The organism is Deltaproteobacteria bacterium (assembly GCA_016210005.1).
Taxonomy (GTDB): domain Bacteria; phylum Desulfobacterota; class Binatia; order HRBIN30; family JACQVA1; genus JACQVA1.
Genome location: JACQVA010000249.1, coordinates 1 through 46,373, shown reverse-complemented (window position 1 = coordinate 46,373; position 46,373 = coordinate 1). Strand labels below are relative to the sequence as shown.

Here is a 46,373-nt window from a genome sequence, read left to right as displayed (position 1 = left end):
GTCGATTCCGGAACGTAACCGCGAACATTTTTCCACTACGTTCGACCCCGACACCGGCGAGCTGGTGGCCTTCAAGTTGGTTGGAACGGCCATCGGTGACGTGTGGGTGGTAGCCGACGACGACACCCTTGCCGACCATCCTGAGATTCTGCGGGCCGGGCTCCCGGTGATCTTCTTCGACGAAGTCGAGCGGCTCCGGGGCAAAACCGTGGCCGAGCTGCAAGCTATCGGGATGGTCAAGGCGACCTTCCCCACGTCTCGGGTGTTGCAATGACCGAGGCCTTCCCGACCTTCGCCGCGGCCGTCGCCAAGCGCCTCGAGGTGGGCGCCGTCACCTACGGCGACCGTAGCTTTCAGCAACCGCCCGGCGAGCTGACCGGCGAGATCGAGCAAGAGCTGCTCGTCGTGTGCGCCTGGGCGTTCATCCTCTGGTGCCGGGTGCGGGCGTTGCGGGCGCCATGAATAGGGCTACGTCTTCAGTACGTAATGCTGGTGCGGCGCCGGACCCACAGCACGCTCACGGTGCGGGTGTTCCAGGCGACGTCAAAGCGGATGCGATAGGCGCCGACTCGGCGGCGATACGTCCCGTCGCCCAAGTCCCGGATGTCCCCGCCGAAGGGCGCGCGCTTCATGGCATCGAGCGCGGCCCAGATTCGGTCAGCGTCCCTTGCCGGGAAGCGTCCGAGGCTTTTGAGTACGGGCTTTGGAACGTAGACGCGCCACATGCGCTTTCGCTTCTTCGAGAGTGTAATACTCGCCGCGAGCGAAGGCCGCGCGCGCTTCAGCGACGCCGCGAATCTCGGCCGCCGTTATCGGCTCATCGTCGAGCGGGATGCCCTGGCTGCGCGGCGAGGGTACCACTGGGCGCCGAACGGCAGATGTGCTGGCCATGTGCGCAGAATAGGAAACCCACGCCGAAGAGGCAAGCGTCATGAACGCCAAGCGCAAGGGCACCAGGAACGAGCATCGCAGCCGCCGGCTGCTCGAAACCGCCGGCTACTGCGTGACCCGTGCCGCTGGCAGTCTCGGCGCATGGGACTTGATCGGCGTGAGCGCCACCGACTTCGTGCTTGTGCAGTGCAAGAGCAACCGGGCGCCGTCACCGGCAGAGCGCGAGACCTTGGCCGGCTTCGCCTGCCCCTCGAACTGCAAGCGGCTGGTGCACGTCTGGCGTGATCGCCAGCGGTGGCCCGAGGTGCGGGAACTGTGAGCCTCACCGCCGTTCCAACCCTCGACGATTTAGCGGCGCATCCCGAGCGCGCGGCCGAGCTCCCCGTGGAGGTGCTGCAAGGGCTACTGTCCCGGTGTGTCAGTTTGCAGAGCGGACTGCTCGGAGCACTGATCACCGTATCGGCACGCAACGGACACCGGCCGGCGGAGCCGGACACGCTGCTTGACGTGACGGCCGCGGCGGCACGGCTCGGCGCATCGAAGGACTGGCTCTACCGTCACGCCAAGCAACTGCCCTTCCGCGTACCACAAGGTCGCCTGCTGCGCTTCAGCAGCCACGGCATCGCCCGATACATCCAAACCCGACAGGGCCGCCTATCCGTGTAGCCGTTCATATGTCTTGACAGCCGTCCGGGGCGAGCGTAGGATGTCCGCATGAAGACCAAGGAGCCTGCCGAAACGGTGAAATGCACGGTGAAGTTACCCGCCGACCTCTGGCGCGCGGCTCGCCACCGGGCACTCGACGAACGCCGCGACTTTCAAGACCTGGTTGCGGAAGCGCTCGAACTGTACTTGAAGCGTCCGCAGAAGGGAGGAACCAAACCATGAACGGCATGGGACGGATGTTTCAACGCGGCGCCGTGTGGTGGATAGCCTACTCGCACCGCGGCAAGGAATACCGGGAGAGCACGCACGCCACGGACAAGCAGGGCGAGAAACTCGCCAGCAAGCTGCTCAAGAAGCGGCTCGGCGAAATCGGCCGTGGCCGGCTGACCGGACCGCAAGAAGAGAAGGTCACGTTCGAGGAGTTGGCGGCGGACCTCGAGCGCGACTACGCCATCAACGGCAAGCGTTCAGCGCACACCCTGACCCAAAAGCTGAAGCATCTCCGAACCAGCTTCGCGTTGATGCGCGCGGTTGACCTGACCACGGACCGTATCCGGGCACACGTGACGGCACGCCAACAGGACGGCGCGGCAAATGCCACCATCAACCGAGAGCTGGCTGCATTGAAGCGGATGTTCTCGCTGGCCATCGAAGCCGGCCGCCTGTCGACCCGGCCGCATATCCCGATGCTGGAAGAGCACAATGCCCGACAAGGCTTCGTCGATCACGGCAGCTTCCTCGCCTTGCACGGCGCGCTGCCGGACCGACTCAAGGACCCGGTCGCGTTCCTGTACTTCTCCGGCTGGCGGATGAGCGAGATGCGGTCGCTCGAATGGCGCGACATCGACCTTACCGGCCGCGTGGTCCGCTTGCGACCGGAACGCTCGAAAAACAAGACGGGCCGGGTACTGCCGTTGAGCGGTGACCTGCTCGAAGTGATCGAGCGGGCCGCCACGGTTCGCCGGCTGGATTGCGTGCACGTCTTCCACGTCGACGGCAAGCCGATCGGCGCTTTCCGCAAGTCGTGGGCTCGTGCCTGCGTGGCCGCCGGGCTCGGCGCAATGGTGCCATCCGGCAAATTCACGCCGGCTGGCGAACCCGAGCTGATACACAAGGGACTCACGCCGCATGACCTGCGACGCTCTGCCGTCCGCAACATGGTGCGGGCCGGCATCCCGGAACGTGTCTGCATGGCGCTGTCCGGACACAAGACGCGCGCGATCTTCGACCGCTACAACATCGTGAGCGAAGCGGACCTCACGGCCGCCGCCGACAAGCTGCACACGCATCTCTCGCAGCAACCACCGGCGCGCGTGGTGCCTCTTGGGGCCGCGACACCGGCGCGCTGATGGCCTGTTCCCGAAATTTCTCGGACAAATCTCGGACAATTTCGACCTGGATGGCTATCCGTCTAGCCAAGTATGCGAAAAGAAGTGGGCAGGGAGTGAATCGAACACTCGACACAAGGATTTTCAGTCCTTTGCTCTACCGACTGAGCTACCTGCCCGCACCGGCTGGCGAGGGGGCATTCGTACCGAATGCACCCCAGCCGGTCAAGCGTGGCAGCAAGCGGTGGTGTTGACGGCCGCGGCGGACAGGAAGGACCTGGCCGCTGCGCCAGCCGTTTCCGAGCTTTCCTCCAGGCCCAGGCCGCGGCGCATTCTCCCTTCCCTTCATCGCGCCTTTTCGCTAAGCACGACCGGCCTTTAGAGCGCCCATGAAATGCCCGTTCTGCGCCGACCTGGAGAACCGGGTCATCGATTCGCGCCTGAGCAAGGACGGCGCGGTGATCCGCCGCCGCCGCGAGTGCGACAAGTGCCAGCGTCGCTTCACCACCTACGAGCGGGTGGAAGAAATGCTGCCGCTGGTGGTCAAACGCGACGGCAGCCGTGAGGAGTTCGATCGCAGCAAGATCGTCAACGGCCTCAAGCGCGCGTGCGAGAAGCGCCCGGTCGGCATCACGGTAATCGAGCAGATCGCCGATCGCATCGAGCGCAGTCTCTCGGAGCGCGGTGAGAAGGAAGTGCCGAGCACCGTCATCGGCGAGGCGGTGATGCGCGAGCTGCACAAACTCGATCAAGTGGCCTACGTGCGCTTTGCCTCGGTGTACCGCTCGTTCAAGGACGCCGGCGAGTTCATGCGCGAGCTACAAGATTTGATCAAGGAGCGCGCCGGCGGCCCGCCGCGCAAGCGCCGTTCGCGGGCAACGTAAGGCGAGCGACCGTGGCGCACGACGATGCCTATTTCATGCGCCAGGCACTGCGGCTGGCGCGCCGCGGGCTCGGGCGCACCAGTCCCAACCCTCCGGTGGGCGCGCTGGTGGTGCGCGGCGGCAGCGTCGTCGGCCGCGGCTTTCACGCGCGCGCGGGCCAAGCGCACGCGGAAGTGGTCGCGCTCCGGCAAGCGGCCGGGCGCGCACGCGGGGCCACACTGTACGTGACGCTGGAGCCCTGCGCCCACCTCGGCCGCACGCCGCCGTGCACCGAGGCGATCACGGCCGCGGGCATCGCGCGGGTCGTGTTTGGCGCGCGCGACCCCAACCCGCAAGTCGAGGGTGACGGCGCCGGTAGGCTGCGGCGCGCCGGCATCGCGGTGGTGGCCGGGGTGGCACAGGCGGACTGCGACGACTTGATCTCGGCCTTCCGTAAACACGTCACCACCGGTCTGCCCCTGGTGACGCTCAAACTCGCCGCCTCGCTCGATGGTCGGATCGCGACCTGCACGGGTGACTCGAAGTGGATCACCGGCGAGGCCGCCCGCGCCATCGCCCACCGCCTGCGCGATCAGCACGACGCCGTGCTGGTGGGAGTAGAGACGGTCATTCGCGATGATCCGGCGCTGACCTGCCGGTTGCCGGGCGGGCGCGATCCGCTGCGCGTCGTGCTCGACCGCCGGCTGCGGATTTCCGAAACCGCCCGGGTGCTGACAAACACAGGCCCAGCAGCTACTGTGGTGGCCACCGCGCTGGCCGGCGGGGCGAAATGGCGCCGGCTACAGGTGCGGGGGGTGCAACTGGTGCGAGTGCCGGCGGTGCGAGGTGGCGTCTCGCTCAGGCAGGTGTTGGCGTGGTTGGGGCGGGCCGGGGTGAGCGCGGTTCTAATCGAAGGAGGCGCGGCGGTGGCGGCCAGCGCGCTCAAGGCCAGATTGGTGGATCGTATGGTGTTGTTTTACGCTCCTAAGCTGATCGGCGGCGACGGCCGGCCGATGCTCGATGCGCTGGGCGTGCGTGCCATGCGCGAAGCGTGGGAGCTGGGGGCGGTGCGCGTGCGGCGGGTTGGCGCCGATTTCATGGTCACCGCCTGCCCACTGCCGCGGGATGGCAAGCGCCAGAGCAGAAGCTGGCGGTGACTGAGGTGTTTGGTGAACCTGAGACGAGAAGCGACAGCCAACGCCGGAGTGCTCATGGGCTGCGGCCCGCGCTTGTGCGGTGAGTTCTGTCGCTGAGGTGCAGCGAGCGATGACGTTCAGTTCCATTTCGGCGGCGCTGGAAGACGTCCGGCGCGGCCAGCCGGTGATCGTGGTCGCCGGCGAGGGCGACGAGGCTGACCTGTGCGTGGCGGCCGAGTTGATCACGCCCGAGAGCGTGAACTTCATGGCCACGCACGGGCGCGGCTTGGTGTGCGTTGGCCTGACCGCCGAGCGCATGCGCCAACTGGGCATCCCGCTGATGGTGCCGGATGCGCCGGCCGGCAAGGCGCGCCCGTTCGGTGTCTCGATCGAAGCGCGCCAAGGCGTCACCACCGGCATCTCCGCCAGTGATCGTGCAGCCACCATCAGGGTCACCGCGCGCGTGGATGCGGGGCCCGACGACCTCGTCATGCCCGGGCACATCTTCCCCATCCAGGTGCGCACCGGCGGGGTGCTGGTGCGGGCGGCGCTGCCGGAAGCAGCGGCGGACTTGGCGCGCCTGGCCGGTCTCCAGCCGGCGGCCGCGCTGTGCGCCGTCTTGTGCGACGACGGCACCTTGGCCCAGGCGGAAGACCTCGCCGCGCTGGCGCAGCTGTTCGAGCTCAAGATCGTTCACATCGTGGATCTGGTGGCCCACCGGCTGCGCACCGAATCGCTGGTGCATCGCGTCGCCGAGGCCCGCATCGAGGCCGCCGTCGGCGGGAGCTTTCGTGCCGTCGCCTATCGCAGCGACGTCGACCGCGACGAGCACATCGCGCTGGTGAAGGGAACGCTGCGCGCCACCGATCAAGTGTCGGTGCGGATTCACTCGCAGTGTCTGACGGGCGACGTCTTCGGCTCCGAGCGCTGCGACTGCGGCGATCAGCTCAAGAAGGCGATGGAAATGATCGCCGCGGCCGGCAAGGGCGTGCTGGTTTACATGGATCAGGAGGGCCGCGGCATCGGCCTGGCCAACAAGATCCGCGCCTATGCCCTGCAAGACCAGGGGCGCGACACGGTCGAGGCGAATCTGGAGTTGGGCTTCAAGGACGACAGCCGCGATTACGGCATCGCCGCACAAATCCTGCGTGACCTCGGCGTGCACCGCGTCGGCCTGATCACCAACAACCCCAAGAAGCTGCACGGCCTGCGCGCCTACGGCATCGATGTGGTGGAGCGGATGCCGATCGAGATCCCGCCGCATCCGGGCAACGTTCGCTACCTGCGCACCAAGCAGGAGAAGCTCGGCCACCTATTGAGCGATTTCCACGTGCTAACCTAGGTGAGTCATGCCACAGATCTTCGAAGGAAAACTCGCCGGGCGCGGCTTGCGCTTCGGCATCGCGGTGTCGCGGTTCAATCATGCGGTCACCGATCGCCTGCTCGAGGGTGCGGTCAAGACTCTGCTCGAACACGGTGCCGCCGACGACGACATCGAGGTCGTGCACGTGCCGGGAGCATTCGAGTTGCCGCTGGCAGCGCAGCTGCTGGCTGCCGGCGGGCGGGTCGACGGCATCATCTGCCTGGGCGCCATCATCAAGGGAGAAACCATGCACAACGAGGTGCTGGCCTACGCCGTCGGGACGACGCTGAGCGAGTTGGCGGTGCGCCACGAACTGCCGGTGGCCTTCGGGGTGCTGACCACCGACACGCTCGAGCAAGCGTTGGCCCGCGCCGGCGGCCGGGGCGCCAACAAAGGCGCCGAGGCGGCGTTGAGCGCGCTCGAACTGGCCAACCTCAAACGGGCACGCGTGTGAGCGGGCAGTCACGGTTGCGGCATGGGATTGCGGCGTAAGGGACGGGAGCTGGCGCTCCAGGCACTGTACCAGCTGGAAGTTACCGCCGAGCGCTCTGACGGCGCGCTGCAAACCTTCTGGGACAATTTCGAGGCCGGCGAAGGGGTCAAGGAATTCGCCCGCGCTTTGGTGGCTGGCGTCGCCGACCGCCGCGCCGACATCGACGCCTTGATCGCCAAGGCGTGCGAGAACTGGCGGATGGATCGGCTCTCGAAAGTGGACCTGAGCGCGCTGCGGCTCGCTACTTACGAACTGTTGGGCATGCCCGAGACGCCGGTCAACGTGGTCATCAACGAAGCGATCGAGATCGTGCGCCGATACGGCGCGGGCGAATCTACCGCCTTCGTCAACGGCGTCCTTGATCGGATTGCAGCGGAACTGGGAGTGAAGCCGGCGGCTAAGGACTGCGGGCCGGCGACCGATCAGTAAGTGGCGAGCGAGAGGGGCGATGGACGAGCGTTACGACCCGGGGCTGATCGAGGCCAAGTGGCAGCAGCGGTGGGAGAGTCGCGGTACTCACCGGGTCGATCTGTGCGCGGCCGCCCGGCCCTATTACACCTTGATGATGTTTCCCTACCCCTCGGCCGAGGGCCTGCACGTCGGCCATGCCTTCGCCTTTCCCGGTGTCGACATCTTCGGGCGCTTTCGCCGCTTGCAGGGCTACGACGTCTTCGAGCCCATGGGCTTCGACGCCTTCGGCATTCACTCGGAGAACTACGCGCTGAAAGTGGGCGCCAACCCGGCGCAGCTGATTCCACGCACCATCGGCAACTTCGGCCGCCAGCTGCGCCGCTTGGGCTTGATGCTCGACTGGGAGCACGCCGTCGATACCACTTCGCCACAATACTATCGCTGGACCCAGTGGATCTTCCTCCAGCTCTACAAGCACGGCTTGGCGGTGCGCAAGCAAGCGCCGGTGAACTGGTGCCCAGCGTGCCAGACCGTGCTCGCCAACGAGCAGGTCATCGACGGCAACTGCGAACGCCACGGCGATACCAAGGTCGAGCAGCGCTACCTGGAGCAGTGGTTCTTCACCATCACCAAGTTCGCGCAGCGGCTGCTCGACAACCTCGACCGGATCGACTGGTCGGAGACTACCAAGACCGCACAGCGCAACTGGATCGGCCGCTCCGACGGCGCCGAGATAGATTTCCCGCTGGCCGATGATCGCTCGCGGGCTCTGCGTGTATTCACTACCAGACCGGATACGGTGTTCGGCGCAACCTACATGGTGGTGGCGCCGGAGCATCCGTGGGTGAGCGAACTGACGGTAGCCGCGCGACGGGCCGCAGTCGAGGACTACTGCGAGCGGGTGGCCAAGATGGATGTAGTGTCGCGCCGCGCGGTGAAAGAGAAGACCGGTGTCGCCACCGGCGCCTACGCCATCAACCCCGCCACCGGTGCGCGCATCCCGATTTGGATCGCGGACTACGTCCTGGCCGAGTACGGCACCGGCGCGATCATGGCGGTGCCGGCGCACGACCAGCGCGACTTCGAGTTCGCGCAGGTGCTGGGCTTGCCGATCGTACGCGTGATCGCCGCGCCTGGTGAGGCTCCGGACACACCGCTGGCCCAGGCCTACACCGGCGAAGGCCAACTGGTAAACAGCGGCGAATTCAACGGCGTGTTTTCGCTGGCGGCGAAGTCGGCGATTACTCAATGGCTGGCCCAGCGCGGCCAAGGTGCGGCCCGCGTTGAGTATCGCCTGCACGACTGGTGCGTATCGCGCCAGCGCTACTGGGGGCCGCCGATCCCAATCATTTACTGCGATGCCTGCGGCATCGTGCCGGTGCCGGAGCAGGACTTGCCGGTGCGCTTGCCCGCGGTCGAGGATTTCCAGCCCGATGCTAGCGGGGTGGCGCCACTGGCGCGGGTGGAGTCGTTCTATCGCGTGCCCTGCCCGCAGTGCGGCCGGCCGGCGCGCCGAGAGACCGATGTCTCCGACACCTTCCTCGACTCGGCCTGGTACTTCCTGCGCTACCCGTCGGCGGACCGCGACGACGTCGCCTTCGATCCCGAGCTGACCAAGAAGTGGCTGCCGGTCGACATGTACATCGGCGGCAACGAGCACGCGGTGCTGCATCTGTTGTACGCGCGCTTTCTGACCATGGCGCTGCACTCGCTCGGACTGCTGCCGTTCGAGGAGCCGTTCAAGAAGTTTCGCGCCCATGGCCTGATCATCAAAGACGGCGCGAAGATGTCGAAGTCGCGCGGCAACGTGGTCAATCCTGATCTCTACCTCGAACAGCACGGCGCCGACGTGTTCCGGCTCTACATGATGTTCCTCGGGCCGTATCAGGAAGGCGGCGATTTTCGCGACGAAGGTATCGCGGGGGTGCGCCGCTTCCTCGAGGGCGTCTGGCGCATGGTGCGCGAGCACGAGCCCGAGCGGCAGATGCCGGAGGCCTTGCTGCGCGCCTGCCACAAGACCATCCGCAAGGTCAGTGAGGATATCGAGGCGCTGCGCTACAACACCGCGATCGCGGCCCTCATGAGCCTGCTCAACGAAGTCCGCCGCCACGGCCCGGCCGACGGTTTTGTCTGCGAGGCGATGGTGTTGATGGTCGCACCGTTCGCCCCGCACCTCGCCGAGGAGCTGTGGGAAGGCTTGGGCCACGCGGACAGCATCTTCAACTCCCGCTGGCCGCAGTGGGACGAGGCGCTCACGCGCGATGAATTGATCGAGCTGGCGGTGCAGGTGAACGGCAAAGTGCGCGGGCGCGTGACGGTGGCGGCCGATGCGGCCGACGATGACGTGCTGGCGGCCGCGCTGGCCGACGCCGGCGTACGGGCCGCCGTCGGCGAGAAGCCGATCAAACGCCGCGTGGTGGTGCCGGGACGCCTGGTGAGTGTGGTCGTGTAACGGTTGGCGCAAATGGCGGAGCAGGGGGCGGAAATGAGCGAGGGGAAATCGCCCGCGGCGCTGTCGGTGACTGGGCGTCGGCCGGGCGCCACCGCCGGACTTGCCGCCTGGCTGCTTCTCGTCCTGCTGCTTGCCGGCTGCGGTTATCACCTAGCCGGCACCAGCACCTCGCTGCCGGCCGACGTGCAAGCGGTCAGCGTCGGCAAGCTGGAGAATCGCTCGCGCGAGTTCGGCCTCGACCAGCGGCTGGCGTTCGCCTTCGAGCAGGAGTTCTTGCGCCGCGGACAGGTGCGTGTGGTCACTGATCCGGCTGGTGGTGATGCGATTCTGACGGGAACGATTCGGCATTTCGAGACCATGCCGATATCGTTCGATGCCAACGACGAGGCGTTGCAGTATCAAGCCACCTTGGTGCTCGATCTCAGTCTGCGCCGGCATCGCGATGGCCAGGTGCTCTGGGAAGTGCGCGGCTTGCGGGCGGTCGAAGAGTTCAGCGCTTCGGCCTTGGTGGTGATCACCAGCTCCAGCCAGTTTCAGCGCGGCCAGCTCGATGCCGCGAACCTCGACCAGCTCAGCAACATTCAGCTCGCCGAGACCGAGAAGCGCCTCGCCATCGAGCGCCTGCTCCAGGCCGCCGTGCGTGACGCTTACGATCAAATTGTCGAGGGTTTCTAGCGCGCGAGAGCGCGCCGCTCTGACGCTCGCGCGCGAGCGCGGCGAAAGGCGGACCTCGAAGGGCGAACGGTGGTCGCCCAGGCTCAGCTGGCTTTGAGGGCGGCGACCTGCTTGCTCAGGTGTGAAATGCGGCGCGAAGCGCTGTTGCGGTGCAACACGCCCTTCGAGACGGCTTTGGTCAGGGTCTTGACGGCGTCGCGCAACTGGGCCTCGGCGTTCTCCACGCTCTTGTTTGCAATCGCCTCGCGGGTGGTACGCAGGATGTGACGCACGCGGGTGCGGATGGCAACGTTGCGGGTCTGGCGCTTCAGGTTCTGGCGGTGACGCTTGACGGCGGACTTGTGACGTGTGGCCAAATCGGTAACTCCTCTCGCATTAGCGGCGAATCGTGTACCACAGGGTCCGGGGAGGGGCAAGCCGGTGGCATTTGCGCCGCCGCTGTGTCAGGGAGCCACTATGCCAATGCGTCGGCGGCTGCGCGCCGAGGGCTGATCTTGCCGAAGTTGCCGATGGGCTCGCTGATTAGTGAGAATCGCCGCATTGCTCGCGCCGCGGGGGTGGTGAGTGGCTTGACCCTGGTCAGCCGCATCGGCGGCCTGATTCGAGATGCGGTGGTCGGCTACTATCTCGGCACCGGTTTGGCCGCGGATGCCTTCTTCGTCGCGTTTCGCCTGCCCAACTTGCTGCGCCGTTTCGTTGCGGAAGGGGCGATGGGCGTCGCCTTCATTCCGGTCTTGAGCGACTACCTGACCAGGCTCGGCGAGCGCGAGGCGGTCAAAGCGGCGCGCGCGCTGGCCACCGTGATGGCGCTGGTGCTGGCAGCGCTGACGCTGGCGGGCATGGTGCTCGCGCCGGCGCTCACGGGGCTGTTTGCGCCGGGGTTCGCTGCGGTGGCGGGCAAGTTCGAGCTGACGGTGTCGCTGACGCGCTGGGTCTTTCCCTACTTGTTTTTCATCGGACTGATGGCGCTGTTCGGCGGGCTGCTCAACGCCTACCGGCACTTCACTGCGCCGGCGCTGTCGCCGATCTTGCTCAACCTGGTGATGATTGTCGCGGCGCTGCTGCTGTGCCCGCGCCTGTCGCAACCGGCATATGGTCTCGCCTTCGGGGCCTTGGCCGGCGGCGCGCTGCAGATGCTGGCGCAGTTGCCGCCGCTGGTGCGGCGCGGCGTGCGACTGTGGCCGCGCTGGGAGCCGGAGCACCCAGCGGTGCGGCGGGTGCTGTGGCTGATGGCGCCGACCCTGATCGGCTCGGCGGCGTACCAGCTCAACGTGCTGGCTAGCACCATCTTGGCCTCGCTACTGCCCGGCGGCAGTGTTTCGTACCTGTGGTACGCCGACCGCGTGTTCGAGTTTCCGCTCGGCCTGTTCGCGGTGGCGCTGGGAACCGCGGCGTTACCGAGCTTTTCCACGCAAGCGGCGCGCGGCGCTTACGGCGAGTTGTCGGACAGCGTGAGCTTCGCTATTCGACTAACCAATTTCATTGCCCTACCAGCCTCGGTCGGGCTGATTTGTCTGGCACAGCCGATCACGGCGGTGCTGTTTCAAAGGGGGGCGTTCGGGGGGCGCGAGGTCGAGCTGACGGCCCAGGCGCTGGCGGCGTTCGCCGTCGGCTTGTGGCCGGTCTCACTAGTGCGCGTGCTCGTGCCCGCGTTCTATGCCCTCAACGACACCCGTACGCCGGTGGTCGTCGCGCTGATCACGTTCGCAGTCAACGGCTGCTGCAGCCTGATGCTGATGGGTGCGGTAGCGCCGACCGGCGAGTCCGTGGCCGCCGACGTGATCGCGGCGGCCAGCCGCTGGCTGGCGATCGCCGACCTGCGCCACGCGGGGCTGGCGCTGGCGACTTCCGCGGCGGCGACGGTGAACATGGTGCTGCTGTTGGGCGCGCTGCGCTGGCGGTTGCCCAGTTTGCGCGCCGGCCCGTTGGCGTTGTCGCTTGGCCGCGACCTGGTGGCGTCAGCCGCCATAGTGTGGCCGGTGAATTGGATGGCCGGCGGCGGCGACTGGGGCGCGCCGGGGCAGCTGGCGCCGCAGCTGGCACTGCTGCTCGCTGCGGTGGCCGCTGGGATGGCTGCCTACGGCCTCGCCGCCGTGGTTCTGGGCGGCGCGGACGCGCGGCGGCTGTTACACGTATTGCGCCAACGGCTGCCGGGAGCAGGCTGAAACCGCGCGAGGGGCCGGTCCCATGAGCGGCGGGCGAACTTAGGGTTCACCCGCCGGCAGCGGCCTTGAGGAATGCTACCGTGTCGCCGTCGGCGAGCGGCGTGCTCATGCCGTTGCGGTGGTTGATCAGCACGCCGTTGATCGACACGGCCGCAACGCGCGTGAGCTTCTCGAACTCCGCGCCGCGCTCGCCAAACTTCTCGCGCGTCATCCGGACCACGTCCCGCGCCGTGCGCGCACCCTCGACCTCGAACCGGCTCGTGCCCAGTGCCTTGCTCATGTCGTACGTGACTTCAACCGTGATGCTCATTGCGGCCTCCGGAGGAGCTTCTTACAACGGATTGAACGGATTGAACAGATTCCAGACCCGATCCGAGGGCATGCCCGCGCTTTCTCTTGTGCCGCTCGTCTTTCAAGCCGGTTCCATCACCCAAGTCCCTAATCCGTTCAATCCGCTCACCCCGGCGACTCACGCCGCCACGCGTGTCCGATCGACCAGCGGCACCAGCCGCCGCAAGGCCTCGACCGATTCGCTTTCCATCTTGGCGTGGAAGTACAGCCGATCGAGTAACCAGAGGTGCCGCGGCAATTCATAGTCGAAGCAGCGGAACAGGCGCGTGCCACCTCTTTCCGCCTCGAGGGCATACTCCACCCGCACCTTTGCCCGAGAGAGCAAGGGCACCGCAATCTCGGTGCTGGCGATAGCCCAGCGTACCGGGGTCTCGCAGGCGACAACGCGCCATGAAATGTGCCCTTCAAAGAAACCCGCCGTGCGCATGGCCTCGGTGCACTCATCGCCCAGCTGTGCCGGTCGCAGCGTCTGCCCGCTGACCGCGTGCGTGGCCGGGTGCCACTGCGGCCAACAACCGGTGGTCGTGATCAACTCGAAGACCTCGACAAGCGGCCGTTGGAAGACGGCTTCGTGATGCAATGCCTGTGACATGATTCACCTCCGTTGCTTGCTGTTAGACTCGTCCCGATTTCACGCGCCGGCGCCCTCCGGTGATCTGGCGGAGCGCGTAGGCGCAGGTGTCGAGCAAGAGTGCTTCGGTCTGCTTGGGCAGCGGAATACCGCTTTCGAGGTCGGGCTTCAGCGCGGCCGTGGGCAAGTCCACCAAGGCAAAGCGGACGCTGCGCAGCTGAGCCGGCCCGCTCCGTCCGCGCAAGCGGGAAGCGTAACGGCGCAGACTCTCGTGCGCTTGCGCGGTAAGTACTTGCGCCCGACGCCGGTGGCTCTTTGACCAGCGCTCGGCGGCAAAGTCCTCCCGGCGGTGCACGAGCATGAGCCGCGCCTCGCGCGGATGGCGCCGAACCCAGTCGCAGGTGAAACGGACAGCCGCGAGTCCCGCCGCCACCGGATCATCGCCGGCGAGCGCCGCCAGGAACTGCTCCTGGAAGGCTTCCACCAGCTCGAGCCACACGGTGGCGAGAATTTCGTCGCGCGAGGCGTAGCGGTGATAGATCGAGCCCACCGGAGCGCCGGTGCGGGCGGCAACGGCGGCGATGGTGAGCTTGTGCGGGCCGACCTCGGCCGACAGCTGCTTGGCGCTCTCCAGGATGCTGGCCTCGACGTGGCGTGAGGGCCGTCCCATGAATATGCGAATACACGTTCTAGAATGCTCAGTCAATAACGGACGTGCCCTCCCGGCTCTCGGCTCGCGGGACACGGGCGGTGGCGGCGCGAAGACGCGGCGACGCGGCTAGCCGCCAAGACTGCCGGGAAGGGGTCAGAGATCGAGCGTGGTGCGAAAGCCGATGGCGGCGCGGCGGATGATCTTCGCCTTCGTTCGTTTGAGGATATCTCGCGGGGTGCGGACAATCTGTGCCGCCCAGCGCCGGGTCTGAGCCTCTAATTCCTCGGCCGGCACCACTGCCGACACCAGGCGGAGCGCGAGCGCTTCGGCGGCGCCGACGCTCCGGCCGGTCAGGCACAGCTCCCGCGCCAGCGCGCCGCCGACCAGGTCGTGCAGCGGCGAGTAGACGACGTCGCCGAAGGTGATCTCGGGATGGGCGAAGGTGGCGGTCTCGGCTGCGATTCGCAGATCGCAGAGCACCGCGAGGTCGAACCCACCAGCGAGCGCAGGCCCGTTGACGGCGGCGATGGTCGGCAGCGGAAACTCGAGCAGCGCCCGGTGGAAGCGGTCGCTGGAGTCCCACAGTTGCTTGGCGAACTCGGGCTCGGTGACGCGGGCGAATTCCTTGAGATCGAAACCGGCGGAAAAGACGGTGCCGCTGCCGGTGACGACGACCACCTTGACGGAGTCCATGCCGGCGAGACCGGCCAAGGCATCGCTCACCTCGTCGCGCAATGCGATCGAGAGCGCGTTCTTCTTGTCGGGACGATTGAGGGTAAGCGTGACGACGCCGCCATCGGCTTCCGCGAGGCGAATGAACTCGTACTTGGGTCGATCCATCTTTCCGGCTCCTGAACGGTAAGGGTCGGGCTACGGCAGGGAAAACTGGAACTTGAAATCACGAAAGCAGCGGCCCTCGCTGTGCATCATGCAGCCGGACACCTGCGGCGTAACGGTGTAGTTGAGCCCGAGCCCTTCGGCCCAGCCCTCCATGCGCTCGAAGATGCCGCACTGATATTGATCGGCGACGCCGAGCTTCTGGACGCCGTCGTAAGCGAAGCAGCGCGGCATGTCCCAGTGGAGGGTGTTCTCGGCCGAGACGCGCCAGCTGAACCCCATGAAGTCGGCTTTCATCAAGTCGAAGGCCGCGTGCATCAGATCAACGAGCTGCGGGAAGGTTTCGACCCTTTCGATGCCGACCGCCTTCTTGATTCGTTTGATCTCGATCTGTGCCATCGAGCGCACCGCCGCCTTGTTGATCTTGTTAGTCGTCTCCATGCCGCATGCCTGGGCGCAGTGGAAAAACCACATGGCGTCGTGCGTCATCCAGCAGCGCAAGAGCAGCGATTCCCGCTCCGCCTGGGCGCTCACTCTGAGTGGTGGATCTTGGCGTTGGCTCATTGGCGTCTCCTGGGTTGCTGTTGCGTGGCAGTCGGTCAGTGGCGCTGGCGACGGCCAGAGTGGCTGCTCGAGGCGGCGCGGCGGCGGTGCGGCGCGCTGGAGCCACGGGGCGCTGCCTGTACTGACTCCAGGTAGAGGCGGCCCCAGTTCTCGACCTTGCTGCGGTCGAGTTCGTGGTCGCGGCCGAGCAGGTGGATGAGATCGAAGGTCAGGCCGATGGCCATGAAGTGCCAGGCGGCGACACGCGCGTCGAGATCGCGGCGCACCAAGCCCTGGGCCTTGCCGGCCTCGAGATTGCGCTCCAGGAAATCGACCGCCGCGGTGAAGTTGCCGGCGAGCGCGGCGCGGACCTGGCGGTCGCCGACCTCGCCGAGGGCCTGGAACCACAGCCGCATGACGGGCGAGCGCTCGAGCACGCGGTCGTAGTAAGCCAGGCCGAGGGTCCAGATGAGGTCGAGCGGATCGGCCGCTTCTTGGGCCAGCCGCTGCCAGATGTGCAACAGGCGCGGGCCCGCGTCCTTGAGCGTGGACAGGTACAGCTGCTTCTTGCTGGGAAAGTAGCGGTAGAGGGCGGGGGCGGACACTCCGGCGGCGCGGGCCACCTTGGCGGTGTTGGCGTTGGTGTAGCTGGAGCCGGCGAACACCGCGCGGGCGCCTTCGAGGATCAAGCGCTTGCGTTCGTGGGCGGCTCGTTTGGGGGCACGCGTGACCATGCAGCAATAGTGAAGCCGCATTCACTATTGCCGCGGCCCAAGGGGAGTGTCAAGCGGGGCGCACGGGCAGCGACGGTCGCCCGGCAGCGGTTCCTTTGGGGTGCAGCCGATTAGGCGGATTCAACGGATTGCGACTGCGCGCGCGGGTGCCTCTTGTCCTTCGCATCGGTTGAATCGGCTGACTGCGTCGGTGAGCTTGCCGTTGGCGCCCTCGGCTGCCCAGGCCGGCGATTCGGTCCCGAGGGGGGCTTGCGCGAGAAAAATGAACATGCTTATAAATGAACATGTTCATTGTGGAGACCGGGGAGAGCCCGACCCGAGCCGCGCCCGTGGGGCTGCGTGAGCGCAACAAGCAGGACAAGCTCGCCCGCATCAAGCGCGCGGCGCGCGAGCTTTTCGCCAAGAAGGGCTTCGAGGGCGCGACGGCGCGCGCGATCTGCCGGCGGGCGGGTATCGCCACCGGCACGCTCTTCCTCTACGCCCGCGACAAGCGCGAGCTGCTGTTCCTCGTCTTCCGCGACGAGGTGCATGAAATCCTGCGCCAGCGGACGGCGCGCACTTGCACCACCCTGCCCTTGGCCGACGCCCTGATGCATCTGTTCCGAGGCTTTCTCGACTTCTACGCGCGCAGCCCTGAACTCTCGCGGGTGATCGCCGGCGAGTTCTTCTATCGCACCCAGCAGCCGGCAGCGATGAACGCGCTCACCGAGGACTACCTCGCCGCGATCGCCGCGCTGGTTGAGCGCGGGCGCGCCGGCGGCGAATTGCGCACGGACGTGGCGGTGCCCGATCAGGTGAACGCTTTCTTCGCGCACTACGCCTTCCACGCGCAGGCCTGGCTGGCGGACGCCGTGGTCGATCGCCAACAGGTCGATCGCTCCCTGCGCCGCGCGCTGGAACTGCAGATTGAAGGGCTGGCGCCACCAGCTGTGGGCAGCGGCTCACGCCAACGCACGCATCAACTCGGCCGTCGCGGCCGGTGAGGAGAGGAGAGCAATGAAAGCGCGAACCGCAATCGCAGTCCTGCGTCGAGGTCAACTGCTCGTCTTGTTGCGCGCCATGCGCTTGATGACGCCTTTCTACCGTTTGGTGTGGCTGGTGGCTGCGTTTCGCGCCGGCTTGCTGGCGCGCTTGGGCGGCGCCGGCGCCGTGCCTTTCGACCAGCTGGCCGGCGAGATGGTCCACGATGCCGGCGACCACGACTGGCTGCGCAAGTGGCTCGAACTGGGCGTACGGCTCGGCGAGCTCCGCAGCGACAACGATCGCTACGCTCTCGCAGGCTTCATGGCGCGCAGCCTGGCGCAGCCTAAGAACGATGCGATCGTCGCCATCCTCGAGGAGGTGGCCACGCTCCATCACACCCTGGTCATCGAGACCCCGCGGCGGCTGGCGCGCGGCCAGCGCTTCGCATTGGCGGACCAGGACGGCATTCTGATCGCTCGTTCCTCGCCGCTGGTTCGGCCTTTCGTACACGAGGCGATCGATGAAGTGGTGCCACACCGCGGCGCCCTCAAGGTCCTCGAAGTGGGAGCCGGCTCCGGCACCTACATTCGTTACGCCGCCGAGCGCAACCCCGACCTCACGGCCATCGGTCTAGAGCTTCAGCCGGAGGTCGCGGACTTCGCCAACGCCAATCTGCGCCAATGGCAGCTCGCCGACCGAGCTCGCGTCGACAAGGGAGACGTACGCGAGCGAGCCCCCGAGGCGATCTTCGACCTCGTCACCTTCCACAACAACATCTACTACTTCCCGGTCGGCGAGCGGGTGGCGTTGCTGCGCCACGCGCGCGCGTTCCTGAAACCCGGCGGCAAGCTGCTGCTCACCACCACGTGCAGCGGCGGCGGACCGGCCGCCGTCGGTCTCGACATCTGGAGCGCCGGCACCGAGCGCTGCGGGCGTCTGCCCGCGCCCCAGGAACTGGTCGCCCAGATGCGCGAGGCCGGCTTCGTCGAGGCGCGCAGCCGCAGCCTGGTGCCGGGCGACAGCTTCCACGCCTTCTTCGCCACCAAGCCGAAGTGAAGCGTATGCACACCACCTCGGCTGCTAGGCTGACAACGGCTTGGACGGATTACGAAGGCTTCGGTTGAGTTCCAGTGATGGTCGGCACCGCTTCATGCCGACGGCAACCAGCATGGATCGAGTGTCAAAAGTTTGCAGGGCATTGCACTTTCGCGGCAAGTCCTGCGGGCCTCGCCCTGCATGATGCCGTTCGCCCGGTGTGTGGCACGCCGCGCGCTACGCCGCTGAGCCATGACTCGCACACGATTCTCTCTGCTGCTCACCTGCTTTGTCGTTCTCGCTGTGAGCCCAACGCTTGCCGGTACTGCCACGGTGTATGACGACGCGCTCGCGAGCAATTGGGCGGATTGGTCGTGGGGTGGGGTGACCCGTGACTTCAACAAGACCGCTCCGGTCCATGCGGGGAACGCGTCGATCGCGGTGACGTTCACCGCGGGATGGAGCGGTTTACAAATCGGCGACTGGCAAGGGTTCGATGCGAGCGCGTACGACGCTGTGCGCTTCTACGTACACGGTGGCACCAGTGGTGGTCAGGTCATCGAGGTGGAGGTCGGCGACAGCACCGCTGGCACATCGGTCCGGCGTGCGCTCACGCCTGCAGCCGGGGCTTGGAAGACCGTCGATGTGCCACTAGCAGGTCTCGGTACGCCGCGCTCGGTCAGCTACCTCTATTGGTTCAATGCCACGGCCGGAGCGCAAGCGACGTTCTATGTCGACGACGTGGTGTTTATTTCCACCACGCTGCCGACACCGACACCAGCAGTGACGCCGGCGGGACCAAGGCTCAGTATCGATGTTGCGGCCGATCGCCATCCGATCAGCTCAGCTATCTATGGGATGAACTTCGCCGACGAGGGTCTGGCCGCCGCACTGGGCCTACCGGTTAGGCGTTGGGGAGGAAACGCCACGACGCGCTACAATTGGCAGGTCGATAGCAACAACCACGCGTCCGACTGGTACTTCGAAAACCTCCCGAACCCCAACGACAACCCGGCGGCGCTGCCGGACGGATCTGCGAGTGATCAGTTCGTCGAGCAAGATCGGCGCACTGACACCGCCACTCTGCTGACCGTTCCGCTGATTGGTTGGACGCCGAAGGATCGGCGCCGCGGGTGTGGTTTCAGCGTCAGCAAGTACGGCGCACAACAGTCCACCGATTCGTGGATGCCGGATTGCGGCAACGGCATTCGCCCAGATGGTTCGCTCATCAGTGGCAACGACCCGCAGGACACGAGCATCGCCATCACGCCGGCGTTCGTGCAGGAATGGATGCAACATCTTATGGGCAAGTACGGTGACGCCGCCAGTGGCGGCCTACGCCTCTACAACCTCGACAACGAACCGGAGCTGTGGGACGACACCCACCGTGATGTGCATCCCGCTCCAACCAGCTACGACGAGATGCGCGATCGCACCTATGCTTATGCGGCCGCCATCAAAGCCACCGATCCGGCCGCCGAAACGCTCGGGCCGGCGTCCTGGGGCTGGACGGCCTATTTCTGGTCGGCACTTGACTGGGCCCCGGGTGGGGCCTGGTGGAACAACCCGCAGGATCGGCTGGCACACGGCAACGTCCCGTTCATCGAATGGTACCTGCAACAGATGCGTGCCTACGAACAGGAGCACGGAGTCCGCATCCTGAACTACCTCGACCTGCACTACTACCCGCAGGCGTCCGGGGTGACGTTGTCGCCGGTTGGCGGCACGGCGACGCAAGCGCTGCGCCTGCGGTCGACGCGGGCGTTATGGGATCCGACCTACGTTGACGAGAGCTGGATCGGCGAAGCGGTGCGCCTAATTCCCCGCATGCGTGACTGGGTGAACGCGAACTATCCTGGGACCAAGCTCGCCATTACGGAGTACAACTGGGGGGCGTCGGATCATCTCAACGGGGCGCTGGCGCAGGCCGACGTGCTTGGCATCTTCGGTCGCGAAGGACTCGACCTCGCGGCGCTTTGGAGCCCACCCACGGCGAGCCAGCCGGTGGCGTTCGCGTTCCGCGTGTTCTTGAACTACGACGGCGCCCATAGCCGCTTCGGTGATGTCAGCGTCGCCGCCACGAGTACCGAGCAGGCGCAGCTCGCAGTCTATGGCGCTCAGCGCAGCACCAGCGGCACGCTCACCATTGTCATCGTCAACAAGACGGCTCAGGCCCTGACCAGCGCTGTCACGTTCGCCCACTTCAGCGCCGGCCCCAGCGCACAGGTATACCGCTACAGCGCTAGCAACCTCGGCAGCATTGTCCGGGAGGCCGATCAAGCGGTGGGCCCCAGCGGGTTCACTGCCACCTTCCCGGGTTCGTCGATTACTCTGGTCGTCGTACCGCCATCAGGTGCACCACCTGCGACAACGAACACACCGACACGCACTCCGACGGCGACACGGACGGCGACGGCGATGCTTTCCAGCACTACGACAGCGACGCGGACGGCAACATTGACGCAGACCAGCACCAGGACTCCAACGCGTACGCCGTTACCGACGCTGACGGCGACCCGGAGGCCAACACGGACGCGGACCCCAACCAGGACAGCAACACGAACCCCAACCAGGACACCGACACGAACTCCGACGAGACTTCGCCGCTGGTTCTAGGGTGGGGTGGCGGCGAGCTTGGCGGCGGCAACGGCGGAATCCAGCAAGCTGCAGGCGATCCCGAACCTCCTGCGCCGGCACGCGCGGACTTCGGCTGGGGTTAGAACGGATCAAGGGGAGTGGACGGATTGCGCACCACCACTTCCTGGCGCCAAGGCGCTTGCCGAAACCCGGCGGCGGACCGGCTCCAATCCCAGGAGTCACACGTGGTTCCGTAACATCAACTCTTGCGGGTCCGGTTCGAGGTACGTCTGTCCTTGCAGCTGGGGAACTGAGAACTGCTGCGCGTAGTGCCGCACCAGGGCGAGCGGGACCACCGGCGGTAGCCGCCCGCTTCCGTACTCTGCGACCAGACCGCGCAGCTGTCGGAGCGCTGCCGGTTCGAGCCGACTGGTGAAATATTTCATCGTGCCCTGCAAGACGCTCACCTGCCGTCTGGTCGTGGCCGTCCGCGCCAGCGTGCGCATGAACTGCGCCTCGTAGGACGCGCGCAGTGCCGGACGTGGCAGCGCTTTCGCCCCGGTCACCAACTGGCCCAGCTCGGTGTAGAGCCGCGGCGAGTGCGCCGTGAGCTGCAGTTTGTGGGCGCTGTGGAAAGCCGCCAGGCCGCCGATCGTCCAGCGCGCGCCAAACAGCGCGCGTAGACGGCGGTAGGCGAACACCCGCTCGATGAAGTTCTCGCGCAGCTGCGGGTTATTCAAGCGACCCTCTTCCTCCACCGGCAGGTGCGGGAAGGCCTGTCGCAAGGCCTCGGCAAATAGGCCGCGCCCGCTGGCAATAGGGCGAGCGTGGCCGTAGATCTTCACCCGTTCCACGCCGCAGCTCGGCGAGTTCTTCTTGAGCACGTAGCCGCACAGATCGGCTCCCGCCAGCGCCGCAACTCGCCGCTGCGAGTACCGGCGCATGGCCTCGGTGTGATCGATGCCCGTCTCGGTGGTCACCATGCGCACCTGACCCGCAATGCGGCGCAGCTGCAGCGATTCGCGCGGTACCCCGAGCCCGACCTCGACCTCAGGACACACGGGCACCCAGTCGACGTATCGGCCGAAGGTCTCGACCAAGAAAGCGTCGCGCTTGTGCCCGCCGTCGAAACGCACTCGTTCACCCAGCAAACACGAAGAAATGCCGATGCGGATCGGGGCCTCCGGCGAAACCGCCGTGCCCCCGCTCAGGGCGACACCCCGGGTTGGTGCAAACGAACTCACGCGCTTCCCTCCTCACACGTCATCATCATTCGGCCAATGTGACACGCGCACGGAGTGATAGGCGCAAGCGGCTGGCAGTTGTAGAAGTTGGCCTAGAGGAACCCCAGATCGAAGTTCGGAACCGTCCAGTACTCGTCGGCCGAGCCGGTATCGAGCGGTAGCAATCCCTGAGCTTGTGAGTCGTCGAGGTTCAGCCAATGCTTGATGATCGTACCGTAGACATCGCGCAGGTCGGTTGATCGGAACGGCAAGGTGAGGTCGGCGAGGTTGTTGGCAGCCTGCGAGTACGGCGTGTTGCCCCCGTCATCGAGGGCCTGCGGCGCGCCGGAATCGACGCCGTTTATGTTCGGATGATTGCCGTATACGCCCCCGTTGACCGCCCCGCCGATGACAAACGCCGGGCCCTGCGAGCCGTGATCGGTGCCGTTGTCGTTCTGTAGTATGCGCCGGCCGAATTCGCTCCACACCAGGATGCAGACCTTATCGGCCAAGCCCATGTCCTCGAGATCTTGGTAAAAGACCTCGATGGCGTCGCCGACGCGGCGGTGTAAGCGGAAATGCTGGTCACTGTTCGCGTCTGTGCCTTGGTCCGAATGAGTATCGTAACCCGAGTTGCTGACCTCGAAGAAGCGCGAGGTGACGCCGCTGACACCTTGCTTCACGCCGTAGATGACCTTGGCGACCTCGCGCAGGTCGCGGGCGAAGCCGTTGTAGCCGACACCGTTGCCGTCGAGTGCGGAGTACGCGCTGTTCCACGAGGGCCGCTCGTTGGTGTACAGCCCATGGAGCGACTGATAGCTCTCGGTGGCCAGCAGCGTATTGCTGCCGGTGGTGCCGAGGTAGCTGTACACCGGCAGCAGCGATGCGGCCGCGTTACTGGCGAGAGCCAGGTGCGCATCTTTCTTTGGGTCGTAGTCGTTGGCCAGGTTGTACTGGTCGAACGGGAAGAGGAAGTACTGCAAGCGCTCGAGGGTAAGGACGGTCGTCGCTTGTTGCTCGAACTCGCCCGCGACGGTGAACTCGATGTTGACGCCGGGGATGTTTGAGCTGCCGTAGTTGTCGGCCAGGTAGCGTCCCAGCCAACCATTGCGCACCGAGGGCAGACCGAGCGGATTCGCCGTGCGCCAGGCGGTGCGGGCTTCAGCGTGCGAGCCGCTGTAGTCGGGATAGCCGACGCCCTGCACCACCGCGACCTTGCCGAGGTCGTAGAGGTTCTTTAGTCCCACCAGGCCGGGGTGGAGCGCGAGTGGGGTGCCGGTGTTGAGGTCGTTGGCGATTTGTAAGGGGGTCAGCGCCGTCGTCGACAGGCGCAGGCCGCCAGTGCCGGTTGCGCGCGCGGCTTCATAGGCGGTTCGCAGCGCCGCCGGGCCGGCGTCGCCGAGCGGCACCACGGTATTGAGCCCGTCGTTGCCACCGTCGAGGAAGACCACCACAAAGAACCGATCGTCGATCGCAGCCAGGGCGTGCCGGAGCAAAGGGGTGCGGAAGAACCCCGGGGCGAGAATGCTGCCGGCAGTCAAGGCGCCGGTGCGCTGCAGGAACTGCCTCCGTGTCAGAGCCATGCCTCCCCTCCCTTCAGGTTCAATGCAACTGGTAGGCGGCGGATTGCAGCAGGACTCCGAAGAGGCCGTGCAGCTTGGTGTGGCGGATGTCGTAGTCGTGCAGGTCGAGCGTGGTGTAGGTGCCGCCGTTACCATCGTCCTGTAGATACGCGATCAGCGCGGTGCGATCAGCCAGCGTCAATTGGTCGGTGATGCCGAGATAGTCGGTGGCGGCGTTGACGATGTCCGCGGGGGCGGTGAGGTCGATCAGCTTCAGCGTCGAGCTAACGCGGATGTTCTCAGGATGGAAGCCGAAGATGCTGAACCGCCGCGCCGCGATCACGTCGCGTGCGAAGTTGTAACGCGCCAGCATGGTGGCACTGTTGAGCCACCCCGCTTCCCAATCCCAGCCGAATACGCTCGGCGGTTCGAGCAGGTTTTGCCCCATGTTGCTGAGGTGGTCAGTGACCTCGCTTTCAGCATAGCCAACGGTCCAGTAGCGCGAATCGGGGCGCATGCTGAATAGGCGCATGGTGCTGACGACGTAATCGATCGGCCACTTCACCGATTTCTTGGTGGTGGCGTCGAACGGCGCCGGCGCGGCCGTGGCATAGAACTCATCGTGGCAGAGCATGGCCCGCACCAGCGGCGCGATCTCGAACTGGGTGTCGAAGCTCGAAGCCGTGATCAGCTCATCGATGGTGGTCAGCGGCGGCGTGGCGTGGCAGAAATAGGTAAAGAGCTTGTGGGCGATGTGGCGCGCGACGGTGTTGTGGCCCTGGCTATCCTGGTGCTGAAAGATGATATCGATGATCTTGTCGATCTCCGCCTCGCCCTCTTCGCCGGCGTTGGCCGCGTAGGCGGCACCGTTGCTGCCGAAGGGCGCGCGGTTCTTGTAGATCACCTTGTCGCCGCGGTCGGGACCGGAATAGCTCGGCGGGTACTGGAAGTCGTGGCGTGACGTCGACATCGACGGCACCAGTGTGGTGTAGTCGAAACGCCAGCCCGTGAAGGCGCGGGCAATCTGCACGACATCCGCTTGCGTGTAGTTGTCGACGCCGAGCAGATCCTTGACGCCGAGAGTGAACAGCTCTTGCAGCTCACGGGCATAGTTCTCGTTCGGCTGGCTCTTGCGATTGAGGATGGTGTCGAGGAACCACATCATCGCCGGGTTCTTGTTGATCGCCTTCACCATCGCCTTGAAGTTGCCCTTGGCGTAGAGGCGAAGCAGGCCGATCTGGTCGGACATGATTTTCGGGTCACTGACTTTGTCGGCGCCGGTGGCGAAGTGGTCGTGCCAAAACAGGATCAGCTTCTCCTGCAACGGAAAAGGCGCTGTCAGCATAGTACGTAGCCACGCGCGGCGTACCCCCTCGATGTCGCGCCCGTAGGGTTTGATCTTGATCGAGCGGAAGCGCAGCAACGAGTCAGCGGCGGCGCCGCGGGTCTTGCCGACCAAGTACTTGATCTTGGTCGGCGTGCCCGAGAAGCCGGCGCGCCGCAAGAGCTGCCGGGCGTCGGCGGTGCTCAAGACGCTGTATTGATCTCCCATACATCCTCCTCAACCTCAGGCCGCGGGCTCAGTCGGTGCCTGTAACCCAGCCGCCGGGGCTAGCGCCATCGAGAATCCAGAGCCGAATTGCCTCGCGCAAGTTCTTTTCGAGCTGCGGGCGGTGCCAGGGCATGCGCTCGCCGTACGATAGGTCCGGCAGGCCGCCCTGGATCTTGCGATAGACATAGCTGGTGGTCGGATCACCCGGCGTCAGGCGCGTCCAGCCCGCCGCCGCCGCGCTAGCGTTGGTGGGAGCGGCGTTGACGAGGTTGCCGGGGAAGGCGCCGGGCTCGAGTAGCAAGTCGGCCCGCTGACTCTGGGAATCGTGACAGGTGCCGGTGGCACAGCTCTGCGTGAAGACCTGCTTCTGGATGCGATCGTAAGTACCGCTGAACAGTGTCCGCGGATCACAGCCGCCGCTTTCCTTGGCCGCCGGTAGGCAGATCATGCGCAGCATATCGGTGTCGCTGTAAACCTTACCGCCGATGAAGGTCGAGACGGTGGCGAGCTTCAGCAGTTTGTAGTTCTGCACGCAGTAATGGCGCCCGGGTGTGCCGAACGGCCCCCTGATCGGCACGTAGATGGTGGCTGCGGTAGCGCAGGAATCGGCGGCCGCGTTCGGAAAGGTGAGGTCTGACTCGATCTTGTCTTGCAGTGATTGGAACCCGGTGTCGAACTTGGGGTCAAGGCCGTTATCTTCCGCATGGTCGACGAGGACCTCATCGACCCCTTGGAGCGTGCAGCGAGTAGGATCGAACGTGCTGTTGACGCACACGCCGACCGAGAAGGCGCATTGGCCGTTGATGGTGAGGTCGGCGTCGCATACCGGGTCGCCATCTGTGCAGCGGATCATCGAGGGCCGGGCCGCCGGGAAGTTTACGGCGGCGTTGAGGACGGCCAAGCAATCACTGCTGGGAACGCCGCCGCCGCCGTAGAGGGCGACCGCCGGTGCGGCAATCAAAGCCAAGGCGGTCATTACTGCCAGGGCGCTGCCTAAACGGCGCCTTGTGGCCCGTGCGATCTCAGTCACGATCCCTCCTGAAACTGCGACCGATGGTAAACCCGGTTTCGGGGGGTCGTCAATGCAAAATTACAAAACCCGAGGGCGGGAACACCGCTCCCGCCCTCAAGAGACCTTGGCGTCGTGCGCTGCTCTGATTCGCGACCGCTGGGGCAGCGCTCCAGCCCTGCTATGCCGCGGCTTTGCTTGCCTGGTGATAGCGCAGCACCGCGTCGGCGACCTTCATTCCCGACTCGATCGCTTGCTGGGTGCCGACACCGCTGCCGCCGGCGTCGCAGCCGACGTAGAACAGGCCGCGCAGCGGTGCCTCCACTGTGGGCTTGCCCGGACCGCATTGGCCCACGACCTGTCCCAGGCCGATGGTCTCGCCGCCGTGGCCGTGGATGGCGGAGTCACGGGTCAGATTGGACACGTCCTTGGGCGTGTACAGTTCCTTGTCTTCGATTGCGTCTGCCAGCGCGGGGAAGGCCTTGAAGAAGATGGCCTCGCCGGCGTTGGCCCAGGCGGCGATTTCTTCCGCAGTCATCTGTGGGCTGGGCGGGCAGAACGAGCCGGTCATGACGATTTGCTTGCCCGGCGGCGCCGCTGCCGGATCGTAGTTCGACGGCACCTCGAAGTAGACCACGCCTTCGCGCGAAGCCCGACCCGCGTGGGCCTGATTGAGCCGATCGAGGCTCCACGGGCTGTTGTCCGAAAAGATCACCCCGTAGGTGACGTCGAGCACCGGCTGGCGCAAGAAATAGCGATATCCCAGCAGCGCCCATGAGGGCAGCAGGCTCTTCACGTACTGGACGTACTTCTGATCGAAGTGCTGTTCCCCCACCAGCTTCATAACAGTCGGTTGCAGGCCGGCGTTACTGATGACGATCGGGGCGGTGAAGGTGCCCTGGCCGGTAACGACGCCGCTGACGCGGCCGTCGGCGGCGATGATCTGCTCGGTCTTGGCCTTCATCAGCACGGTGCCGCCGTGGCGCCGCACCGCCTCACAGTACGCCTCGGCCACGCGACCGTAACCGCCCTGACAGAACATCCCGCCGTGGCGCAGGAACATGTGCTGCAAGCTGGTGATTGCCTCCGCCGCCTCCAGCAGATCCGCCGGCACCATGAACATGCCGTCGCAGCAGAGGCTGACGAGGAAGGCGTACAGCGATCGGGGAACGTTCTGGCGCGTGATCCAGTCGTGAAAGCTGATGCCGTGGAGCTGGTTGATTTCTTCCGCGGGCATCATCGTCAGGTGAGCAAAGAACGCCAGCGCCCGATCGCGATCCTCAGGCTTGATCTCCAGCCAGTCGAAGACGACGTTGGGGTCGGTCTGTCCGACCGGCATATCGGGCAGCCTGGCATACTTGCCCGCGGCGTTCTTGTAGATGCTGCCCTGGCGTCCCGGCGCGACTAGCTTCATGAGGTCGGCGACATCCAGTTCGTTCGCCACCGCTTCGTAAAGGTTGCCGATCACCGGTGCGCCGATGACCACCCAGGCAGTGTAGGTGAACCCGTTCTTGGCCAGGCTCATGGCCTTGCCGCCGGCGCGGGCGTTCTTCTCCACCAGCAACACCTTGAGCCCGCGCTTCGCCAGCAAACCCGCGCAGGCGCTGCCACCAAAACCGGCACCGACCACGATCACGTCATACGCTGTATCCGCCATGTCAACTCTCCTTGCGTTGCGGTTGTTTCACCATCGCGCCCCCGGCCTCTCAATCACATTCTCCCCATGCATTTCAATGCGGCCCAGGCGCCCAGGGGTTGCATGCCAGCGGCAAGGACCGTAGGGATACCCACATGAGCACTGAAATGCGGATCGGGATGAACTTGCCGGTAATGGTGCCGGGGCTGGATCGGCGCACGATTCTGGAGTGGGCGCGGCGCATCGATGCCGGGCCATATGCCAGCCTGGCGGCCGGTGAGCGCATCAACTTCCCGAACCCCGAGGTGATGGTGACGATGGCGGCGGCCGCGGCGGTTACCGAGCGCGTGCGCCTGGCGTTCACCGTGATCGTGCTGCCGATGCACAGCCCGGTGCTGATCGCCAAGCAGGTGGCCACACTGGATGTGATCTCCGCCGGCCGTGTCACCCTCGGCCTCGGTGTCGGCGCTCGGGTGGATGACTACCAAGCCGTCGGGGCGCCGTTCGAGGCTCAACGGCTCAAGCGCATGGAAGAGCAGATTGCGTTGATGCGCCGCGTGTGGGCCGGCGAAGTGATGGTCGAGGGAGCCCGGCCGGTCGAGCCGCTGCCGGTGCAGCCGGGCGGGCCGGAGGTGCTCGCCGGCGCCTTGGCCCCGCAATCCATCCGCCGCGCCGCCCGTTGGGCGGACGGCATTTGCGGCTTCAGCTTCGGGCCATCGGCGGACGAGGTCAGCTTCGCTTACGACACCGCTCGCCGTGCCTGGCAGCAGGCGGGGCGCACGCCGCCGCGCCTGGTGATGAGCTTCTGGTTCGCGCTTGGCCCGCGGGCGCGCGCGCAGCTTGACGACTACCTGGCCCGCTATCTCGGCTTTCTCGGCGACGAAGCGGCGCGGGCGCTCGCCCCCACCGTGCAAACCGCCTCGCCCGCTGCACTGCGTGACGCCGCCCGTAGGCTCGCCGACTTGGGTACCGACGAACTCATTCTGGTGCCGACGACGGCGGACCCCGACGAGGTTAACCGCGTCGCCGATATCCTCGCTTGATAGCATCGCAACAAGCCTCGGCGGGGCTTTTCACCAACCCGGCTCGATGGCGCCAGCCAATGACCCGCTGTCGATCACACGACATACGGCTTCGACATCCGCGTCCAGCGGCCGGTCCTCGATCAGCGGCGGTGCCTGGGCGCGGATCAAGGCGTGGGCCGCGCGCGTGCCGGTACCGGCGCCCTCAGCGCCGCGCAGATCGAGCGCTTGGGCAGCGCCTAACAGCTCGATTGCGACCATGCGCTCGACGTTGTCGATGACCCGCGCGCACTGCCGGGCGGCGACCATGGCCATGCTGACGACGTCCTGGTTGTTGGCGTTGGTGGGCACCGAGCGCACACTGGCGGGCGCTGCGAGGACGGCGTTGTCTGCCGCCATCGAGCTGGCGCAGTATTGCACCCCCATGAAGCCGCTGCGCAGCCCGGCGCCATCGCGGATCAAGAACGGGGGCAGGCCGGCGTTGAGCGTGGCGTCGAGCAAGCGGGCGAGGCGGCGCTCCGACATCACCCCCAGCTCCACCATCGCCAGCTTCATCTGATCGAGCGCCATCGCCACCGGCTGGCCGTGAAAATTGCCCCCGTGTACCACCCGGCCGTCATCGACGAGGAAGAGCGGATTGTCGCTCACCGAGTTCAACTCGGTCTCGATGACGGCGGCCGCGGACTCCAGCGCGTCGACCACCGCGCCCAACACCTGCGCGATGCAACGCAAGCTGTATCCGTCCTGGCGTCCGGCGGCGGACTCGGTGCTGCCGGTCAGAGCGCTGTGGCGCACGATGGCGGCGACGCGCTCGGCCACCGCCCGCTGCCCGCGGTGCGGCCGCGTGAGTTGGAACTCGGGAGCGAGCGCTTCGAGATTGCCGCGCAAGGCCTCGAACACCATCGCCGCCGCTACCTCGGCCGCGGCCATGATCCGGCGCGCGCGGGACATGAGCACGGCGGCGGCGCCGGTGTGAAAGGAGGTCCCGTTCATCAACGCCAGGCCCTCGCGATAGCGCGGCGTCAGCGGGCTCAGACCGGCTTCCGCCATGGCGGCATCGGCGCGCATGCTCTTGCCGTGGAATTCAACCTGCCCTTCGCCGATGACCGCGAGAGCGACCTGGGCCAGCTCGACCAGATCGCCGCTGGCGCCAACGCCGCCGACCTCACGGACGATGGGATGGATGCCGTCATTTAGGAGCGCCAGGAGCAACTCGACCGTAGCCGGGGCGACGCCGGAGTAGCCTTGGGCGAGCACCTGTGCCCGCACCGCCAGCGCGGCGCGCACGAAGCTGACCGGGTGTGGGGCGCCGAGCGTGCAGGCGTGACTGCGCACCAGGTTGCGTTGAAATTCCTCGCGCCGTTCGGGCGCAATCGGCTGCGTGGCCAGTGGGCCGCAGCCGGTGGTCAAGCCGTACACCGGCGTGCTGGTTTCCGCCAGCCGCTGGACGAACTCGTACGAGCGCAGCAGGCGGCTCCGGGCCTCGCCCTCCAGCTGCACCGCGACCACTGCACGCGCGACCGCGTCGACCTCGGCGATGGTTAAGCGAGCGGCCCCAATGCTGACGGCACCACGGTTCGGCATCATACAACTGTGAATGGCGGGTCCATTAGCGAGCTGCGGCGCGCTGGTCAAGGAACCAGCACCTGGAACCAGTACAGATGTCGGTGACGCGGCCGGAGTACGTGGCTCAGCCGGATCAAGGTACAAGTCGAATCGTAAACCGAGCTGGGCCCGCGATGCGCCCGGCCGCCCATTCGGTGCGCCTGGGCACCGCTCGACCCTTCACGATCTTCGGCCTGGGATTTCGTCGTTGAGCAGGCTTTCGAGGAAAGCACGGTCGGTGGCATCCTTCGGGCGGATGCTCTGCTTGGTCTTGAGCCGCGTCGACAAGGAGATCGATGTCCATAGTCGCACGGGCAAGGCCATGGTGGAGCATGGCAAAGCCGCCAATCACCGCGTAGCGCGCGCCGAACGCGTTCAGTGCCTTTGCGATCCGAACGAGGTCTGCGCGTCGGAACGCGTGCGCACGGCGCGCTGTCTGCTTCGTCAGCTTCCTCAGCCCGCCTTCACCACATCCACCCGCACTGCGCGGTCGGCCGGGATCGGCTGCCATGACGTGGGGCGGTACGTCAGGTGGCCGTAGCCGGCGGCGAAGCCGAGGTGCTTCACGTGGCCGGGCTCGACGTCGGCCTGGCCGTACCACCGCTTGTGCATGAGCGGCTCGAAGCCGTTGTAAACGATCACCTGGCCCGGCCGGCACGAGGGCGTGAGCTTGGCCTGGATGATGGTCTCGCCGACGTCGCTCACCAACTTCACCTGCTCACCGTTGGTGATGCCGAGGCTGGCGCCGTCCTTGTCGTTGATGAACGCGAAGGGCTCGCCCCGATGGGTATTGAGCAGCTTGCGGTTGAGCATGTTCATCGAGTGGATGCTCCAGCGGTTGTGCCCGCTGGTCATCTGGAAGCGCCGCTTGGGGCCGCCGTGGCCGGGCGAGTCCTTGTGGGTCGGTAGCTCCTCGCCGGCTTCGAGGAACCATTCGTGGTCGATGTAGAACTGCGCCCGCCGCACCAGGGTGGCGTACGGGATCTTGTCTTCGGTGTGCCAGCGTAACGGGTTGTGGACTTCATCGGCCTTGATGGTCGATGCCTGCGACTCGCCGTGGCCGGCGATGCCCCAGCCGGTCCAGCGCACGTAGCCTTTCTCGCGCAGGGTTTCGAGCGTGGTGCCTTCGGGTAGGATGCCGTAGACCGCGTTGTCGCGCACGGCCTCGTCGTAAAAACGCTCCTCGTCGCGCATCTCGCCGTTGAGCGTGTAGCGCGCCACCATCCCCTCGAGCGAGCGGTAGGTGCCCTTGCGATCGGTGAACCCGGTCATGCCGCGGGCAGCGGCGCGGCGCTCGATGGCCTCGATGATCATGATGCCGATGTCGTGCTCGGAGCGGGCCTCGCCCGGCGGCGGGACTGAACGATCGGTGAGCACCCAGTTGAGGTGATGTACCGACGGCATGCTCTGGCCGAGCTTTTCGTAGTGCTGGGCCGCGGGCAGGATGTAGTCGGAGTACATGCCGGTGGTGTTGAGGCGGAAGTCCACCGACACGATCATCTTGAGTTTCGGCCAAAGCTTGTCGAGCAGCAGCTTCTGGCCGCCGCGCTGGCGGCGCAGCATGTTGCCGCCGGATTCGAACAGGACGCGCGGCTCGACTTCCTTGTACGCGGTAGAGCAGTGCGGCCCGAACCAGCCCTTCTCGATCGCCTCGTTCACATACTCGTCGAAGCTGCGCTTCATCGACGGGTCGTTGTTGTCGCGGTTGTTCCAGCGCTCCTTGTAGCCGTACTGGTAGTACCAGAGGAACGCGGGCGGGATCATCGCGCCGAAGCCGCCCAGCTCGGGGTTCATCGCCGAGGCGTGGTTGGCGATCATCTCCAACGTGCGCGTCGGATCGTCCATGGTCAGCATGCGCCGCATGAGCGTGCGCGTCTGATGCGCCATGCGGGCGGCCTCTTGTCCCGGCACGCCCTTCTCCGACATGAACGCCATGCCGTCCCAGCCCCCGGCGGCCCACGAGCGCGTGCCCGTACCCTTTTTGCCCCAGTTGCCGGTGAGAGCGAGCAGCAACGCCATCGACCGCTCCATCAGATCGCCGTGGTAGTACTTGCCGGAATTCCAGCCGATGAAGATCTTGGTCTTGCGGGTGGCGACTTTGCGCGCCAGTGCGCGGATGTTGTCGGGATGGATCTCACAAATCTTGCCGGCCTGCTCCGGGCTGTAGTTCGCGTCGAGGTGCCGGCGCAGCCGCTGAAACACCGGCTCGAGCTCGACCACACTGCCGTCCTTGAGCATGATGGTGTAGGTGCCTTCGAGGGCAGGGTCGACGCCGGCCGAGGCCAAGGTGTGGCGCGGAGCCGGGGTCACAGCGTGTGAGTGGCCGTCGGCCCAGAAGAACTGGTCCTCGCGATCGTCGTCGGCGAGGTCCGTGCCGCGCAGGAAGCGACCGGTATCTTTACGCACGAGCAGCGGTAGATCGGTTTGCTCCTGCACGAATTGCTTGTTGTACAGGCCGCCGTCGATGATCACCTTGCACATCGCCAGCGCCAGCGCGGCGTCGGTACCGATGCGCACCGGCAGGTGATAGTCGGCGTGGATCGCCGAGGGGCTGTAATCGGGCGCGATGGTGACGACCTCGCCGCCGTTGTACCGCGACTCGGCGACGTAGTGGTACCAGTGAATGTTGGTGTAGACCGGGTTGGCGTGCCAGATGAGCGTCAGCTCCGCCAGGAACCAGTCGTCCATCGTCGAGACGGGATTGAACAGCCCGAAGGTGAGGTGGTAGCCAGGGCTGAAGTCCTGGAACTCGGCGTTGCCGTCGGTGGTCGGGGTGCCCAGAGCGTCGCTGAACATGCGCGCGGCGCTGGCGGCGAACTCGGGCGTCATGAGCGTGATGACCGACTCCGGGCCTTGATCATTGATCGCGTCGAGCATCGAGTCGGCGATGTCGTCGAGCGCTTCGTCCCAGGAGACGGGTTTGAACTTGCCCTCGCCGCGTTTGCCCACCCGTTTCAGCGGCTGAGTGATGCGGTCCGGGGCGGCGAGCAAATCGCTCCAGCACGCGCCTTTCTGACAGCCCATCGGATTCATGTCGGGGATGCCGGCCTCGATCGGCGAGAAGACGCCCGCCTGCTCCTCACGTACGACCTTGCCATCCTTGCTGTAGACGCGCCACGGGCAACCGCCGGGGTAGCAGTCCACCGAGTGGCTGCCCCAGGTGACTTTGTCCCATTGCCATTGCTTGCGATACGCCTCGGCCCACGACCCGCCAATTGGTTTCACGATGAACCTCCTGAACAGTCCTACCACTCGCCGATACGGCCGCGGTGGAGTGAGAAGCCAAAGAATATGAGCACGACACCCGGTGTGATTGCGGGTGCCAACTCGGGCACCCCGGCGAGGGCGGCGCTCCAAGAAATCGCCGGCGGCACCTGCCAACCGAGCAGCAGTGCCGGTATCGCCAGCGCGCCGCCGATCACGAACGACAGCGCCACGAGGTGGTTGACCGCCAGCGGCGCCACGATCATCCGCCCGGAGTTGTCACGGGTGAACTCGACGGCGAAGCGTCCCATCCCATAGAGCACAAACGCCAATGCCGTCGGGAGGCCCAGGGGGGCCCCGAGCACGGCCGCCAGATTCACTACCAGTGCTAGGCCGATCTGGAGTACGACCTCATAGAACGGCGCGGGATGCAGCGGCACGTTGTGAAGGCCGGCCACCCGCACGGCCTTTGCCAGCGGGTTGCGATAGGTGATCGCCAGCGCTGCGTCGGTTGGCCGCCCGAAGCAGCAGCCGTACGTCAGGCAACCAAGCCGCCCGAGTGCGTGACCCAACGGTGTGGTGCGAGCGGCGGCATCGAGCAGTACGAGCAGGCTGACGTCGGCCAACGCCGCCATGATCGCCAACACCAACGGCAGCGCGATAATGCCTCCCCATGATACAAACACCGGCCGGCGCAGGGCTCGCCAGGGATGTTCCAACAGCAGGCGGTAGTCCAGCAGCTGGCCGGCAAGCCAAGAGCCCACCACCACCGTGGCGCTGCCGGCCACGGCGAGGGTCAAGAAGAACTTGCCGCCGACGCCTTGCCCGATCAGCAGGGCGCCCATCGCGGTGAGTGATACCAGCGCCCCGAGGCCGGCGAAGAGGCCGAAGGTTACGAACACCCAGTCGCCGTAACGAAACAATACGACCCGCTGCGCCAGCCAGTTCAGCGCGGCGCTGGCTATGTGCAACCAGCGCCGCGTGCCGGTGGCTTGCTGCGCGCGCAGGCAGAGGTGAGCCGCTTCACTCATAACGGTACGTCACGTGTCTCAACCGGCAGCTAATCCCATACGATCTCGGCCGGATCGCGGGTGAGGTGGCCGAGCGCGTCCTTCCAGCGGTAGAGGATGAGGGCGTCCATCACCTCGGAGCCCTGGCCGCGACGCTTCTTGTCGAGTTCGGCGCGCAGCGCGTCGAGCGCCCCGTGCACCTTGGGCCCGAACATCGACTCCAGGTAAGACGGCGGGATGCGCTGTGCGCTCTCATCGAAGCTGCCATCCGGGCGCAGCGGCGCTGGTGACAGCGGCGGCACGTAGTAGACGTTGGGGTGGGTGCCGAACTCCGGGTGTAAGGGCAGGGCGACCTGCCACTTCTGCACCAGTTTGTGCACGGCGCTGCCTTCGTCGTCGAGAAAGCCGACGAAGGCGGCGCGGCCCGGGCATTGGCGCACGCACGCGGGGGCGACCCCCTGTTCCAGGCGCGGGAAGCAGCCGATGCAGTGTTGGCTGATGTTGCGCATCTTGTTGAAATAGATCTTCTTGTACGGGCAGGCGCGGCGGCAGACTTGCGCGCCTTTGCACTTGCTTTCGTCGCGCAGGACCAGGCCGGTATCCTCGTGCTTGAACATGGCATCGTTCGGGCACGCCTCGACACAGGCCGGCTCGGTGCAGTGGTTGCACAAGCGCGGGAGGTAGAAGAAGTAGGCGTTGGGGAACTCACCGCCGCCCTCGTCTTCGTCCCAGTTCATGCCCCAACTCTTACTGCCGGAGATCTTCTGCAGGTGCACCTCACGGCCCTTGCCGCCGCGCAGCACCTCGTCGTAGTTGAAGTTCCAACCCCCACCGACCTCTTCGTCGGTGGGAATGCGGCCGAGGTTGAGCTTGCCGTTGGCGTCGTAGCCGCCGCCCATGCTCTCCCAATCACGCGGCGTGCCCTTGCCGGGCTGGGTGTTGACGGTCATCCACCACATCTGCTCGGTGCCGGGTTCTTCCTGCGGCCAGAGCACCTTGCAGGCCACCGAGCAGGTTTGACAGCCGATGCACTTGTTGAGGTCGAAGACCCAGGCCAACTGACGCTTCGATTGTGTGATCGTTCCCATGATATCGCCCTTTCCCCGTCACTTGATTTTCTGCACGTCGACGCGCACCGCCCGGTCGGCCGGAATCGGCTGCCAGGAGAACATCCGATACTTGAGGTGACCGTAATTGCCGACCAAGCCGAGGTGTTTTACGTGCCCCGGCTCGATGTCGGCTTGGCTGTACCAGTTTTCATGCATGTACGGCTCGAAGCCGTTGTAGACGATCACCTGGCCCGGCCGGCACGACGGTGTGATCTTGGCGGCGATGAGCATCTCGCCGACGTCATTGATCATCTTCACCTTCTCACCGTTGGTGATGCCGAGGCTGGCAGCGTCCTTGTCGTTGATGAAGACGAACGGCTCGCCGCGATGGGTGTTGAGGATGATGTTGTTGGTCATGTTCATCGAGTGGATGCTCCAGCGGTTGTGCCCGCTGGTCATCTGAAAGCGCCGGCCGCGCCCGCCCTGCGGCGGCGGCTCTTTGTGCGTCGGCAGCTCTTCGCCGGCTTCGAGGAACCACTCGTGGTCGATGTAGAACTGGGCGCGACGGACCAAGGTGTCGTACGGCACCTTGTCCTCGGTGTGCCAGCGGAACGGGTTGTGGACCTCGTCGGGCTTGATAGTCGAGGCCTGCGAAATCCCGTGGCCGACCATGCCCCAGCCGACGAAGCGGACCGAGCCCTTCTCTCGCAGCGTTTGCAGCGTAGTCCCCTTGGGGAGCACGCCGTAGACCGCGAGGTCGCGAACGGACTCATCGAAGCGCGCCTCTTCCTGTCGCGCCGCCCCGCCGAGGCTGGCGCGGGCGGCGAGGCCGACAAGCGTGCGGGGGTTGCCCTTGCGGTCGACGTAGTCGGTGAAGCCGCGCGCCTTGGCGCGCTCTTCGAGCTTTTCGAGGATCCGCATTCCGATCTCGGCGTCGGGCAGCGCGTCGCCCACCGGCTTGGCGGCGCGATCGCAGAGCACGTAGTTGAGGTGGTGGATCGAGGGCATGGAGTTGCCGAGCTTCTCGTAGTGTTGCGCCGCCGGCAGGATGTAATCGGAGTACAGCCCGGTGGTGGTGATGCGGTAGTCGATCGACACGAACAACTTGAGCTTCGGCCACACGTGCTCGAGCAGCATCTTCTGTCCGCCGCGCTGGCGGCGCAGCAGGTTGCCGCCGGCCTCGATGATCACCCGCGGCTGCACCCCGTCGCGGTAGGATTGCGAGTAGCTGGCGTCCCACCAACCCTTGTCGACCGCCTCGGTGATGTACTCATCGAAGGTGCGCTTCATCGAGGCGTCGTGGTTGTCGGGATTGTTCCAGCGTTCCTTGTAGCCGTACTGGTAGTACCAGAGGAAGGCGGGCGGAATCATGTTTCCTAAACCGCCGATCTCCGCGGCCATCTGCGCGCCGCGATTCTGCATCATCTCCGCGGTCATCGTCGGATCGGCCTGCGCCATCATGCGCCGCATGCCGAGGATGTTGGTGATCAGCTTCTGCGCGGCTTCCTGGCCGGCGCCTTCCTTGCGCTGCATGAAGGCGAAGCCGTCCATCCCCATGATTGCCCAGGAGCGTGTTCCAGTACCTTTCTTGCCCCAGTTGCCGGTGAGGCCGAGGAGCAACGCCATCGAGCGCTCCATCAGGTCGCCGTGGTAATACTTGCCGGAGTTCCAGCCGACGAACATCTTGGTCTTACGGGTCGCAACCTTACCCGCCAGCTTGCGGATGTTGTCGGGATGCACCTCGCAGATGGCCCCGGCCTTCTCGGGCGTGTAGTTCTCCAGGTGCCGCTTGAGCCGCTCGAACGCCGGTTCGACCTCGACCTCCTTGCCATCGGCGAGCGTGACGGTGAAACTGCCTTCGAGTGCCGGATCGACACCGGTGGTGGCGAGCGTGTGGCGCGGCGCCGGGGCCAGGCCGTTGGTCAACGTGTCCCACCAGAAGAACTGGTCGTCCCGGTCCATTTCGTTGATCTCGTTGCCGCGCAGGAAACGCCCGGTGTCCTTGCGCACCAGCAACGGCATGTCGGTCTGCTCCTGGACGAACTGCTTCTGGTACAGGCCGGCATCGATGATGACTTTGCACATCGACAGCGCCAGCGCCGCATCGGTGCCGATGCGCACGGGCAGGTGATGGTCGGCGTGGATCGCCGACGGACTGTAGTCGGGGGCGATGGTCACCACCTCGCCGCCGTTGTAGCGAGACTCGGCGATGTAGTGGTACCAGTGGATGTTGGTGTAGACCGGGTTGGCGTGCCAGATCAGCGTCAGCTCCGCCAGGAACCAGTCGTCCATGCTGGACACCGGATTGAACAACCCCCAAGTAACGTGAAAGCCGGGGCTGAAGTCCTGGAACTCGGCGTTGCCGTCGGTCATTGGGGTGCCGAGGATTTGCGAGAACAAGCGCGCTCCCGCCGCACCCGGTTCGGGTGTGAGCAGCGTGAGAACCGACTCCGCCCCTTGGTCTTGAATCGCATCGATCATGGCGTCGGCGACGTCGGTGAGGGCTTCGTCCCAGGAGACCGGCTTGAATTTGCCTTCGCCGCGCTTGCCGACGCGCTTGAGCGGCTGGGTGACGCGGTCGGGCGAGTAGTGGCAGTGGCTCCAACTCGCCCCCTTTTGGCAGCCCATCGGGTTCATATCCGGGATGCCGGCCTCGATCGGCGGCAGTGAGGCGGCTTGTTCTTCGCGCAGGATCTTGCCGTCCTTGGTGTAGACGCGCCAAGGGCAACCGCCCGGGTAGCAGTCCACCGAGTGGCTACCCCAGGTGACCTTGTCCCAGGTCCATTTCTGGCGATAGGTGTCAGCCCATTTGCCTTGAATCTTCGACACTTTGGCCCTCCTTCTTGCGGTTCTAGTTTGCCACTCCCGAGCTGGGGCCCCCGCTGATAACACCCGCTTTCCCCGGCATTGGGGATAGCAACTTCTCATAGCTACTTCTGCCCAGGCTAATATGACCAGGGTCAGCAAGCTGCGAAGCAATTGCCTACCTACTGGTTGGACGGGGCGAGGGTGGGGCGGGCCGTAGCTACCCCCGGGATGTGCCCAGGCGGCAGAACCGCTGGTCAGACAACCCAAGGGGCTGGGCGCCGCGGGTTTTCCCTGATGCGCGGCGCACAGCTCACCAGGCCTACAGGGTGCGGCGCGGGCGGTGGGGCAATCCTGATGAGCACCCTACTTCTGTTGGTCGTACACCTGCCACATGTCGTCGTCGTCGAAGATCTTCTCCGACTCGTCCGCGTGCATGGCGTCGCGTTCGTAGTCGCGGTAACGGCCGCGGGTGGCACGGAACTCCTGGTAGAGGTCGTGCTGGATCATGGCGCTCATGATCTCGTTGGTGCCGGTCCAAATCTGCGCCAAGCGGGTGTCGCGCACCGCCCGCTCGATCGGATAGACGTCGGTGTAACCGATGCCGCCGGTGACTTGCATGGCGAGATTGGCCACGTCCCAGGCGGCTTCGGTGACGAACTTCTTGGTCTCGGAGACGATGCGGCGGACGCTGGGGGTCTCGGTGTCGGCGGCGCGGGCGGCCTGATAGATCATGGCACGGCTGGCGTCGAGCAGCACCTGCGCCTTGGCGATCATGAAGCTGACGGCCTGGAACTTGCGGATCGGCTGGCCGAAGGCTTTGCGCCGGTCGGCGTAGTTCATGGCGACGTCCAGGCTCGCCTGCATGCCGCCGGTGCAGGGCGCGGCGCTGGTGAGGCGTTCGGGAATCATCATGGTGTTGAACACCAGCGCGCCGCCGTGCAGCGGACCGATGAGATTGGCCTTGGGCACCTTGACGTCGCGGAAAACGACCCGTCCGGTACCGCCGCCACGCGAACCCATGAGGCCGTAAAGGTACTTGACCTCGACGCCCGGGCCGCGGTCGATGATCAGGGCGCTGATGCGCGCGTGTGCGGGCGCGTCCGAATCGAGGTTGGTGCGGACGTAGGCGAGGAAGAAGTCGGCGCCTTCAGCTCCAACGATGAATCGCTTCATGCCGCGGACCACGAAATAGTCGCCCTTGTCCTCCGCGCGGCTCGAGGCGCCGAAGAAGTCCGAGCCGCCCCGGGGCTCAGTGAGCGCCTCAGCCGACACCAGCCGCCCGGCCAGCATCGGCTTGAGATATTTTTCCTTCTGTTCCTCGGTGCCGAATGTATTGAGGGCCTCACCGACGATGGAGGGCATGACGTAGGAGCAGCCCGCGGCCATCCCCAAGCAACCGATCTCGCCCATGGCGGCGCACTCGGTGACCCAGTCCAGCCCCTGGCCGCCGTACTGCTTGGGAAAGCGCAGCCCGAGCAACCCGTGCTTGGCGTAGGTTTGGTAGAGTTCGCGCGGGTAGCGGATCTCGTCGCGATCCATCCGGCGCAGATACTCGGGATCGACCTCGCTCTTGACGAACTCGCGCACCTTCGCCTGCATCGCCCGCCCTTGCTCGTCCAACATGAATTCGTTCATCTTCGCCTCCTTGCGGTCGGTATTGAATCCCAACCCCGTTATCCCGCGTGTGGCCGCTATAGCGCAAGCGCGGGGTCAATTGCAGGCGGAACCGGGATGATGAAGAGAGCGTGGCCGCGAGCCCACCACCCGACGAGATCAAGCGACTTGCCGGCGCTGTCGGCGCCGAAGATGAGCGTGGGGGGTGTGATCGGAACGGTCTGCGGTTCGGCGAACGCCTTGAAGTTGCCGATACGAAGCGCGGTGATCACCTGGGTCTCCGCACGGACTTTACTGACCGACCTAGGCTAGCGCGGGATTCAGCACGTTTCTGAAGACGATGCTACTCGCGAGCGCGTTCGCGGAGCCAGTTGCAACGCCTCACTCGTAGCGGAGCGCGCTGATCGGATCGAGGCGGGCCGCTTTGTAGGCGGGATAGAGGCCAAAGATCATGCCGATCGCACCGGAGAAGAGGAACGACCCGAGCACGGCCGGGACCGACAACAGGGTGGGCCAACCGGCGAGCTGGGATATCAGGCGCGCGGAGACGATGCCCAAGACGGTGCCGGCTACCCCGCCGACCATGCTGAGCGTGATCGACTCGACCAGAAACTGCAACAGGATGTGCCGGCTCTTGGCGCCCACCGCCATGCGGACGCCGATCTCGCGGGTGCGCTCGGTGACCGAGACTAACAGGATGTTCATAATGCCGATGCCGCCCACCAGGAGCGAGATCGAGGCCACGCTCAGCAGCAAAGTGGTCATCACCTTGCTGGCGCTTTCGGAGGCCTTGGCCATGTCGTTGAGGTTACGTACGGTGAAATCGTCTTCCTCTCCCGCTTGAATGTGGTGGCGCTGGCGCAGCAGCTGGGTGACTTCCTCGGTGGCTTCAGCGATCGCGGCGGTCGAGCCGGCGGCGGCGAAGATCATGTCGACGGTGCCGACGAACTGCGTGCCGAGTACCCGGCGTTCGGCGGTCGAGAACGGCATCAGCACGACGTCGTCCTGGTCCTGGCCCCAAGTCGTCTGCCCCTTCGCTTCGAGCACGCCGATGACGCGGAAGGGAACGTCCTTGACGCGCACGATGGCATCGAGCGGGTTGACGCCGGGGCCGAACAGCTGATTAGCCACCGTCTGACCCAGCACCAACACCCGGTTGGCGCTGTCTTCATCACGCTGGGTGTAGAAGCTGCCCGCCACCACCGGCCATTCGCGCACTTTGGTGTACGAGGGCGTCGCTCCCTGCGCGACGGTGGACCAGTTCTGATCGCCCGAGACGATCTGGACCACCTGGCGGCGAAAGTAGCTGACCGCGGCCACGGCGGCGCACTCCTTCTCGATTGCCACGGCATCGGCGGTGGTGAGGGTGGAGACCCCGCCCCAACCCGAGCGCACACCGGAAGCGGTGGTCGCGCCCGGGATGACCATCAGCAGGTTGGTGCCGAGGCTGCGGATTTGTTCCTGCATGGTCGCGTCGGCGCCTTCGCCGATGCTGACGTTGGCGATTACCGCGGCCACCCCGATGGTCACGCCCAGCATCGTCAGCGCCGAGCGCAGCTTGTTGCGCCGCAGTGCCCGCAGCGCGGTGCGCAGAGTCATACGCAACAGCTTCATGATCACACCGCCTGGGCCCCGGCGCCGCTGGGGCGCGCCGCTTGGCGCAAATCACTAACGATCTCTCCATCACGAAAAGTGATCACGCGCCCGGCGTAAGCGGCGATCTCGAGTTCGTGGGTGACCAAGACCACCGTGATCCCCTGCTCCTGATTGAGGCGCCGGAAGAGCTCGAGAATCTCCGCGCTGGTCTGGGTGTCGAGGTTGCCGGTCGGCTCGTCGGCCAGGAGCACGGTCGGGCGGTTGACCAGCGCCCGGGCGATCGCGACTCGCTGTTGCTGCCCGCCGGAGAGTTGATTGGGCAGATGCGCCTCGCGGCCGCTCAAGCCGACGGCGGCGAGGGCGGCGCGTGCCCGCTGGCGCTGCTCGCCCAACGGGGTGTCGCCGTAATACAGCGGCAGCTCCACGTTCTCGATCGCACTAGTGCGCGCGATCAGATTGAAGTTCTGGAAGACGAAGCCGAGTTGGCGATTGCGGATGGTGGCGCGCTCATCGGCCGACAGCGTTGCGATGTCGGTGCCGCCGAGCCGATAGCTGCCGCGCGTCGGCCGGTCGAGGCAGCCGAGGATGTTCATGAACGTCGACTTGCCCGAGCCCGACGCTCCCATGATCGCCACGAACTCGCCGGCGGCGATGTCGACCGCCACGCCGCTCAGCGCGCGCACCTCGATGTCACCGAGTTGGTAGATCTTCCACAGCTCGCGGGTTTCGATCAGTGCCGCCATGACCTCGACCCGCGCTCAGCGCCGGCCGCGCCGGGTGATGGCGCAATGGTGAAGGCCGCGGACACCCATTGCTCCGGCGGGCTCCTAGCGGAAGCGCGGGGCGAAGCCGGGCGGGCGGCCGGCTTCGCGCGCCGGCGTCTGGCGCAGCGCCGTCACCACCGGGTCGCCGGGCTGCAGGTTGCCGGAGAGCAGCTCGACGTGCTGCTCGTCGCGCAAGCCGACGGACACCTCCACCCGGCGCAGCGTGTTGTCGGGCTGCAGCAGCCACACCGCCGGCGTGTCGCGAGCGGCGGCGGTGTGATCGCGCGCCGGGGTCGCGCCGCTGCTCCGGCGCTCGGGATTGAAGCGCAGCGCCCGGGCCGGCAGCCGCAGCACGTCATCGCGTCTGGCGGTGGTGATCGCCACCGTCGCCGTCATGCCCGGCTTGAGTTCCAGCGAAGCGTTGTCGACCGCCAGGACCACGTCGTAGGTGACCACGTTCTGCACCGTGATCGGCGCGTTGCGCACCTGCGCCACCGCGCCGCGGAATTCCTTGCCCGGAAAAGCATCGACCGTGAACACGGCCTGCTGGCCCTCGCCCAGCGCGCCGATGTCCGACTCGCTCACGTTGGCATCCACCTGCATCTTGGTGAGGTCCTCGGCGATCAAGAACAGCGTCGGGGTCTGAAAGCTGGCGGCGACGGTTTGGCCGACGCTGACGTTGCGCGAGACCACGACGCCATCGACCGGTGAGGTGATATCGGTGTAGGCGAGATTGATTTGCGCCTCTTCCAGCTCCGCTTGCGCCTGCATGACGCCGGCTTCATCCAATTCCACCTGCGCCAGCGCCTGTTCGTGGGTGCTCTTGGCGGTATCGAGGTCGTTGGGCGGGATCAGGTTCTTGGCACGCAACTCCTGCATCCGCTCGAGCGTCAGCTGCTTGAGCGCCAAGTCGGTGCGCGACTTGCGCACGCGCGCCCGCGCCGTGGCCAGGCTGGCTTCGGCCTTCTGCACCTTGACCTGGAACGGGGCCGGGTCGATCTTCGCCACTCGCTGGCCTTTCTTCACCGGGGAGTTGTAGTCGACGTCGAGGGCACGAATCGGGCCGGACACGTAGGTGCCCACTTGGACGGTGGTGACCGGGTTGACCGTGCCGGTGGCGGTAACGGTGGCGGCAATGGTGCCGCGGTCCACGGCTTCGGTGAGATAGCCGCCGCCGGTGTCGTCATTGCTACACGCCACCACGAGTGACAACAACCCGGCGGCCAGGACAGTCGAGCCCTTGAGCGCAAGGCTGACAGCGCGAATTCGGCGCGGCATGGGCGGGCTAACGAACCGCAGCGGTATAAGGCACGGCCGTGGCCTTCTCCAGCGCCGCCACCGCCGTCTGATAGCTGTACAGCGACTGCACGTGGCTGGCTTCGGCGCTGGTGAACGCGGCCTGGGCGTCGGTCAGCTCGATGATGCTGCCGACCCCAGCATGGTAGCGGCCGGTGGCGAGTTCGAGATTCTCGCGTGCCTGCTGCTCGCCTTTCTCGGAGACGCGGATGCTCTCGGCCGCTTGTTCGAGATTGAGCGCGGCTTGGCGCACTTCGAGCGCGATAGTCTGCCGGGTGACCTCGGCGGTGAACTGCACCTGCGAGAGGTTGGCTTTGGCCTCGCCGATCTGCGCCGCTGTCAGCCCGCCGTTGAAAATCGAGAGGTTCACGCTGGCACCCAGATTCCAGCTCGATTGTAGCGGATAGTCGCTGCCGGTCCAGGTGTAGTTGCCACCGCCGGTGACGTACGGCAGGTATCTCGTTTGCAGCGCGGCGACTTGCTCGGTGGCGGCCAGTTGCTGCGCGCGCAGCGAGTGCAGCTCCGGCCGGTGATCGTAGGCGGCCGCCAGCGCCTCGCTTTCGCTGACGTGGAGTTCGTGGGCATCGAGGGTATCGAGGATCTCGAAGTCGAGCGCGCCGGTGAGGCCGAGGGCGTTGGCGAGGGTCTCGCGCGCCAGCGCGACGTTGTTGCGCGCGGTCAGCTGGTTCAGTTCCGCGCTGGCGAGTTGCACCTGCGCGCGGGTGACGTCGAACTTGGGGGCCAGACCCACGTCGAAGCGCCCGTGCGCCAACTCCAGCTGCTGCTGGCTCTGGCGCACGGTCTGCTCGGCGACGGCCAGCAGGCGGCGCGCGGCTAGCAGGTCGAAATAGGCGCGCTTGACGGTGACGATGACGATTTCGCGCTCGCTGGTGGCATCAGCGGCGAGCGCTTGCTGGTTCGCCCGGGCGGCGCGGATGCCGTGCAACGCCTGGCCGAAGTCGAACAGCAGCTGCGAGAAGCTGACGCCGGTGCTGTAGAAATTGAAGGTATCGGCCTGGGTGCCGAGGTTGGTGCCCGTACCCGCCGCGGCGCTGGTATTGCGCCGGTTGGCGCTGTAAGTGGCGCTGACTTGTGGCAGGTAGTTGGCGAGCGCCTGGCGCGCCCGCGCGGCGCCGGCGGCAGCCGTGGCCGCCGCCGCTTTTAGGCGCGGATGGTTGTCGAGCGCGAGCGCTATGCAATCGGCAAGCGTCTTAGCCGGCGGCGATTCTTGCGCCCGCAGCTCCACCGCCGGCACGGCCACGGCCACCACCAAGCAGATGACCGCGCCCATGCCACCGCGCGTGGGAGCGGCGAACCGCGAGCGTGGCAGCGCTGTTCCATCCGTGCGAGCCGTGGCCATGGTCGCCTTCACAGCCAGCCGGTGCGCTTGAATTGCGCGTAGAGCAAGCCGCAGATGCCGACCATGGCGCCCATGATCGCGGCGTAGCCATAACGCCAGTGCAGTTCGGGCATGAAGTCGAAGTTCATGCCGTACACGCCCGCGATCATCGTCGGCACCGCCAAAATGGCGGCCCAGGCGGCCAGCTTCTTGGTGACCTCGTTTTGACCGACGGAGATCAGCGAGAGATTGGCTTCGAGCGCCGTGGTCAGCAACTCGCGCAGACCATCGACCGATTCGTTGATCCGGATCACGTGGTCGTAGACGTCGCGGAAGTAGACCCGCACGTCTTCGGGTACCAGCTCGACGTCGAATCGCACCAGGCGATTGCAGACCTCGACCAGCGGCGACACCGCCCGCTTGAGGGCAACCAGGTCGCGCTTGAGGGCGTAGATCTCTTCGGTTGTGTGGCGGTCGAAACCGCCGCGGAAGATCTTCTCCTCGAAGCTCTCCAGCCGCTCTTGCAGCGCATCGACGATCGGGAAGTAGTGGTCGACGACGAAGTCCATCAGGGCGTAAAGCACGAACCCCGGCCCCTTGCGCAGCAGCCGCGGGGTGCTCTCGCAGCGGGTGCGTACGTCGGCGTAAGAGAGCGAAGCACCGTGGCGCACCGAGACCACGTAACGCGGGCCGACGAAGATGTGGGTCTCGCCGAAGTCGATCTGCTGGTCGCGCCAGCGGGCGGTGCGCAGCACCACGAACAATGAGTCGGCGTACTCTTCGAGCTTGGGCCGCTGGTGGGCCCGCAGCGCGTCCTCGACCGCGAGGTCGTGCAGCGAAAACTGCTGCTGGATCTGGCGCAGCAGCGGCTCGTCCGGTTCATGCAGTCCGATCCAAATGAACTGCCCGGGAAATTTGAGAATCTCGCCGATGTCCTCGATATCGACCGGCCCGATCTTGCGGCCGTCGGCGTAAGCCGCACAGTTGACCACCATGCTCATCTCGGCACCACCCGGCCTCCCTCTTTAGCGTGCCGCCGCGCCGGCCGCCAACCGGGTCGGGGTGTGGTGTTGTCCTGCGCAGGCCCGGTGGCTGCGATCGTGCCTGCTTCGCGCAGACGAAAGTCGCGCCGCTGCGGTTGCGGGACATGCTCGGCAACGAAGGCGGGCGCCCGCGGCAAGGCCCTGATCTGCATCAAGGGGGTGGTTGAGTTTGACGTGAGATGGGAGACCGGCGCCCTCCACGTTGACACCGGGCTGCGCTCTAGAGGGGCACGCCGGTCCTGAACTACTATGGCCGAAAGTCTTGGCGTCGCGCGCAGATTTCCCTCCGTCATTCCCGCGAAGGCGGGAATCCATCCGGAGCCCCACCGCCCCTG

43 protein-coding genes and 1 tRNA gene are annotated in these 46,373 nt (G+C 66.0%); 18 read left to right on the top strand and 26 right to left on the bottom strand.

Features of this window, described 5'->3' with window-relative positions; translation table 11 throughout:
- Both HY699_23455 and HY699_23450 read left to right on the top strand, forming a co-directional pair.
- The coding region (locus tag HY699_23455; GenBank protein ID MBI4518763.1) for a hypothetical protein at positions 1-274 on the top strand (274 nt) is incomplete at its 5' end.
- Positions 271-462 (top strand): hypothetical protein, encoded by a 192-nt coding sequence (locus HY699_23450; protein MBI4518762.1) that lies wholly within the window; start codon positions 271-273, stop codon positions 460-462. The genes HY699_23455 and HY699_23450, both read left to right, overlap by 4 nt.
- A 14-nt stretch (positions 463-476) precedes the next feature.
- Here the strand turns inward: HY699_23450 and HY699_23445 are convergent, their stop codons facing one another.
- Complete coding sequence (locus tag HY699_23445; GenBank protein ID MBI4518761.1) at positions 477-725, bottom strand: hypothetical protein; 249 nt, start codon at positions 723-725, stop codon at positions 477-479.
- Between the two features lie 206 nt (positions 726-931).
- On the opposite strand from HY699_23445, the gene HY699_23440 reads away from it, so the two are divergent.
- Genes HY699_23440 through HY699_23425 form a run of 4 tightly spaced genes read left to right on the top strand, consistent with a single transcriptional unit; the run spans position 932 to position 2,906 of the window.
- A complete protein-coding gene (locus HY699_23440) occupies positions 932-1,210 on the top strand; it encodes a hypothetical protein (protein ID MBI4518760.1) in 279 nt (92 codons plus the stop codon).
- Positions 1,207-1,557, top strand: coding sequence for a hypothetical protein (locus HY699_23435; protein ID MBI4518759.1), 351 nt, complete (start codon positions 1,207-1,209; stop codon positions 1,555-1,557). Before HY699_23440 ends, HY699_23435 begins: the two co-directional genes overlap by 4 nt.
- 48 nt (positions 1,558-1,605) lie before the next feature.
- Positions 1,606-1,779 carry a DNA-binding protein gene (locus HY699_23430; protein MBI4518758.1) on the top strand — a complete coding sequence of 58 codons (174 nt, stop codon included), beginning with the start codon at positions 1,606-1,608 and terminating at the stop codon, positions 1,777-1,779.
- Positions 1,776-2,906: a tyrosine-type recombinase/integrase gene (locus HY699_23425; protein ID MBI4518757.1), complete on the top strand. Its 1,131-nt coding sequence runs from the start codon at positions 1,776-1,778 to the stop codon at positions 2,904-2,906. The genes HY699_23430 and HY699_23425 overlap by 4 nt, the downstream gene beginning before the upstream one ends.
- Positions 2,907-2,991: 85 nt before the next feature.
- On the opposite strand, the gene HY699_23420 is transcribed toward HY699_23425, so the two are convergent.
- Positions 2,992-3,064, bottom strand: a tRNA-Phe gene (locus tag HY699_23420).
- Between the two features lie 210 nt (positions 3,065-3,274).
- On the opposite strand from HY699_23420, the gene nrdR reads away from it, so the two are divergent.
- From nrdR to HY699_23385, 7 genes are all read left to right on the top strand, one after another.
- Entirely contained in the window at positions 3,275-3,769 is a 495-nt protein-coding gene (gene nrdR, locus HY699_23415; GenBank protein MBI4518756.1) for a transcriptional repressor NrdR, read from the top strand.
- A 35-nt stretch (positions 3,770-3,804) separates the two neighbouring features.
- Complete coding sequence (gene ribD / locus HY699_23410; GenBank protein MBI4518755.1) at positions 3,805-4,905, top strand: bifunctional diaminohydroxyphosphoribosylaminopyrimidine deaminase/5-amino-6-(5-phosphoribosylamino)uracil reductase RibD; 1,101 nt, start codon at positions 3,805-3,807, stop codon at positions 4,903-4,905.
- 109 nt (positions 4,906-5,014) lie between these two features.
- Positions 5,015-6,226 carry a GTP cyclohydrolase II gene (gene ribA, locus HY699_23405; GenBank protein ID MBI4518754.1) on the top strand — a complete coding sequence of 404 codons (1,212 nt, stop codon included), beginning with the start codon at positions 5,015-5,017 and terminating at the stop codon, positions 6,224-6,226.
- Positions 6,227-6,233: 7 nt separating this feature from the next.
- Positions 6,234-6,701 carry a 6,7-dimethyl-8-ribityllumazine synthase gene (locus HY699_23400; GenBank protein MBI4518753.1) on the top strand — a complete coding sequence of 156 codons (468 nt, stop codon included), beginning with the start codon at positions 6,234-6,236 and terminating at the stop codon, positions 6,699-6,701.
- 21 nt (positions 6,702-6,722) lie between these two features.
- Positions 6,723-7,169, top strand: coding sequence for a transcription antitermination factor NusB (nusB, locus tag HY699_23395; GenBank protein MBI4518752.1), 447 nt, complete (start codon positions 6,723-6,725; stop codon positions 7,167-7,169).
- A 19-nt stretch (positions 7,170-7,188) separates the two neighbouring features.
- Entirely contained in the window at positions 7,189-9,603 is a 2,415-nt protein-coding gene (locus HY699_23390; protein ID MBI4518751.1) for a leucine--tRNA ligase, read from the top strand.
- Between the two features lie 12 nt (positions 9,604-9,615).
- Entirely contained in the window at positions 9,616-10,278 is a 663-nt protein-coding gene (locus HY699_23385) for a hypothetical protein (protein ID MBI4518750.1), read from the top strand.
- Between the two features lie 83 nt (positions 10,279-10,361).
- On the opposite strand, the gene rpsT is transcribed toward HY699_23385, so the two are convergent.
- A complete protein-coding gene (gene rpsT, locus HY699_23380; GenBank protein ID MBI4518749.1) occupies positions 10,362-10,634 on the bottom strand; it encodes a 30S ribosomal protein S20 in 273 nt (90 codons plus the stop codon).
- A 153-nt stretch (positions 10,635-10,787) separates the two neighbouring features.
- Here rpsT and murJ point away from each other — a divergent pair, with 153 nt between their 5' ends.
- Entirely contained in the window at positions 10,788-12,443 is a 1,656-nt protein-coding gene (gene murJ / locus HY699_23375; GenBank protein MBI4518748.1) for a murein biosynthesis integral membrane protein MurJ, read from the top strand.
- Positions 12,444-12,489: 46 nt separating this feature from the next.
- Here murJ and HY699_23370 read toward each other — a convergent pair whose 3' ends face one another.
- From HY699_23370 to HY699_23345, 6 genes are all read right to left on the bottom strand, one after another.
- Positions 12,490-12,753 (bottom strand): MoaD/ThiS family protein, encoded by a 264-nt coding sequence (locus tag HY699_23370; GenBank protein ID MBI4518747.1) that lies wholly within the window; start codon positions 12,751-12,753, stop codon positions 12,490-12,492.
- Positions 12,754-12,912: 159 nt separating this feature from the next.
- The gene (locus HY699_23365) at positions 12,913-13,386 is read right to left on the bottom strand and encodes an SRPBCC family protein (GenBank protein ID MBI4518746.1); all 474 of its coding nucleotides are present in this window, start codon (positions 13,384-13,386) and stop codon (positions 12,913-12,915) included.
- A gap of 22 nt (positions 13,387-13,408) precedes the next feature.
- Positions 13,409-14,035, bottom strand: a complete 627-nt coding sequence (locus HY699_23360; protein MBI4518745.1) for a TetR/AcrR family transcriptional regulator — start codon at positions 14,033-14,035, stop codon at positions 13,409-13,411.
- A 135-nt stretch (positions 14,036-14,170) separates the two neighbouring features.
- Complete coding sequence (locus HY699_23355) at positions 14,171-14,857, bottom strand: enoyl-CoA hydratase/isomerase family protein (protein ID MBI4518744.1); 687 nt, start codon at positions 14,855-14,857, stop codon at positions 14,171-14,173.
- A 30-nt stretch (positions 14,858-14,887) separates the two neighbouring features.
- Positions 14,888-15,418 carry a hypothetical protein gene (locus HY699_23350; protein MBI4518743.1) on the bottom strand — a complete coding sequence of 177 codons (531 nt, stop codon included), beginning with the start codon at positions 15,416-15,418 and terminating at the stop codon, positions 14,888-14,890.
- A 35-nt stretch (positions 15,419-15,453) separates the two neighbouring features.
- A complete protein-coding gene (locus HY699_23345; GenBank protein ID MBI4518742.1) occupies positions 15,454-16,086 on the bottom strand; it encodes a TetR/AcrR family transcriptional regulator in 633 nt (210 codons plus the stop codon).
- Positions 16,087-16,415: 329 nt separating this feature from the next.
- Here HY699_23345 and HY699_23340 point away from each other — a divergent pair, with 329 nt between their 5' ends.
- From HY699_23340 to HY699_23330, 3 genes are all read left to right on the top strand, one after another.
- Positions 16,416-17,114 carry a TetR/AcrR family transcriptional regulator gene (locus HY699_23340; protein MBI4518741.1) on the top strand — a complete coding sequence of 233 codons (699 nt, stop codon included), beginning with the start codon at positions 16,416-16,418 and terminating at the stop codon, positions 17,112-17,114.
- 13 nt (positions 17,115-17,127) lie between these two features.
- Positions 17,128-18,150 (top strand): class I SAM-dependent methyltransferase, encoded by a 1,023-nt coding sequence (locus tag HY699_23335; GenBank protein MBI4518740.1) that lies wholly within the window; start codon positions 17,128-17,130, stop codon positions 18,148-18,150.
- Positions 18,151-18,381: 231 nt separating this feature from the next.
- Positions 18,382-20,745 (top strand): glycoside hydrolase family 44 protein, encoded by a 2,364-nt coding sequence (locus HY699_23330; GenBank protein MBI4518739.1) that lies wholly within the window; start codon positions 18,382-18,384, stop codon positions 20,743-20,745.
- Between the two features lie 200 nt (positions 20,746-20,945).
- Here HY699_23330 and HY699_23325 read toward each other — a convergent pair whose 3' ends face one another.
- The 5 genes from HY699_23325 to HY699_23305 form a co-directional block, all read right to left on the bottom strand.
- Complete coding sequence (locus tag HY699_23325; GenBank protein ID MBI4518738.1) at positions 20,946-21,917, bottom strand: DUF1722 domain-containing protein; 972 nt, start codon at positions 21,915-21,917, stop codon at positions 20,946-20,948.
- 125 nt (positions 21,918-22,042) lie between these two features.
- A complete protein-coding gene (locus tag HY699_23320) occupies positions 22,043-23,512 on the bottom strand; it encodes a DUF1501 domain-containing protein (protein MBI4518737.1) in 1,470 nt (489 codons plus the stop codon).
- Positions 23,513-23,531: 19 nt separating this feature from the next.
- Positions 23,532-25,043: a DUF1800 domain-containing protein gene (locus HY699_23315; protein ID MBI4518736.1), complete on the bottom strand. Its 1,512-nt coding sequence runs from the start codon at positions 25,041-25,043 to the stop codon at positions 23,532-23,534.
- A 28-nt stretch (positions 25,044-25,071) separates the two neighbouring features.
- Positions 25,072-26,073: a hypothetical protein gene (locus HY699_23310; GenBank protein ID MBI4518735.1), complete on the bottom strand. Its 1,002-nt coding sequence runs from the start codon at positions 26,071-26,073 to the stop codon at positions 25,072-25,074.
- Positions 26,074-26,233: 160 nt separating this feature from the next.
- On the bottom strand, positions 26,234-27,709 hold the full coding sequence (locus tag HY699_23305; protein MBI4518734.1) for an NAD(P)/FAD-dependent oxidoreductase: 1,476 nt from the start codon (positions 27,707-27,709) through the stop codon (positions 26,234-26,236).
- A 134-nt stretch (positions 27,710-27,843) separates the two neighbouring features.
- Here HY699_23305 and HY699_23300 point away from each other — a divergent pair, with 134 nt between their 5' ends.
- Positions 27,844-28,731 carry an LLM class flavin-dependent oxidoreductase gene (locus tag HY699_23300; GenBank protein ID MBI4518733.1) on the top strand — a complete coding sequence of 296 codons (888 nt, stop codon included), beginning with the start codon at positions 27,844-27,846 and terminating at the stop codon, positions 28,729-28,731.
- Positions 28,732-28,761: 30 nt separating this feature from the next.
- Here HY699_23300 and HY699_23295 read toward each other — a convergent pair whose 3' ends face one another.
- From HY699_23295 to corA, 12 genes are all read right to left on the bottom strand, one after another.
- Entirely contained in the window at positions 28,762-30,297 is a 1,536-nt protein-coding gene (locus tag HY699_23295; GenBank protein ID MBI4518732.1) for an aromatic amino acid lyase, read from the bottom strand.
- Positions 30,298-30,768: 471 nt separating this feature from the next.
- Entirely contained in the window at positions 30,769-33,540 is a 2,772-nt protein-coding gene (locus tag HY699_23290; GenBank protein MBI4518731.1) for a molybdopterin-dependent oxidoreductase, read from the bottom strand.
- A gap of 20 nt (positions 33,541-33,560) precedes the next feature.
- Positions 33,561-34,550, bottom strand: coding sequence for a prolipoprotein diacylglyceryl transferase (locus HY699_23285; GenBank protein MBI4518730.1), 990 nt, complete (start codon positions 34,548-34,550; stop codon positions 33,561-33,563).
- A 29-nt stretch (positions 34,551-34,579) separates the two neighbouring features.
- The gene (locus tag HY699_23280) at positions 34,580-35,617 is read right to left on the bottom strand and encodes a respiratory nitrate reductase subunit beta (GenBank protein MBI4518729.1); all 1,038 of its coding nucleotides are present in this window, start codon (positions 35,615-35,617) and stop codon (positions 34,580-34,582) included.
- Between the two features lie 18 nt (positions 35,618-35,635).
- A complete protein-coding gene (locus HY699_23275; protein ID MBI4518728.1) occupies positions 35,636-38,407 on the bottom strand; it encodes a molybdopterin-dependent oxidoreductase in 2,772 nt (923 codons plus the stop codon).
- A 342-nt stretch (positions 38,408-38,749) separates the two neighbouring features.
- Positions 38,750-40,021 (bottom strand): acyl-CoA/acyl-ACP dehydrogenase, encoded by a 1,272-nt coding sequence (locus HY699_23270; GenBank protein ID MBI4518727.1) that lies wholly within the window; start codon positions 40,019-40,021, stop codon positions 38,750-38,752.
- Positions 40,022-40,077: 56 nt separating this feature from the next.
- On the bottom strand, positions 40,078-40,272 hold the full coding sequence (locus HY699_23265; GenBank protein MBI4518726.1) for a hypothetical protein: 195 nt from the start codon (positions 40,270-40,272) through the stop codon (positions 40,078-40,080).
- A 109-nt stretch (positions 40,273-40,381) separates the two neighbouring features.
- The gene (locus tag HY699_23260; protein ID MBI4518725.1) at positions 40,382-41,614 is read right to left on the bottom strand and encodes an ABC transporter permease; all 1,233 of its coding nucleotides are present in this window, start codon (positions 41,612-41,614) and stop codon (positions 40,382-40,384) included.
- 2 nt (positions 41,615-41,616) lie between these two features.
- Positions 41,617-42,330, bottom strand: a complete 714-nt coding sequence (locus HY699_23255) for an ABC transporter ATP-binding protein (GenBank protein ID MBI4518724.1) — start codon at positions 42,328-42,330, stop codon at positions 41,617-41,619.
- Positions 42,331-42,423: 93 nt separating this feature from the next.
- Entirely contained in the window at positions 42,424-43,638 is a 1,215-nt protein-coding gene (locus HY699_23250; protein MBI4518723.1) for an efflux RND transporter periplasmic adaptor subunit, read from the bottom strand.
- Positions 43,639-43,645: 7 nt separating this feature from the next.
- Positions 43,646-45,016, bottom strand: coding sequence for a TolC family protein (locus tag HY699_23245; GenBank protein MBI4518722.1), 1,371 nt, complete (start codon positions 45,014-45,016; stop codon positions 43,646-43,648).
- A gap of 8 nt (positions 45,017-45,024) precedes the next feature.
- On the bottom strand, positions 45,025-45,996 hold the full coding sequence (gene corA / locus HY699_23240; protein ID MBI4518721.1) for a magnesium/cobalt transporter CorA: 972 nt from the start codon (positions 45,994-45,996) through the stop codon (positions 45,025-45,027).
- Positions 45,997-46,373 lie beyond the last annotated feature (377 nt).

What these genes read in the sequence shown, in the direction of transcription:
- HY699_23450 (MBI4518762.1), top strand. Translation starts at nt 271, where the DNA reads ATGACCGAGGCCTTCCCGACCTTCGCCGCGGCCGTCGCCAAGCGCCTC.
- HY699_23445 (MBI4518761.1), bottom strand. Translation starts at nt 725, where the DNA reads ATGTGGCGCGTCTACGTTCCAAAGCCCGTACTCAAAAGCCTCGGACGC.
- HY699_23440 (MBI4518760.1), top strand. Translation starts at nt 932, where the DNA reads ATGAACGCCAAGCGCAAGGGCACCAGGAACGAGCATCGCAGCCGCCGG.
- HY699_23430 (MBI4518758.1), top strand. Translation starts at nt 1,606, where the DNA reads ATGAAGACCAAGGAGCCTGCCGAAACGGTGAAATGCACGGTGAAGTTA.
- HY699_23425 (MBI4518757.1), top strand. Translation starts at nt 1,776, where the DNA reads ATGAACGGCATGGGACGGATGTTTCAACGCGGCGCCGTGTGGTGGATA.
- nrdR (MBI4518756.1), top strand. Translation starts at nt 3,275, where the DNA reads ATGAAATGCCCGTTCTGCGCCGACCTGGAGAACCGGGTCATCGATTCG.
- ribD (MBI4518755.1), top strand. Translation starts at nt 3,805, where the DNA reads ATGCGCCAGGCACTGCGGCTGGCGCGCCGCGGGCTCGGGCGCACCAGT.
- ribA (MBI4518754.1), top strand. Translation starts at nt 5,015, where the DNA reads ATGACGTTCAGTTCCATTTCGGCGGCGCTGGAAGACGTCCGGCGCGGC.
- HY699_23400 (MBI4518753.1), top strand. Translation starts at nt 6,234, where the DNA reads ATGCCACAGATCTTCGAAGGAAAACTCGCCGGGCGCGGCTTGCGCTTC.
- nusB (MBI4518752.1), top strand. Translation starts at nt 6,723, where the DNA reads ATGGGATTGCGGCGTAAGGGACGGGAGCTGGCGCTCCAGGCACTGTAC.
- HY699_23390 (MBI4518751.1), top strand. Translation starts at nt 7,189, where the DNA reads ATGGACGAGCGTTACGACCCGGGGCTGATCGAGGCCAAGTGGCAGCAG.
- HY699_23385 (MBI4518750.1), top strand. Translation starts at nt 9,616, where the DNA reads ATGGCGGAGCAGGGGGCGGAAATGAGCGAGGGGAAATCGCCCGCGGCG.
- murJ (MBI4518748.1), top strand. Translation starts at nt 10,788, where the DNA reads ATGGGCTCGCTGATTAGTGAGAATCGCCGCATTGCTCGCGCCGCGGGG.
- HY699_23370 (MBI4518747.1), bottom strand. Translation starts at nt 12,753, where the DNA reads ATGAGCATCACGGTTGAAGTCACGTACGACATGAGCAAGGCACTGGGC.
- HY699_23365 (MBI4518746.1), bottom strand. Translation starts at nt 13,386, where the DNA reads ATGTCACAGGCATTGCATCACGAAGCCGTCTTCCAACGGCCGCTTGTC.
- HY699_23360 (MBI4518745.1), bottom strand. Translation starts at nt 14,035, where the DNA reads ATGGGACGGCCCTCACGCCACGTCGAGGCCAGCATCCTGGAGAGCGCC.
- HY699_23355 (MBI4518744.1), bottom strand. Translation starts at nt 14,857, where the DNA reads ATGGATCGACCCAAGTACGAGTTCATTCGCCTCGCGGAAGCCGATGGC.
- HY699_23350 (MBI4518743.1), bottom strand. Translation starts at nt 15,418, where the DNA reads ATGAGCCAACGCCAAGATCCACCACTCAGAGTGAGCGCCCAGGCGGAG.
- HY699_23340 (MBI4518741.1), top strand. Translation starts at nt 16,416, where the DNA reads ATGTTCATTGTGGAGACCGGGGAGAGCCCGACCCGAGCCGCGCCCGTG.
- HY699_23335 (MBI4518740.1), top strand. Translation starts at nt 17,128, where the DNA reads ATGAAAGCGCGAACCGCAATCGCAGTCCTGCGTCGAGGTCAACTGCTC.
- HY699_23330 (MBI4518739.1), top strand. Translation starts at nt 18,382, where the DNA reads ATGACTCGCACACGATTCTCTCTGCTGCTCACCTGCTTTGTCGTTCTC.
- HY699_23320 (MBI4518737.1), bottom strand. Translation starts at nt 23,512, where the DNA reads ATGGCTCTGACACGGAGGCAGTTCCTGCAGCGCACCGGCGCCTTGACT.
- HY699_23315 (MBI4518736.1), bottom strand. Translation starts at nt 25,043, where the DNA reads ATGGGAGATCAATACAGCGTCTTGAGCACCGCCGACGCCCGGCAGCTC.
- HY699_23305 (MBI4518734.1), bottom strand. Translation starts at nt 27,709, where the DNA reads ATGGCGGATACAGCGTATGACGTGATCGTGGTCGGTGCCGGTTTTGGT.
- HY699_23300 (MBI4518733.1), top strand. Translation starts at nt 27,844, where the DNA reads ATGAGCACTGAAATGCGGATCGGGATGAACTTGCCGGTAATGGTGCCG.
- HY699_23295 (MBI4518732.1), bottom strand. Translation starts at nt 30,297, where the DNA reads ATGATGCCGAACCGTGGTGCCGTCAGCATTGGGGCCGCTCGCTTAACC.
- HY699_23285 (MBI4518730.1), bottom strand. Translation starts at nt 34,550, where the DNA reads ATGAGTGAAGCGGCTCACCTCTGCCTGCGCGCGCAGCAAGCCACCGGC.
- HY699_23280 (MBI4518729.1), bottom strand. Translation starts at nt 35,617, where the DNA reads ATGGGAACGATCACACAATCGAAGCGTCAGTTGGCCTGGGTCTTCGAC.
- HY699_23270 (MBI4518727.1), bottom strand. Translation starts at nt 40,021, where the DNA reads ATGAACGAATTCATGTTGGACGAGCAAGGGCGGGCGATGCAGGCGAAG.
- HY699_23260 (MBI4518725.1), bottom strand. Translation starts at nt 41,614, where the DNA reads ATGAAGCTGTTGCGTATGACTCTGCGCACCGCGCTGCGGGCACTGCGG.
- HY699_23250 (MBI4518723.1), bottom strand. Translation starts at nt 43,638, where the DNA reads ATGCCGCGCCGAATTCGCGCTGTCAGCCTTGCGCTCAAGGGCTCGACT.
- HY699_23245 (MBI4518722.1), bottom strand. Translation starts at nt 45,016, where the DNA reads ATGGCCACGGCTCGCACGGATGGAACAGCGCTGCCACGCTCGCGGTTC.
- corA (MBI4518721.1), bottom strand. Translation starts at nt 45,996, where the DNA reads ATGAGCATGGTGGTCAACTGTGCGGCTTACGCCGACGGCCGCAAGATC.